This window comes from Neisseria sp. P0006.S009 (assembly GCF_051962915.1).
Lineage (GTDB): Bacteria > Pseudomonadota > Gammaproteobacteria > Burkholderiales > Neisseriaceae > Neisseria > Neisseria subflava_E.
Map to the genome: position 1 here is coordinate 1 of NZ_JBQCUV010000003.1, position 57,671 is coordinate 57,671.

Annotated in this window: 49 protein-coding genes and 3 tRNA genes (1 of these 52 running past the window's edge); 18 read left to right on the forward strand and 34 right to left on the reverse strand. The window is 51.6% G+C overall.

Annotated features, from left to right (window positions below; genetic code table 11):
• The first annotated feature begins 282 nt into the window (after positions 1–282).
• Together uvrB and ACTHTK_RS06090 are read left to right on the forward strand one after the other, a co-directional pair.
• Positions 283–2,310, forward strand: a complete 2,028-nt coding sequence (uvrB, locus tag ACTHTK_RS06085) for an excinuclease ABC subunit UvrB (protein ID WP_107723963.1) — start codon at positions 283–285, stop codon at positions 2,308–2,310.
• A 24-nt stretch (positions 2,311–2,334) separates the two neighbouring features.
• Positions 2,335–2,916, forward strand: coding sequence for a hypothetical protein (locus tag ACTHTK_RS06090; protein WP_107723964.1), 582 nt, complete (start codon positions 2,335–2,337; stop codon positions 2,914–2,916).
• Between the two features lie 553 nt (positions 2,917–3,469).
• Here the strand turns inward: ACTHTK_RS06090 and xth are convergent.
• The 4 genes from xth to ACTHTK_RS06110 form a co-directional block, all read right to left on the reverse strand.
• Complete coding sequence (xth, locus tag ACTHTK_RS06095) at positions 3,470–4,240, reverse strand: exodeoxyribonuclease III (protein ID WP_440378496.1); 771 nt, start codon at positions 4,238–4,240, stop codon at positions 3,470–3,472.
• A 167-nt stretch (positions 4,241–4,407) separates the two neighbouring features.
• Positions 4,408–4,686 carry a metalloregulator ArsR/SmtB family transcription factor gene (locus tag ACTHTK_RS06100; protein WP_314595703.1) on the reverse strand — a complete coding sequence of 93 codons (279 nt, stop codon included), beginning with the start codon at positions 4,684–4,686 and terminating at the stop codon, positions 4,408–4,410.
• Positions 4,687–5,101: 415 nt separating this feature from the next.
• The gene (locus ACTHTK_RS06105) at positions 5,102–6,883 is read right to left on the reverse strand and encodes an extracellular solute-binding protein (RefSeq protein ID WP_440378497.1); all 1,782 of its coding nucleotides are present in this window, start codon (positions 6,881–6,883) and stop codon (positions 5,102–5,104) included.
• A gap of 99 nt (positions 6,884–6,982) precedes the next feature.
• A complete protein-coding gene (locus tag ACTHTK_RS06110) occupies positions 6,983–8,185 on the reverse strand; it encodes a YihY family inner membrane protein (protein ID WP_440378498.1) in 1,203 nt (400 codons plus the stop codon).
• Between the two features lie 99 nt (positions 8,186–8,284).
• On the opposite strand from ACTHTK_RS06110, the gene wrbA reads away from it, so the two are divergent.
• Together wrbA and ACTHTK_RS06120 are read left to right on the forward strand one after the other, a co-directional pair.
• The gene (gene wrbA / locus ACTHTK_RS06115; RefSeq protein ID WP_440378499.1) at positions 8,285–8,890 is read left to right on the forward strand and encodes an NAD(P)H:quinone oxidoreductase; all 606 of its coding nucleotides are present in this window, start codon (positions 8,285–8,287) and stop codon (positions 8,888–8,890) included.
• 211 nt (positions 8,891–9,101) lie between these two features.
• Positions 9,102–11,279 (forward strand): TonB-dependent siderophore receptor, encoded by a 2,178-nt coding sequence (locus ACTHTK_RS06120; protein ID WP_440378500.1) that lies wholly within the window; start codon positions 9,102–9,104, stop codon positions 11,277–11,279.
• 190 nt (positions 11,280–11,469) lie between these two features.
• Here the strand turns inward: ACTHTK_RS06120 and aroG are convergent, their stop codons facing one another.
• The 12 genes from aroG to folD form a co-directional block, all read right to left on the reverse strand.
• The gene (gene aroG, locus ACTHTK_RS06125; protein ID WP_440378501.1) at positions 11,470–12,513 is read right to left on the reverse strand and encodes a 3-deoxy-7-phosphoheptulonate synthase AroG; all 1,044 of its coding nucleotides are present in this window, start codon (positions 12,511–12,513) and stop codon (positions 11,470–11,472) included.
• A 278-nt stretch (positions 12,514–12,791) separates the two neighbouring features.
• Positions 12,792–13,469 (reverse strand): TIGR02117 family protein, encoded by a 678-nt coding sequence (locus tag ACTHTK_RS06130; RefSeq protein ID WP_107723971.1) that lies wholly within the window; start codon positions 13,467–13,469, stop codon positions 12,792–12,794.
• A 209-nt stretch (positions 13,470–13,678) separates the two neighbouring features.
• Positions 13,679–15,175, reverse strand: a complete 1,497-nt coding sequence (locus ACTHTK_RS06135) for a subtype B tannase (RefSeq protein WP_199903879.1) — start codon at positions 15,173–15,175, stop codon at positions 13,679–13,681.
• 290 nt (positions 15,176–15,465) lie between these two features.
• Positions 15,466–16,941: a surface lipoprotein assembly modifier gene (locus ACTHTK_RS06140; RefSeq protein WP_234394612.1), complete on the reverse strand. Its 1,476-nt coding sequence runs from the start codon at positions 16,939–16,941 to the stop codon at positions 15,466–15,468.
• A gap of 156 nt (positions 16,942–17,097) precedes the next feature.
• A complete protein-coding gene (locus tag ACTHTK_RS06145; protein WP_107723974.1) occupies positions 17,098–17,469 on the reverse strand; it encodes a hypothetical protein in 372 nt (123 codons plus the stop codon).
• A 172-nt stretch (positions 17,470–17,641) separates the two neighbouring features.
• A complete protein-coding gene (locus ACTHTK_RS06150) occupies positions 17,642–18,364 on the reverse strand; it encodes a M48 family metallopeptidase (RefSeq protein ID WP_432760676.1) in 723 nt (240 codons plus the stop codon).
• 38 nt (positions 18,365–18,402) lie between these two features.
• Positions 18,403–19,134 (reverse strand): lysophospholipid acyltransferase family protein, encoded by a 732-nt coding sequence (locus ACTHTK_RS06155; RefSeq protein WP_070826336.1) that lies wholly within the window; start codon positions 19,132–19,134, stop codon positions 18,403–18,405.
• 71 nt (positions 19,135–19,205) lie between these two features.
• On the reverse strand, positions 19,206–19,784 hold the full coding sequence (gmhB, locus tag ACTHTK_RS06160; RefSeq protein WP_039863836.1) for a D-glycero-beta-D-manno-heptose 1,7-bisphosphate 7-phosphatase: 579 nt from the start codon (positions 19,782–19,784) through the stop codon (positions 19,206–19,208).
• A gap of 11 nt (positions 19,785–19,795) precedes the next feature.
• Complete coding sequence (locus tag ACTHTK_RS06165) at positions 19,796–20,248, reverse strand: DUF7832 domain-containing protein (RefSeq protein ID WP_440378502.1); 453 nt, start codon at positions 20,246–20,248, stop codon at positions 19,796–19,798.
• A 93-nt stretch (positions 20,249–20,341) separates the two neighbouring features.
• Positions 20,342–21,583: an aromatic amino acid transporter gene (locus ACTHTK_RS06170; RefSeq protein WP_300480460.1), complete on the reverse strand. Its 1,242-nt coding sequence runs from the start codon at positions 21,581–21,583 to the stop codon at positions 20,342–20,344.
• A 129-nt stretch (positions 21,584–21,712) separates the two neighbouring features.
• The gene (locus ACTHTK_RS06175; RefSeq protein WP_300480463.1) at positions 21,713–22,786 is read right to left on the reverse strand and encodes an AI-2E family transporter; all 1,074 of its coding nucleotides are present in this window, start codon (positions 22,784–22,786) and stop codon (positions 21,713–21,715) included.
• 85 nt (positions 22,787–22,871) lie between these two features.
• Entirely contained in the window at positions 22,872–23,723 is an 852-nt protein-coding gene (gene folD / locus ACTHTK_RS06180) for a bifunctional methylenetetrahydrofolate dehydrogenase/methenyltetrahydrofolate cyclohydrolase FolD (RefSeq protein WP_300480465.1), read from the reverse strand.
• A 206-nt stretch (positions 23,724–23,929) separates the two neighbouring features.
• Between folD and ACTHTK_RS06185 the strand changes: the two genes are divergently transcribed.
• The 6 genes from ACTHTK_RS06185 to ACTHTK_RS06210 all read left to right on the forward strand — a co-directional run bounded on the left by ACTHTK_RS06185 (position 23,930) and on the right by ACTHTK_RS06210 (position 27,577).
• Positions 23,930–24,007, forward strand: a tRNA-Pro gene (locus ACTHTK_RS06185).
• Positions 24,008–24,034: 27 nt separating this feature from the next.
• Positions 24,035–24,111: transfer RNA gene (locus ACTHTK_RS06190), tRNA-Arg, on the forward strand.
• Between the two features lie 9 nt (positions 24,112–24,120).
• A tRNA-His gene (locus tag ACTHTK_RS06195) sits at positions 24,121–24,196 on the forward strand.
• 262 nt (positions 24,197–24,458) lie between these two features.
• Positions 24,459–24,962, forward strand: coding sequence for an adenylyltransferase/cytidyltransferase family protein (locus ACTHTK_RS06200; RefSeq protein ID WP_004520955.1), 504 nt, complete (start codon positions 24,459–24,461; stop codon positions 24,960–24,962).
• Positions 24,959–26,719, forward strand: coding sequence for a bifunctional biotin--[acetyl-CoA-carboxylase] ligase/type III pantothenate kinase (locus tag ACTHTK_RS06205; protein ID WP_440378503.1), 1,761 nt, complete (start codon positions 24,959–24,961; stop codon positions 26,717–26,719). The genes ACTHTK_RS06200 and ACTHTK_RS06205 overlap by 4 nt, the downstream gene beginning before the upstream one ends.
• A 15-nt stretch (positions 26,720–26,734) precedes the next feature.
• Positions 26,735–27,577, forward strand: a complete 843-nt coding sequence (locus tag ACTHTK_RS06210) for a cell division protein (RefSeq protein WP_440378504.1) — start codon at positions 26,735–26,737, stop codon at positions 27,575–27,577.
• A gap of 395 nt (positions 27,578–27,972) precedes the next feature.
• Here ACTHTK_RS06210 and ACTHTK_RS06215 read toward each other — a convergent pair whose 3' ends face one another.
• The gene (locus ACTHTK_RS06215) at positions 27,973–28,506 is read right to left on the reverse strand and encodes a DUF4189 domain-containing protein (protein WP_440378505.1); all 534 of its coding nucleotides are present in this window, start codon (positions 28,504–28,506) and stop codon (positions 27,973–27,975) included.
• 253 nt (positions 28,507–28,759) lie between these two features.
• Here ACTHTK_RS06215 and tldD point away from each other — a divergent pair, with 253 nt between their 5' ends.
• Genes tldD through prmC form a run of 3 tightly spaced genes read left to right on the forward strand, consistent with a single transcriptional unit; the run spans position 28,760 to position 31,519 of the window.
• Positions 28,760–30,202: a metalloprotease TldD gene (gene tldD / locus ACTHTK_RS06220; RefSeq protein WP_440378506.1), complete on the forward strand. Its 1,443-nt coding sequence runs from the start codon at positions 28,760–28,762 to the stop codon at positions 30,200–30,202.
• 53 nt (positions 30,203–30,255) lie between these two features.
• Positions 30,256–30,717: a hypothetical protein gene (locus ACTHTK_RS06225; protein ID WP_440378507.1), complete on the forward strand. Its 462-nt coding sequence runs from the start codon at positions 30,256–30,258 to the stop codon at positions 30,715–30,717.
• Positions 30,707–31,519 (forward strand): peptide chain release factor N(5)-glutamine methyltransferase, encoded by an 813-nt coding sequence (gene prmC / locus ACTHTK_RS06230; protein WP_440378567.1) that lies wholly within the window; start codon positions 30,707–30,709, stop codon positions 31,517–31,519. Before ACTHTK_RS06225 ends, prmC begins: the two co-directional genes overlap by 11 nt.
• 84 nt (positions 31,520–31,603) lie before the next feature.
• On the opposite strand, the gene ACTHTK_RS06235 is transcribed toward prmC, so the two are convergent.
• From ACTHTK_RS06235 to ACTHTK_RS06250, 4 genes are all read right to left on the reverse strand, one after another.
• Complete coding sequence (locus ACTHTK_RS06235; RefSeq protein WP_342685637.1) at positions 31,604–32,398, reverse strand: 3'-5' exonuclease; 795 nt, start codon at positions 32,396–32,398, stop codon at positions 31,604–31,606.
• A gap of 774 nt (positions 32,399–33,172) precedes the next feature.
• A complete protein-coding gene (locus ACTHTK_RS06240) occupies positions 33,173–34,057 on the reverse strand; it encodes a lipid A biosynthesis lauroyl acyltransferase (RefSeq protein ID WP_440378568.1) in 885 nt (294 codons plus the stop codon).
• Between the two features lie 78 nt (positions 34,058–34,135).
• Positions 34,136–34,681, reverse strand: coding sequence for a crossover junction endodeoxyribonuclease RuvC (gene ruvC, locus ACTHTK_RS06245; protein ID WP_003684216.1), 546 nt, complete (start codon positions 34,679–34,681; stop codon positions 34,136–34,138).
• Positions 34,682–34,690: 9 nt separating this feature from the next.
• The gene (locus ACTHTK_RS06250) at positions 34,691–35,521 is read right to left on the reverse strand and encodes a carbon-nitrogen hydrolase family protein (protein ID WP_440378508.1); all 831 of its coding nucleotides are present in this window, start codon (positions 35,519–35,521) and stop codon (positions 34,691–34,693) included.
• A gap of 94 nt (positions 35,522–35,615) precedes the next feature.
• Here ACTHTK_RS06250 and ACTHTK_RS06255 point away from each other — a divergent pair, with 94 nt between their 5' ends.
• Both ACTHTK_RS06255 and ACTHTK_RS06260 read left to right on the forward strand, forming a co-directional pair.
• Entirely contained in the window at positions 35,616–35,915 is a 300-nt protein-coding gene (locus tag ACTHTK_RS06255) for a porin (protein ID WP_311459563.1), read from the forward strand.
• Between the two features lie 114 nt (positions 35,916–36,029).
• Positions 36,030–37,322, forward strand: a complete 1,293-nt coding sequence (locus ACTHTK_RS06260; RefSeq protein WP_440378509.1) for a valine--pyruvate transaminase — start codon at positions 36,030–36,032, stop codon at positions 37,320–37,322.
• Positions 37,323–37,390: 68 nt separating this feature from the next.
• Here ACTHTK_RS06260 and ACTHTK_RS06265 read toward each other — a convergent pair whose 3' ends face one another.
• From ACTHTK_RS06265 to ACTHTK_RS06295, 7 genes are all read right to left on the reverse strand, one after another.
• The gene (locus ACTHTK_RS06265) at positions 37,391–38,149 is read right to left on the reverse strand and encodes an iron ABC transporter ATP-binding protein (protein WP_003684210.1); all 759 of its coding nucleotides are present in this window, start codon (positions 38,147–38,149) and stop codon (positions 37,391–37,393) included.
• A gap of 83 nt (positions 38,150–38,232) precedes the next feature.
• Positions 38,233–38,859 (reverse strand): FmdE family protein, encoded by a 627-nt coding sequence (locus ACTHTK_RS06270; RefSeq protein ID WP_440378510.1) that lies wholly within the window; start codon positions 38,857–38,859, stop codon positions 38,233–38,235.
• A gap of 140 nt (positions 38,860–38,999) precedes the next feature.
• Complete coding sequence (locus ACTHTK_RS06275; protein ID WP_440378511.1) at positions 39,000–40,865, reverse strand: acyltransferase family protein; 1,866 nt, start codon at positions 40,863–40,865, stop codon at positions 39,000–39,002.
• Between the two features lie 129 nt (positions 40,866–40,994).
• On the reverse strand, positions 40,995–41,966 hold the full coding sequence (locus ACTHTK_RS06280; protein ID WP_101756197.1) for an iron chelate uptake ABC transporter family permease subunit: 972 nt from the start codon (positions 41,964–41,966) through the stop codon (positions 40,995–40,997).
• On the reverse strand, positions 41,956–42,924 hold the full coding sequence (locus ACTHTK_RS06285; protein ID WP_440378512.1) for an ABC transporter permease: 969 nt from the start codon (positions 42,922–42,924) through the stop codon (positions 41,956–41,958). Before ACTHTK_RS06285 ends, ACTHTK_RS06280 begins: the two co-directional genes overlap by 11 nt.
• A 232-nt stretch (positions 42,925–43,156) precedes the next feature.
• Positions 43,157–44,119, reverse strand: a complete 963-nt coding sequence (locus ACTHTK_RS06290; RefSeq protein WP_440378513.1) for a siderophore ABC transporter substrate-binding protein — start codon at positions 44,117–44,119, stop codon at positions 43,157–43,159.
• A gap of 115 nt (positions 44,120–44,234) precedes the next feature.
• Positions 44,235–46,250 carry a TonB-dependent receptor domain-containing protein gene (locus tag ACTHTK_RS06295; protein ID WP_440378514.1) on the reverse strand — a complete coding sequence of 672 codons (2,016 nt, stop codon included), beginning with the start codon at positions 46,248–46,250 and terminating at the stop codon, positions 44,235–44,237.
• A gap of 415 nt (positions 46,251–46,665) precedes the next feature.
• Between ACTHTK_RS06295 and groES the strand changes: the two genes are divergently transcribed.
• The gene (gene groES, locus ACTHTK_RS06300) at positions 46,666–46,953 is read left to right on the forward strand and encodes a co-chaperone GroES (protein ID WP_003684150.1); all 288 of its coding nucleotides are present in this window, start codon (positions 46,666–46,668) and stop codon (positions 46,951–46,953) included.
• Between the two features lie 98 nt (positions 46,954–47,051).
• Positions 47,052–48,686, forward strand: coding sequence for a chaperonin GroEL (gene groL, locus ACTHTK_RS06305; RefSeq protein WP_070843552.1), 1,635 nt, complete (start codon positions 47,052–47,054; stop codon positions 48,684–48,686).
• Between the two features lie 305 nt (positions 48,687–48,991).
• On the opposite strand, the gene katA is transcribed toward groL, so the two are convergent.
• From katA to accB, 4 genes are all read right to left on the reverse strand, one after another.
• Entirely contained in the window at positions 48,992–50,506 is a 1,515-nt protein-coding gene (gene katA, locus ACTHTK_RS06310; RefSeq protein ID WP_440378515.1) for a catalase KatA, read from the reverse strand.
• Positions 50,507–50,810: 304 nt separating this feature from the next.
• Positions 50,811–52,172 (reverse strand): acetyl-CoA carboxylase biotin carboxylase subunit, encoded by a 1,362-nt coding sequence (gene accC, locus ACTHTK_RS06315; protein ID WP_049344322.1) that lies wholly within the window; start codon positions 52,170–52,172, stop codon positions 50,811–50,813.
• A 29-nt stretch (positions 52,173–52,201) separates the two neighbouring features.
• The gene (locus ACTHTK_RS06320) at positions 52,202–52,393 is read right to left on the reverse strand and encodes a YqaE/Pmp3 family membrane protein (protein ID WP_003680299.1); all 192 of its coding nucleotides are present in this window, start codon (positions 52,391–52,393) and stop codon (positions 52,202–52,204) included.
• Positions 52,394–52,464: 71 nt separating this feature from the next.
• Positions 52,465–52,926 (reverse strand): acetyl-CoA carboxylase biotin carboxyl carrier protein, encoded by a 462-nt coding sequence (accB, locus tag ACTHTK_RS06325; protein ID WP_440378516.1) that lies wholly within the window; start codon positions 52,924–52,926, stop codon positions 52,465–52,467.
• A gap of 355 nt (positions 52,927–53,281) precedes the next feature.
• Here accB and queA point away from each other — a divergent pair, with 355 nt between their 5' ends.
• Positions 53,282–54,310, forward strand: a complete 1,029-nt coding sequence (gene queA, locus ACTHTK_RS06330) for a tRNA preQ1(34) S-adenosylmethionine ribosyltransferase-isomerase QueA (RefSeq protein WP_440378517.1) — start codon at positions 53,282–53,284, stop codon at positions 54,308–54,310.
• A 210-nt stretch (positions 54,311–54,520) separates the two neighbouring features.
• On the opposite strand, the gene gyrB is transcribed toward queA, so the two are convergent.
• Together gyrB and prmA are read right to left on the reverse strand one after the other, a co-directional pair.
• On the reverse strand, positions 54,521–56,911 hold the full coding sequence (gyrB, locus tag ACTHTK_RS06335; RefSeq protein ID WP_107723999.1) for a DNA topoisomerase (ATP-hydrolyzing) subunit B: 2,391 nt from the start codon (positions 56,909–56,911) through the stop codon (positions 54,521–54,523).
• Between the two features lie 194 nt (positions 56,912–57,105).
• Positions 57,106–57,671: the 3' portion of a 50S ribosomal protein L11 methyltransferase gene (gene prmA, locus ACTHTK_RS06340; RefSeq protein ID WP_004520996.1), read on the reverse strand. Its footprint extends 322 nt past the window's final position; only the last 566 of its 888 coding nucleotides appear in the window; its start codon lies beyond the right edge, outside the window — the gene reads right to left on this strand; the stop codon is at positions 57,106–57,108.

Consider the following 57,671-nt stretch of genomic DNA (forward strand, 5'->3'; position numbering starts at 1 on the left):
AGGGCAGCTGTACGGACGGTGAGGAGATATTTAGGGGCAATGATGCGGAGTGTAAGCCTTTTATGGGGTGACAATAGAGTGGAAAGGAGATAAGAAAGTAAAAAGGACGTGCACAGGCACGTCCTGGGAGAGGGTAGTTTAATTGTCCAGCTAACACAACCAACCTCAGTTAGCTAAGGAAGGAGAAGAAATATTTAGTCTTATCAGATTGGCACACTATCAATTTTCAGACGGCCCTTTGTTATAATCTTCTCTTTACCTGAATATAAAACAGGCTGTCTTATGGAAGTCATCCAATACCCCAATTCTCCGTTTAAACTCCACCAACCCTTTCCCCCCGCCGGCGACCAGCCTACTGCCATTGCCGACCTGCTCGAAGGGCTTTCAGACGGCCTGGCCTACCAAACCCTGCTCGGCGTAACCGGTTCGGGCAAAACCTATACCATGGCGAACGTCATCGCGCAAAGCGGCCGCCCCGCCATCATCATGGCGCACAACAAAACCCTTGCCGCCCAGCTCTACGCCGAAATGCGCGAGTTTTTCCCCGAAAACGCGGTGGAATATTTCGTCTCCTACTACGACTATTACCAACCCGAAGCCTATGTGCCCAGCCGCGATTTGTTCATAGAAAAAGACAGCGCGATCAACGAGCACATCGAGCAGATGCGCCTTTCTGCCACCAAAAACCTGATGACGCGCGACGACGTGATTATCGTCGCCACCGTGTCCGCCATTTACGGTATCGGCGACCCGACCGAGTATCAACAAATGGTGTTGTCCGTCAAAGAAGGCGACACCATCGAGCAGCGCGACATTATCGCCACGCTTGTTTCCATGCAGTACGAACGCGGCGATTTGGATTTTAAACGCGGCAGCTTTCGTGTGCGCGGCGACGTGATCGACGTGTACCCCGCCGAAAGCTCCGAAAACGCCTTGCGCATCAGCCTGTTCGACGACGAAATCGACCGCCTCGATATGTTCGACCCGCTTTCAGGTAGCCTTATCCAACGCGTCGGCCGTTACACCGTCTTCCCGTCCAGCCACTACGTTACCCCGCGCGATACTGTATTGCGCGCCTGCGAGTCCATCAAAGAAGAATTGCGCGAACGCATCGAATTTTTCGCCCGCGAACAACGCCCAGTCGAACAGCAACGCATCGAACAGCGTACCCGCTTCGACCTCGAAATGCTCTACGAAATGGGCTTCTGCAAAGGCATCGAAAACTATTCCCGCCACTTCTCTGGCAAAAAAGAGGGCGAACCGCCTCCCACGCTGATGGACTACCTGCCTGACAATGCCATCATGTTCATCGACGAAAGCCACGTGACCGTTACCCAAATCGGCGGCATGTACAAAGGCGACGCATCGCGCAAGCAAAACCTGGTCGACTACGGCTTCCGCCTGCCTTCCGCCCGCGACAACCGCCCGCTCAAATTCCACGAATTTGAAAAAGTCATGCCGCAAACCGTCTTCGTTTCCGCTACCCCCGCCAAATACGAAGAAGAACACGCCGGACAAGTGGTCGAACAAGTCGTCCGCCCCACAGGGCTGGTCGATCCCCAAATCATCATTCGCCCCGTCGCCACCCAAGTCGATGACTTAATGAGCGAAATCAACGACCGCATCCAAAAAGGCGAACGCGTGCTCGTTACCACCCTCACCAAACGCATGGCGGAACAACTCACCGACTATTACAGCGAACTCGGCATCAAAGTGCGCTACCTGCACAGCGATATCGACACCGTCGAGCGCGTTGAAATTATTAGAGATTTGCGTCTCGGCCTGTTTGACGTACTCGTCGGCATCAACCTCTTGCGCGAAGGCTTGGACATCCCCGAAGTCTCTCTTGTCGCCATCCTCGACGCCGACAAAGAAGGCTTCCTGCGCTCCCACCGCAGCCTGATTCAAACCATAGGCCGCGCCGCGCGTAACGTGAACGGCGTCGCTATTTTGTACGCCGACAAAATCACCGATTCCATGAAAGCCGCCATCGACGAAACCGAGCGCCGCCGCGAAAAACAGATTAAATTTAACGAAGAACACGGCATCGTTCCGCAGCAGATTAAAAAACAGGTCAAAGACATCATCGACGGCGTGTACCACGAAGAAGACAGCGGCAAAGGTCGTCTGAAAGGCAAAAACAAGGTCAAAGTCGGCGAAATCCACAACGAAGAAGACGCGATTAAAGAAATCGCCAAACTGGAAAAAGCTATGCAGCAGGCAGCTAGGGATTTGCAGTTTGAAGAGGCTGCTGTGTTGCGGGATAGAATTCGGGGAATTAAGGAAGGGTTGTTATTTGGAGTAGAGTAAATAATTAGAGAAAGGATATAAAGTATGAAAGACTATATTAATTTAATATTTTTCCTATTAAGCAAAAAAAATATAAAAAAGTTCTTATTGGGAGAATTAGAGCCAACGCCAGAAGAGTTAAGTATCATTCAAACCTATCTTGAAAATATTAGACCGAAATTGTTGCAAGAAAATAAACCTAACTTGATACAGCAAATAGAACAACAAAAGGTGCCTTATTTAAAAGAATTATCAATAGTTGAATTAGATTTTTTATTGTCTAAGAATATTCAACTTCCAGAACTGCTAAAAATAATTTTTGCTAAAGGTGGCATGGCAAAAGGCATTGCAGTAATTGAATGGGATGATACTTTGTTGTGTTATAAAAAACGAAAAGTCTCATTTATAGGGATTAAATTAATCTTTGGTATTTTAGCTGTTTTTGTAATAATTTTATTTATTAATATATTTAAATCATTTAATTGGTCTCAAGGAGCTATTACTTTAGGTGTGGTTTGTTTAGTTATTTTTGTTTTCTTTCCTATTTATGGATTGTTGGGTAGTGAACAACAAATCCAAAAAGAAATTTTTAGTTATGAACAATATAAGCCATTTATTAAGGAATAAATTATTGAGTAAGCACAAGGTAGCCATTTATTAATCACGCCCCTACCTGCTGGCTGTAAAATACATTTATAGAACCATATTTTTAATATAGTCATTTCATAACTGTATCAGAGCATCTTATTTGTTTATTAATACTATTGGATTGAGACCTTTGCAAAATTCCTTTTTCTCCCAACAGTCGAAACCCCAACACAGATTTTCGGCTGTTTTCACTCCAAATATTCACTGATTCTACCCAAATACCCCCTCAATTTTCTCCGGATACCAGATAATCAGCAAGCCGTAGCCTGCATTCTTACCAACCGCGTGCGTGGCTACGCTACATACTACCTGCGGATGGTACAAACTTTTAAGGCCGACGTAGCGGTTTGTTGCTATGATACGGGAGTTCCGATATACAAGGGTGTGTGCGGTACGCACGCACGCGTTTTTTGCTGTTCAAACCATTGTTTCAAATCTTCAGAAGACCTCAAATGTCATCTGAAAACTTTTAGAATAAAGGCCGTCTGAAATCCAATTTTCAGACGGCCTTATTTTTTCTTAATTCAAAGTGTTAGCAGTCAAACTCAGCAATCACCGGCGCATGGTCGCTGGGGCGTTCTTGGGCGCAGGTTTCTAGGTCGACGGTAACGTCGGTAAGGGTGGCGGCGAGTTCGGGGCTGGTGAGGATATGGTCGATGCGCAGGCCGAGTTTGCGTTGGAACATGGCGCCGCGGTAGTCGAACCAGGTGTAGAACGCGCCTTCGGGGTGGACTTTGCGCAGGCTGTCGGTCAGGCCGAGGTCGAGCAGGTTTTTAAACCATTGTCTTTCGATGGAGGAGCAATGGATTTTTTCATGCCATTTTTCGGGGTCGTAGCAGTCGGCATCGGCCGGGGCGATGTTGAAGTCGCCGAGCAGTACGAGTTTGGGGTGGGTGGCCATTTCGGTGCGGACGAACTCGGTCAATGCAGCAAACCATTGTTCTTTGTATTGGAATTTGGGGCTGTCCAGGGCTTCTCCGTTGACGCAATAGACGTTGATGACGCGTACGCCGTTGATGGTGGCGGCGATGACGCGGCGTTGCGGGTCATCGGGGAGGGCGGGAAGGCCGCAATGTACGTCTTGTGGCTCGTGGCGGCTGATGATGGCGACGCCGTTATAGGTTTTTTGGCCGCTCCAGACGCAGTGCCAGCCCATCATTTGCAGGGCGGCGGCCGGGAATTTGTCTTGGTCGAGTTTGAGTTCTTGTAAGGCGAGTATGTCGGCTTGGTGGTCGGCCAGCCAGTTTTGTACTTGGGGCAGGCGGACGTTGAGGGAATTGACGTTCCAAGTGGCGATTTTCATGATGTTTCCGTGTGTGCTGTTGGGTGGGAAGGCGGCGGATTGCGCCTGTGGGCATGGGCGGTATTGTATAGCGGATTGGTTTATTTTTCGATATGGGCTGAAAGGGGCAGGCCGTCTGAAAGCTGATGTTTCAGACGGCCTTGATGTTGCGATGTGGAATCATTTGTTTATTCGGCTTGGTCTTTGAGCATGCGCAGGGTATTGAGGATGATGGTGGCTTCTTCGGAGATGAGGCGGTATTCGATGATGCGGTGGTAGCGCGTGAAATCGATGATGCCTTCGGTGCGCAGGCGTGCGAGGTGGTTGGCGATGCCGGTCGGGGAGGAGTCGAGCGCTTGTGCCAGTTCGGTAATGCTGCGGTCGCCGTCAAGCAGCAGAAAAAGAATGGCCATACGTTCGGGGTTGGCAATCAGTTTGAGAATGGTAGAGAGACGCTTGATTTCCATATTATTGTTCCTTTTGTCTGTTATATGAATGCTTGATTTAGGTTAAATTTGGATGATTGTGGTTTTTATTAAGATTAACCTTATAATTCAAATTCTTACCTTGCAGTGTACACGGTTTTGTAAAATTTGAGGGCATTGTTTTGCAATTTTTTTGTTCATTTTCGATATTTTGCTTCGGTTGCGAAAATGGATTGAAAAGAGACGAAAAGGACGTCTGAAATGTTCCGTTGCAGATGATTTTGCTGACGGATGTTTCAGACGGCCTTTGATTTGGCTTTAAGTTGTTTTTTCTTTTATGTTTGTTTTGAATCAGCCGATTGATTGTTTTTAAACAAACAAATAGGTTTTATGATTCTATGCTTAAGACCACACGCCAAGGGCTTGTCAGACGCTTGGACGTGTTGTCGAAATGCGACTACTTTTTCTTCCAGCCTGCGGTCATGGCGAAGGTAATGGGGTCGTAGTATTTCGGCAGCTTGGACGGAATGCCGACATCGTTACGGTACACGACGCGGTAGCGGTCGGCGAACCAGTTTGGAACGATGGTGTATTGGTGGCGGATCAGTCGGTCGAGCGCGCGCGAGGTGGTTTGCAGCTCTTGGCGGTTGGTAAAGCTGTTGAAATGGGTCAGCAGTTTTTCAACCGCGGGATGACAGACGCCGGATAGGTTGCGGCTGCCTTCGGTTTTGGCGGCGGCGCAGCTGAAGTAGTCGTATTGCTCGTTGCCGGGGCTTTCGCTGTTGCCGTAGTAGCCGGTGGTCACGTCAAAATCGAAGTCGTTCATGCGTTTTTGGTACACGGCGGAGTCGGCGGTGCGCACGTTCATGGTAATGCCGATTTTGGCGAGGTCGCGCTGCCATTTTGCGGTAATACGCTCGTAGTTTTTGCTTGGGGCGAGGAATTCAAAAGTCAGCGGTTTGCCTTGTTTGTCGACTGCTTTGCCGTTTTTGTATTGATAGCCGCCTTTTTCAAGCAGGGCGCGTGCTTTGAGCAGGTTCGGGCGCACGCCCAGTTTGGGGTCGGTAACCGGCGGCATAGGGACGTCTTGATCTAATACGCCGTCGGGCAGCTTGGTGCCCAATGATTTGAGCAATGCGGTTTCTGCACGGTCGGGCTTGCCGGTTGCGGCCATGGTGCTGTTGGTGAAAAAGCTGTCGGTGCGGCGGTATGCGCCGTAGAAGATGCGGCTGTTGACGCTTTCGTAGTCGAAGCTTTCAATCAAGGCACGGCGGACGTAAATATTGTCCAAGGGCTTGTGGCGCATATTGATGACGAAGCCTTGCATGCCTGCGGTGCTGTTTTGTACCCATTCGTGTTTGGATAGATTACGTTTTTTGAGGACTTCGTCGGAGTAGGCGCGCGCCCAGTTGCGGGCGACGTTTTCTTGTACGAAGTCATATTGGCCACCTTTCAGCCCTTCGATGCGGACAACTTCGTCTTTGACGTATTTGATGCGGATGTGGTCGTAGTTGTAGCGGCCTTTGCGCACGGGCAGATTTTGCGCCCAGTAGTTTTTGTCGCGGACAAACTCGCTGATGCGGCCGTTTTCAGCTTTGGCAAAACGGTAGGGGCCGGAGCCGATGGGTAGGCTGTTGGGCGCGGCGGCCAGGCCTTTGGGATAGCTTTTATGCGAGAAGACGGGCAGGCTGCCGAGAATCATGTGCAATTCTGAGTTGCGCTGCTTGAAGCGGAACACGACGGTGCGGTCGTTGGGCGTTTCTACTTTGGCCACGTCGCTCCAGTAGAAGTGGTACATGGGGGCGGCGGCTTTGTCTTTGGTCAGGATGTTAAATGAAGCGGCAACGTCTTTGGCCAAAACGGGATCGCCGTTGTGGAATTTGGCTTTGGGGTTGATTTTGAAGGTAACGGAAAGACCGTCCGGCGCCAGGGCGATGTCTTCGGCAATCAGGCCGTAAACGGCGTAAGGTTCGTCCATGCTTTGCTCGGTCAGGGTGTCGAGCGTCAGCATACTGATGCCGTATTCGTGGTTGCCTTTGAGGGTAAAGGGGTTGAGCGTGTCAAAAGCACCGAGGAAAGGCGTGGTAAACGTGCCACCTTTTGGGGCGTTGGGATTGACGTATTCGAAGGCGGTGAAGTTGGCCGGATATTTGGGTGGTTGGCCAAGGCCTACGCCGTGGGCGGCAAAGGCGGCAGATGGAATCAAACCAAGCAGAGAGAGTAGGGCTGGTGTTTTCATCTATTTTTCCTTGTAGGTCGAATGTAGTATTCAGTAGTGTGCCGATTATAGCAAAGGCCGTCTGAAACTTGATATTTTTGGTTTCAGACGGCGTCAGGTTTAAGAGGATTGTTTTTTCGTATGGGCGCCGAACTCGGCAAGCGTCATGTTCAAGGTTTCCAAGCAGGGCTGCATAATGTGGTCAACCGTTTGATTGACCTTATCTTTATTAAGCGTTTGCGGACGGTAGACGAAGAGTTTGAACAGCTCTGCCAAGTCGATGGACTCCGCCCCCATTTTCAAGACCCAGCCCTGACGGCCGGAATAGACATAGCCGTGTCGCGCCAGTTTTTCCAAAAGCTCGCCCAATTCGTCAAAGCCCATATTGATATGCCGTCTGAACTCTTGCACCGGCAACGCCTTGCCGTTTTGTTGGGCAGAATCGAGCAGCAACAGGATTTTCAATACATCGTCAAAGCGGCCGCGCGCATCCAGACTGCGGCGGAACGCTTCGCCGCGCCAGTAGGACAGGGACGAGGTCAAAACCGCGCCGCCCAATACCAGCGTCCACAACAGGTTGAGCCACAACAGGAAAAATGGTACTGCGGCAAATGCGCCGTAAATTGATTTGTAGCCGTCAAAGTTGCCCATGTACCAAGCGAATAAAAAGCGTGCCGTTTCCAAGCAAAACGCCGTTACAGCCGCGCCGACCAAAGCATGGCTGGCAGGCACAAAACGGTTGGGCACAAAGCGGTATAAACCCCACAGCAGCACCGTAATAAATGAAACCGTAGTGATAACCCTCAGCCATTCCGAGCCGCCCACTACTTGCACCTGACCGATCACGACCGACAAGCCCACGCCCAAAGACAAAGGCCCAAACGTCAGCAACGCCCAATACACCAAAAACTGCATCATCCAAGGCCGTTGCGAATTGACGCGCCAAATCCGGTTGAACGCATTGTCTATCGTCCGAATCAGCATCAGCGAGGTTACGACCAACATCACACTACCGATCGCCGTCAGCTTGGTGGCCTTATCACGGAACGCATTGATGTAGTCGAACACCATATCCGCGCCCTGCGGCACAATGGTGCGGTTGATAAAAGAGACAAATTCCCCCGACCATTGGTCGAAAACGGGGAAGGCCGAAGCGATGACGACCATCACCGTCAACACGGGTACCAAAGCCAAAAGTGTCGTAAACGTCATGCTTGCCGCCACCTGCGGCACACGCTCCTCATCAAAACGGCGCATGACAAACCAAGCGAACGCCACGCCTTTACTCTTTAAAAAACCTTGCCACCATTGCGAAAACGGCATAACCTTTTCCCACTTTTAAATTGAAATTTCTTCTTTTCAGACGGCCCGAGTATTTAAAAGGCCGTCTGAAACCTGATAGCATTGTAACGGAAACCCCAAATGAACCCAAATCCTCTGAAAATCCTCGTTCTCTTTTATTCCCAAAATGGCAGCACGCGCAACCTTGCCCGCCAAATCGCGCGCGGTATCGAAAGCGTGGACGGTTGCGAAGCCGTGTTGCGTACCGTTCCCAAAGTTTCCACCGTTTGCGAAGCCGTTGAAAAAGACATTCCCGACGAAGGCGCGCCCTACGCGACTGCCGACGACCTCAAAAATTGCGCCGGCCTCGCGCTCGGCAGCCCGACACGTTTCGGCAATATGGCTGCCGCGATGAAATACTTTATCGACGGCACCATTCCCCTTTGGCTCGGCGCAGAACTCGTCGGCAAGCCTGCCACCGTATTCACCAGCACATCTTCGCTGCACGGCGGCCAAGAAAGCACCTTGCTAACCATGATGCTGCCCCTGTTGCACCACGGCATGGTCATCAGCGGCATCCCATATACCAAGTCCGCGCTCAGCAATACCCAAAGCGGCGGCACACCTTACGGCGCAAGCCATGTTTCCGGCCACGACAGCAAGCCGGCATTGACTGCCGAAGAAAACGATATTGCCTTTGCACAAGGTAAACGTTTGGCAGAATTGGCACGAAAATTGGCAGACTGATTACCTTGTAATAAAAAGATTAAGGCCGTCTGAAAACCTGATGATGCGGGTTTTCAGACGGCCTTTCTAGTTAATTATGATTAGTCTTAAAGAAATATTTTTAATGAAACAAACTACTTAGAAAATAGTGATTAGAACATAGTTTCATCGGACTACATCTTTTTGATAGAATCTGCGACCAAATTGTAAAGATAAGCTAATTGGAGAGGCTATGTCACTACCTGTATTTCCCTATGGCAAATTAAGCTTTGCCGTCAGTCTGGCGCTGTGTTCGGCGTATTCTTTCGCAACCGAAGTAGAAAATACCCAGCCGCAAGAACGTGTCGATTTACCGACAGTTACCGTCCAAGGTGTCGGAAAACAGACTACTTCCAACTACACTATTCCTGCTTCCTCTGCCGCAACAGGCATCCGCCTGACCCAGCGCGAAACGCCGCAGTCCTTGTCTGTCGTTACTGAAAAACAAATGGACGACCAAGGTTTGGATACCTTGCAGGACGTGTTGAAACAAACGCCGGGCGTGTTCCACAGCAAAATGGGCAACAACGTATCCGGCCACAGCCAATTTATTTCGCGCAGTCAGGCGATTGACAGCATTTCCGTGGACGGTGCGCCCAAGTTCCTTTACGACGGTAAAGCCATCCGCCGCGGCACCAACAATCTGGACAGCACGTTGTACGAACAAGTCGTCGTCGTACGCGGCGCAAGCGGTTTGTCCAACGGTGGTATGGGCGAGCCGGGCGGTACGGTTGCGTTGGAACGCAAAAAACCGACTGCCAAGCCTGCCGTCAGCGTAGAAGCCGGTGTCGGTTCGTGGAACCACTACCGCTTCGTCCTTGATGCCAATCAGCCTTTGAATGCAGACAATACCTTGCGCGGCCGCGCTATTTTGGTCAGCGACCATGGAGGCGATTACCTGCCGAACACATCGCGCCATAATCACACTTTCTACGGTACTTTGTCTTACGATATCACGCCGCAAACCCAATGGCGCCTCGGTACGGAAATACACCGTTTCCGCAATACCGGCAGCTCGCGTTTCAGCTATCTGACAGCAGCAGGTTCGCGCCGTACTGGATTCATACCATTTGAGTCTTCGCCGCGCAGCAATTCGTCCGCACGCTGGGCATACGGCAAAGACACCAGTGCCGAAGTGTTCACTTCCCTCAGCCATGAGTTTGACAACGGCTGGAAACTGACAGGCGATTACAGCCATGTTTCGGGTAAAAACGACATCGTTTCAGGCATTGCCGGTACTTTTGTCATTAATTCCGATTACTCCGCGCTCTTTACGTCTGACCGCGACCGTAGCAAATACCGCGATCAGAATTTTGCACTGGCCTTGGACGGTCATTATCCGGCGTTGGGCCGCTCACATGAGTTCAATGCGGGCATCAGCTATCAGGACAACAAAGAAAACCTGTCTTTCTACGAAGAAGGCGAATCGACGATTCCTGATTTGCGTAAATTTGACGGCAACATCGCCAAACCCGATATGCCATATCTTCGCGATGGATTTTCACGCATGAAAAACCTGTCGGTTTACGGCTCGACCCGTTTCAAACTGACCGACAAGCTTGCCTTTATCGGCGGCAGCCGTTTTGTGGATTGGCGTTACCGTTACAGCACCAGCCGTAACAAATTCGCACACAGCAGCCACAAACAAAATGTTTTCATTCCTTATTTGGGCGTAACCTACGACATCGGCGACAATCTGACTGCCTATGCGTCTTACACCACCATTTTCCGTCCGCAAGTGCGTTACCTGACCAAAGACGGCGCGGCGCTCAAACCACAACGCGGCAAAACCTACGAGACCGGTTTGAAAGCATCATGGTTTGAAGGCCGTCTGAATGCTTCCGCCTCCGTCTTTATGAACAAACGCGACCATTTGGGCGTTGTTGCAGGCAAATTCGCGAATGGCGAGGAATACTACCGCGCAGCCGACAACACCACAACAAAAGGCGTGGAACTCTCTGTCGGCGGCCGCCTGAGCGACAAATGGCTGCTGAATGCGTCTTATGCACGTTCCAAAATCAAAGACAGCGAAGGGGTTCAACTGCATCCGTCTTATCCGGTTCATCTGTTCAAACTCTTTACCGCGTATGACGTGACAGACCGTTTGAACCTGGGTGCCAACGTCAACTGGCAAAGCCGCAGCCACACACTGGACGAATACCCTGCAGACATCAATCCGGCTGCCGCAGCCGCATTGACCCAACGTCCGTACGCAACGCTGGATTTGACCGGTCATTACAAAATCGGCAAATCCACCCGCATCAGTTTGGACTTTGAAAACGTCTTTAACAAACGTTACCGCACCATGCCGGATATTCACGTTTACGGCACTCCGCGTAGTGTGACTGCAACGGTTAAACACACGTTTTAATTGAAAAGAAAAGTAGGAGAGGCCGTCTGAAAACCTGAATGATCGGGTTTTCAGACGGCCTGAATATTTTCTAACATATTGTTTTGATGTCGAACCTGACTAAAAATTGCTCGGGATCTTGAGCAAAGAAATCAAAATGACAGACGTAAAAAAGACCGGAACATATCCGGTCTTTTTAATGGTTTCGCACTTACGCTAGGTAACCTTTCGCTTCGGCAAGCAGAGCCAACAATTCTTCAGTCGTATCCCAACCGATGCAGGCATCCGTAATACTTTGACCGTAAACCTCTGGCTTGTCCTGACGTCCTTCAACCAAGTGGCTTTCCACCATCACGCCCATGATGTTCTCTTCACCGGCTTTCAGCTGCGCCGCAACATCGCGAGCTACATCCATTTGTTTGCGGAAGTCTTTACGGCTGTTGGCATGGCTGCAGTCCACCATCAGTTTGCTGCTCACGCCGGCTTTTTGAAGCTGCGCAACCGCGTCTTTAACGTGTTCTGCGCTGTAATTAGGCTCTTTCCCTCCACGCAAAATCGCATGGCAGTCAGGGTTGCCGCTGGTGTGGACAATCGCGGAATGACCGGCTTTGGTTACAGACAAAAAGTGGTGCGGATGATTGGCGGCACCGATGGCGTCGATGGCGATTTTCAGATTGCCGTCCGTACCGTTTTTAAAACCGACAGGGCAGGAGAGGCCGCTGGCCAATTCGCGGTGTACCTGGCTTTCAGTCGTACGCGCACCAATCGCGCCCCAAGAAATCAGGTCGGCGTAGTATTGCGGCGTAATCATGTCCAAGAATTCAGTCGAAGCAGGCATGCCCATTTCGTTCAAAGTCAGCAACAACTGACGCGCTTGGCGCAGGCCGTAGTTAATGTCAAACGTACCGTCCAAGTGCGGATCGTTAATCAGACCTTTCCAGCCAACAGTTGTACGCGGTTTTTCAAAATACACGCGCATTACAATCAGCAGCTCTTTCTCATATTTTTTGCGCAAAGGCAGCAATTTTTGCGCATATTCTACCGCCGCCTTAGTATCGTGAATCGAGCATGGGCCGATAATGACCAGTAAACGGTTGTCGCGGCCGTGAACCAAATCCGAAATCTCATGACGCGTTTTATAAACTAAATTGGCAACCTGAGGCGTAACAGGCAGCTCATACAAATGTGCGATTGGAGGGAGTAACTCTTTGACTTCTTTGATCTTAATGTCATCGGTAGGGTGGTGTTGGGACATGATGGACTCTCTTGTTTATTTTTGATACAGGTTACAGGTTTTAGCAGAATTAAACAAGGCTTAGTTTTTTGTTTTAGCAATTTTATTCTAAAATTTCTTTATTTTAATTATTTTATAGAATTTAAAATCAGTTTGTTTATAAAAATTAATATTTAATGCTATTTAAGAATTTTATTTATATAATAAAGGGTTTTGGGGTTTTATCAAAATACAGGCCGTCTGAAAATGTTCAGACGGCCTGAAGTCTTACATAGACCAAAAATTGAGAAGCGTGAAGGCTATCGATATTGTTCCAGCAAGGGCGAAGAGAAAGGAGTCCAATACACGCCTTTAAGGCCGCTTTCAACCAATTTGTCATTCAACCAAGTGTTACAAGTATTGAATAAATGATAGCGCCCTTTGGCTTCGTAAAAAGCATCGTTAGATTGATGATGAATTCCTTTTAGCAAGATGGGGTGCCCATTTTTTTGTTGAAAACCGGCCAAGAGCGATTTTGTTAAATTCCTGTATTGCTCAGGCGTGACCAAAAATTTGACGACGTGGCTATTTTCTCGTGGTTCAAAAGGATAATAAGTAACATGAATCAGCGTACGGTTCAGCCCGCTTAATGCACCTAAAGCATTGGAGAAAGTCAAATCTTTCCACTCAGGCGTGTATAAATAAAAATTGCGCTCCCCCCAGCCTAAACCGATATGCGTTATTTGAGGATTAGTAGAAAGCGTGTCTTTTGGATTGACGACATTCGACCAATCAAAAATATCATTCTTCAGCGGCATGACTACATCAGTATGCACGCCGTTACTGACTAAAAATAAAGTAATTTCCCCTTTGGGCTGCTCTTCATTAAGCGGCAATGAAGCCATCATCCAAGCAGACAAAAAATACAATAGGGCAAAAATAGGGATAATCAGCGCTATTTTGCCGATTTTTTTGAGGATGTGAAGGAAGGAACGCATTCGTTTTTTTTAAAGGCAATTAAGTTTGAAGGTGTGTATTTTCCATTAAATTTGTACTTTTTTCATTAGAAATGAATAGATGGTATCTTGCGACTAATGATAAAAATGGTTGTTTAACTTGAATAAAAAAAGGCCGTCTGAAATATTCAGACGGCCTTTTTCCAATTAAAACGGGATACCAAATCTCATCTCAATCCATGTTGGAACGCTTATTTTGCAGAGCTGCTGACCTGTTTCATCCAGGCAAATAGTTCGTCCAAGTCATAATCGCCGCCGTGGCCGACATACCAAGGCAGGGCGTAGTCAACGGTTTGGCCGTTGTTTTGCAGTTTGGCGGCTAAGATGGCGGAGACTGCCAGTGAGGTGTCGCGGTCGTTGGTGCCGACGCGGATGCGCCAGTTTTGCGGCAGATTTACGCCCGGTTTGCCGATGTAGTTGAGCGGGTTCATGATTTTGATGGTTTCTTCATCTGCGATTTCGGCGTTGGCGGCGGTGTTGTGTTGCATGGAGAACGCGGTGAAGTGGCGTTTGTCGACGGTATTGGTGCCGAAGAGTTGGTTTTCGCCTGTGCTTAAATCTACGCCGTCAAAGGCCGGCGGTGTTTTTTGGCGGCCGGCGGCTTTGGCGTAGGCATCGAAATCGACGGAGACGACTTTGCCTTTGCGGACGGTCAGCCAAGTGCGGTCTCTTAGGTCTTTGCCTGCATCAAGCTGGGCTTGTGCGGATTGGGCAATTAAACCGGCAATATGGTTTTTAAAGCTGCCGTTGCCTTGGGCGTCCAGTGTCAGGGGTTTGCCTTCGGGGGATTTCAGGTTCAGGCTGTTGAGGTATGCGGGGTATAGGGGTTTGAGGAGGTCGGACAGTTTTTTCTCGTTATCGGTCAGTGTACCTGCGACCAGCTCGCGTTTGACGCGGTAGTCGAGCATGGAAATGTTCATTTTTTTGTAGTCGTTGATACCGTTGAACTGCCATTCGTAAGCCATGTCGGCATGGTCCAAATCGGTAATCGGACAGTAGGCGGATACGGCGAAAACTTTGTCGCTGCCGTCTGCCGCTCCTAAGGCTTCGAGGTGGTTTTCGTAATCTTTTTGGTCGGCTGTTGCGCCTAAGAGGGCGGACATTGCGCCGCCTGCGCTTGTGCCGTTGGAAATGATTTTTTCGGCATCGCCGGGCATGACTTTGTCGTTGGCTTTCAGGTAACGGACGGCGGCTTTCAAATCAACGATAGCGGCAGGTGCTTTACCGGTGGGTTCTGTCCGGCCGCGTGCGCCAGGGGATGCGACGACGTAGCCTTTGGAGAGGGCAACCAGGGCGGCGTTGGGCGATTTTTGGCCGTCTTCAGGCTCGCCGCGTTTGCCTTCTAAAGCAGGTTTGCCGGGTTTGGCCGGCATATAGCCGCCGATTTGGTTGGGCAGGAAAATCGGTGCGGTTTCGGCGTTGAAACCGTCTATCTCACCGCCGTTGTAATAGGCTTCGGGTACATAAATATTGATGATTTCGTAACGGGTATCGACAGGATTGCGGACGTAAACTACGCCTTCGTAAGCGCGGAATTTAACCGCCTGACCGTTCACTTCGATGCTTTGTTCGGTGTATTTTTGTTTGGAGAAGTCTAGGTCGTAGGTGTCTGCGGTTTTGACGGAAGCGCAGGCGCTCAATCCCAGCGCGACAGAAACGGATAAGAGGGTTTTGTTTAGGGCGTTCATCATCATACTTTCTGAAGAGGTGAACGGATATGATAACCAATACTCAGGCCGTCTGAAACACCAAGTCGGGTTTCAGACGGCCTGATTTTTTTGTAGCGTTATGCGGTGTTGTACGTTACGTTTGTAAGGTAATATCGGTTTGAATTTTATCTATTTGATAAATATGAATTTAATAAGGCGTTGTGCCTTAAAAAATCTATTGATTCGGTATCTGTAAAAGTTTGAATCTGTCTTGTAAATCAGTATGCAGAACAGGCATTCTTGCTTTCTTCACAGATTGGTTCTGCTTGTCAGAACGTTTTGCTCAATTCGACAAACATTTTGGTTTTGCCGTATTCGTAGAACTTGTCGTTGCTCCATGTTTTGTTGTGGGCAATGGTCAGGCGTGGGGTGATGCCTTTGAAATGGAGGGCGCGATGCCATACGCTCAGGGAGGCGGAGGCTTCTTTGTCGCGGCGGTTTTGTTCGTTGCTGAAGAAGCTGGGGGCTTGGTAATGGCGTTGGGCGGCGCTGAGGCGTAGGACGGTGGAGAGGCCTTTGGGCCATTCTTGTCCCCATGTGGTGCGCAGGGCGTAGCGGTTGAAGCTGTCGCTTTTGTCGTCGCGGTTGCGTTCGCGGTAGAGGTCGATACCGGCTACCCAGTATTGGCGCGCGTTGCGGTAGTACACGATGGAGTTGCTGAGCAGTTGGCTGGTATTGTTGGAATGCTCGCGGCGGCTGTTTTTCAGACGGCCTGCTTCAAATGCGCTGAGGGTTTGCAGCTTGGGTTGCCACCAATGGTTGTAGTGGAGGCGTGCGCCGTTGGTGTAGGTGTAGGGGTCGTTGCCGTAGAAGCGGCGTTCGTGGAACGGGGTAATGCCGATATCGTTGTGCTGGTCGGCATAGCCGATGCCTGCTGAGAAGCGTGTGGTGAGGTCGTTGTAGTTGGTGTGTTTGGGGTAGATTTTGCCGTAGTGGTCTGCGCCTGCCGTGGCATAGAAGCCGCGTGGCAGCGACCATTTTTTTTCTGCACCGATTTGGTAATGGATGGCGGTGGCATCGATGGGTTCGGGGAATGTCCAGCCTCGGAAGCAGTCGTCGTCAGGATAGGCAAGGCGCACGGCGCGGCATTGTTCGTCGTTCAGGTGGTTGCCCAGACGGCGTTGGCCGGGAGCTTGGTTAATGTTTTGTTCGCGCGTGATGTTCAAGCCGGCGTTGAATTGCCATGAGTCGCGTTCGCGTAGGGCTTTGCGGTAGGTTTCGAGGCGTTCTTGCAAGGCAGGAGGGAGGGATTCGGTTTGCAGTTTGTCGAACTGGTCGGCTGCGGCTTCGTTTTGTTTGTCTTCAAACAAGGCGGTTGCAAGCTGCCAGCGGACGGCGGAAGCATCGGGCTGCTCGGCGATAAAGCGGCGGTAATAGCCGACGGCTTCGGCGGCGCGCCCTTCAGATTGGGCAAGCAAACCTTTGGCATAGCGCGCCATGGCGCGGTCGTGTTCGGGCCATTGTTCGTAAATGGGCAAAACGGCTTTGATGCCGGGGATGTTGTGGGCGACGACGGCGGAATACATGACGCGTGCCAGTAATTCGGTGTTGGCAAGCAGGGTGTCGGCATCGACGTTGATGATTTTTTCAGACGGCCTGTTTGTCTGCTCGGCAGGGATGTTGTGCGTTTCAGGCTGTTGGGGTTCGGCTGTGTTGACTTGAAGCTCGGGTTTTACGTCAGGCGGCACATCGGCGGCTTGAAGGGAAAGGGGAAGGATGGCGAGGAGGAGCAGACGTTTTTTCATGGCAATGTTTGGAATGTTATCGGTATAAGTGGGCAGATTGTACAATGTTTTGAGTCGGAAATTTTGTAAACCGATTGCCATTTTATCTGATAAAGACGACAAAAGGCCGTCTGAAACCTGATGGGATTTCAGACGGCCTTTGTTTGCGAGTCGGATTTAGTTTTGATCCAAGTCCAAATCGGCTTTGTATTCGATACGGCCTTGGCCTTTGTCTTCGATGGAAACGTCCAGCTCTTGTTTGCCGCGTTTGAATTTCAGATCAGCATCGTCGTGTTTGATTTCAGACTCAACCACATGGAAACCTTTGCTACGCGCGTGGGCGATCACTTTTTTGGCCAAGGAAGGAATGGAATTGCGTTGGCCGGAAAGTTCGGCTTCGTATTCAAATTCGCCGTCGCCTTGATGATCGGCTTTGATGGTGTGCGCGCCATCCGGACGGTAAATTTCGGAAGGCAGCGGGGAGGCGAATGCCGTGGCGGAGAAAAGAGCCAAAATGCCGGTGGCCAGTAACGATTTTGCTTTGGTCATCGGTTTTCCTTTCTGAAAAGGGTTTTGAGAACGAAATCATCTTATCGGCATGCCTGAGGGGGCGGCAAGCGGATAAACCTGATTTTACGCGCGGCTACATGATTTGTTTGGAGGACGTTGATTCTTTGCTTTGGGCTGGTGTTTGCTTGCAGAAAAATGCTGCTGGAAAGACTTAGCCGAGGCGGAACAATTCGCTGCCGTGCGCCTTCAGCCATTGTTTGGCTTGGTCGACATGCGGCGTGAGCGAGTGGGTTAGAGCCCAAAATGCAGGGCTGTGGTCGGGATGGCGCAGGTGGGCGAGTTCGTGCAGGCAGACGTAGTCGGCGACATATTCGGGCGCACCGATGAGCCGCCAGTTGAGGCGGATGCCGGTGGTGTGGCGGCAAACGCCCCAGAAGGTTTTGGCGTTGGAAAGGGAAATGGCGCTCGGGGTTAGGCGGGTGTTTCGGATATGGCCTTCGAGGCGTGGCAGCAGATATTCGTGTGCACGCTCGTGCAGGAAGCGGCGCAAATGGATGAGTTGGGCGGCGTTTTCTTTTTCGGGCAACAGAATTTCAGACGGCCTGATTTGGATGTGGTTTGCCGTGTGGATGGACAAAGCCGTCTGAACGCCTTGATACCAAATCCATTCGGGAAGTGTGTCGGTGGGTGTTTGTCGGGCCGGTGTCTTGTTTAGGGTACGGCGCAGTAGGGCTTCGTTGTCGTTCAGCCATTGGGTAAAGGTGCGCTGGGTAACAAACGGAGGGATGTTGATGCTGACGGTATCGGCGGAAACGGGGCGCAAGATGAGGTTTTTCTTGGCACTGCGTTTGAGCTGGATATGAATGGTCAGGCCGTCTGAAAGGGTGTGGGTATGGAGGTGGGGCATGATGTTGAGAAAAATATTGGACGGCATGGAAAGGGTGGGTATAGCGGTCCACCCGATGGAATGATTTATTTGGTTTTGGGCGCGAACGGGCCTTGTCCGGTAATCAGGGGCTGTTGGCTTTCGATCCATTGCTCGCATTGGGCCATGAGTTCGGCTTCATTGCCGTTGTTGTGGGCAATGGGTTTGCCGATGATGACGCTGACTGTGCCGGGGTATTTGAGGAAGGAGTTGCGCGGCCAAAACTCGCCGCTATTGAGTGCGACGGGGACGATGTCCATCTCGAACATTTTTGCCATGCGCGCGCCGCCGAGCTTGTAGCGGCCTTTTTCACCGGGCGACAGGCGTGTGCCTTCGGGGAAAATGGTAATCCAATAGCCTTCGTTTTTACGCGCAAGGCCTTGTTCTAAGAGTTGTTTGTTGGCTTCGCGGCTGTTGCTGCGGTCGATGCCGATGGTTTTAACCAGCTTCAAGCCCCAGCCGAAGAAAGGGATTTTGAAGAGCTCGCGTTTGGCAACATAGACTTGCGGCGGAAAAATCTCTTGCAGAGCGAGGGTTTCCCAGCCGCTTTGGTGTTTGGCGCAGATGATGGCAGGGTGGTCGGGAATGTTTTCCGCGCCGCTTAAGGTGTAGTTCAAACCAATGATGTGCTTGAGCGACCAGTTGAGGATACGCACCCAAACTTGCGCCATTTTGTGCGCGCCGCCTTGAAAGGGCAGGGCAAGCAGCATAAAGGGGAACAGCAAAATAATGCTAGAGGAAAGGATGAACCAGTAAATCAGGTTGCGGATAATCAGCATATCGGGGGAAAGTCAGTCGTTTGAAGGCCGTCTGAACACCGTTGTCGGCAGTTTTCAGACGGCCTTGTCGTTTATAGGATGGCTTGCGCGGCTTCTTCGATTTGTGTGTTTTCACGCATGATGTATTGCGAGAAAGCGAGCAGGTTGTCGAAGACTTGGGTGTGCTCGGGCAGGTCTTGCTCGTGTTTGGCCAGCGTTTTTTTGCCTTTGCCGGTCAGGACGAGCGCGGATTTGCCGCCTGCGGCATCAATGGCTTGCAGGTCGCGCAGGCTGTCGCCGACCAGCCAGGTTTCGGCGGCATTGGCCTTGAAGCGTTCGATAATGTCGATAATCATGCCGGGCTTGGGTTTGCGGCATTCGCAGTTGTCAACGGCGGTATGCGGGCAAAACCAAATGCCGTCGATGGTGCCGCCTGCTTGAACGGCAAGGCGGTGCATTTTTGCGTGCATTTCGGTCAGGTCTTGCACGGTAAAGTATTTGCGGCCGATACCGGATTGGTTGGTGGCCACGGCGATGGTGTAGCCTGCCTGCGTTAAAAAGGCGATGGCATCCATGCTGCCTTCGATGGGAATCCATTCGTCAACGGATTTGACGAAATCGTCGCGGTCTTGGTTGATGACGCCGTCGCGGTCGAGGATGATGAGTTTCATGGTGTGGGCTCTTATTTTTCTGCTTTCAAACTGCTTTTCCATTTTTCAAAGGCCGTCTGAAAAACGGGTGTCAGTTTGGCGAAGGTTTCCGGGGTGTTTTTGACGTGGTAGAAGCCGCCGAGCGAGGGCGTGTCAAGGGCGAGGACGTAGTCTTCCATAAATGCGCCGTAGCCGTCTTCTTCGTCGGTGTAGTAGAACTCGGTAAACCGTTGGCCGAGTTCGGTAAAGTCGTCCGCCGTCAATGCGCCGTCCATGTGTTTGAGCAGGAAGTGCCGTCCGCTGATTTTGCCCGAGGTCATGGCGGCGAAGTCGGCTGCGGTTTCTGGGGCGGTTTGCCAGACGGGTTTGACGAGGCCTGCCTGTGCCGCCCACTGCCAGTACATGCCGATGTGGGTGGCGGCGTTTTCAGGCGGGAGCTGGTCGGGATAGTCTTCGTCGAGATGGAAACGGATATTGTCGTACATGGACGGTGTTCGTTGGGGGAAAGGGGGTATTGTAGCGGAAAATAATGAATTAGGCCGTCTGAAAGAGGGTGTTTCAGACGGCCTTAAGGGAATTTAACCTTTAAATACGGGAACGAGCTCCAGTTGGCTCAATATTTGGGCGGCAATGTTGATGATGCCGAAGAGGAAGACCCAAACCATCAGCCAGAATCCGCCGTAAACTTTGTAGTTTTTGCTGACGCCGAATTTATGTCGCGAGCGGTAGAGCAGCATGGCGGGGATGATGCCTGTCCAGATGGTTGCGGCCAGGCCGACGTAGCCGATGGCGGTAACGAAGCCGGTAGGGAAGAGCAGGCAGGAAATCAAAGGCGGCAGGAAGGTCAGTGCGGCGGTTTTGGTACGGCCGGAAATGCTGTCGTTCCATTTGAAGATGTCGGCGATGTAGTCGAACAGGCCGAGCGTTACGCCGAGGAAGGACGTTGCGATTGCCATGTAGGAGAACAGGGTCAACACTTTGTCCATATTGCCGGTTTGGGCGAACTTGGACAGCGTTTCGATCAGGACGGAAACTTGGCCTTCGGCGGCGATAACCGGTGCGAACTCGCTGCGCGGCAGGTTGCCTTGGATGGCAATTTGCCAGAGGATGTAAATCACAAGCGCAATCAGCGTACCCGACCACAGGGATTTGGCTACTTTGGGCGCGTCGCCTTTAAAGTATTTGAGCAGGCTGGAAACGTTGCCGTGGAAACCGAATGAGGCAAGGCAAACGGGCAGGGCGGTAGCGACATAAATCCAGTAGCTGGTGCCGGCAGGGGCTTGGGTGTCAAACAAGACAGGCATTTTGGCATCGGCAATCAGGCCGCCGGTTGCCCAAATAAATGTCAATACCATGCCGCCGATGAGGATGCTGGTGAAGCGGTCAACCAAGCGTGCGGATGCCCAAACACAAAAAGCGAGGATACCGAAGAAGACGAGTTGGCCGACGGAGAGCGAAATTTCGCCGCCTACCGCGCTGCCGATGCCTTTGGCGGTCAGGTCGCCGCCGACGAAGATGTAGGCGTAGGTGAGCAGGTATAAAACGAAAGCGACGGCAACGCCGTTGATGACGTTCCAAGCCGGGCCGAGCAGGTCTTTGACCATGGTATCGAAGCTGGCGCCGTGCGGATAATGGGTGTTGACTTCCAAAATCATCAGGCCGCTGGAGAGCATGGAAAACCAGGTGTACAGCAACACGGCCAGCGAGCCGGTAAACCATACGCCGGAGGTGGCGGTCGGGTTGGCAAGCATGCCTGCGCCGATAACCGTACCGGCGATAATCATCGCGCCGCCGAATAGGGAAGGGGTTTTGGTTGACATTGTTTATCTTTCTTCTAGAAATGCGTGGCTGCCATTATGCCGTAAAGTGTAAGAAAAGGTAAAGCAAAGGCCGTCTGAAAACCCGATTGTCGTTTTCAGACGGCCTTTGATGTGTATAAATGCAACTGATTAAATCAATTTTCGCAGTTTCAATTCGTTTTTCAAATAGGCGTAATAAACCGGCGCGACGATGATGCCGCCGATGCCGAAAATGCGTTCAAAGACGACCATCGCCACCAGCAATTCCCATGCGCTGGATTCGATTTCCGAGCCGATGATTTTGGCGTTGAGGAAATATTCGAGCTTATGGATGACAACAAGGAACACCAGCGAGGCGAGTGCGACGTACAGCGATGCGCCGAGGCTCAAAATAATAATGATGGTGTTGGAAATCAGGTTGCCCGCCACCGGAATCAGGCCAACAATAAAGGCGACGATCAGGACGGTCATTTTAAACGGCAGCTCAACACCGAACAGCGGTAAAACCAAGTAAAGGTACAGGCCGGTCAGGAAGGTGTCGATCAGCGAGATTTTGACTTGGGCGAGGAACACGCGTTCAAAGCTGGTTTCAAAATTGATGATGCGGTGCACCAATTCGGCTTTAAACAATGGCATTTTGCGGCGGTTTTTACGCATTTTCAGGCGGTGGAAGCTGAGCATGGCGCCGATGATGATGCCGATGAGGATGTACACGAAGGACGTGATGCTGTTTTTACTGATGCGGGTCAGTGCGGCGCGGTATTCTTCAATCAGCTTGATTGCCGAGGCTTTGATTTCGGCCATATTGTTGGGCAGCATATTGAGAATGGCCGCAGGCAGGTCTTGGCTGTTTTTGGTGTCTTCCAAAATCGCCGCCAGCTTCGCCAACATAAAGCCGACATGGCCGCCGTGTATCAGGTGGTAAATGCCCAAAGACATCATCGTGATGATGCTGAACACGATGGCCAGCGTCAGCGTGGTGGAAATCAGGTTGATATTGTGCGCATTGAGCGATTTATGCAGCCGCGTGTTGCGCGGCAAAACACGGCGGCGGAGCTTGAGGATGACGCCGTTGGTGCGCGTAATAAAGATATAGGTCAGGATAACCGACAGCAGCAGCGGCAGAAAATGGTAGTGCAAGACAATCAGCAAGGCCAAGCCCATCAGGATATAGGAAGCATTGCGGAAAGTCAGGTTGTCGGAGTGGGAAGAGAGTAAGGACATGTGAAGCCAATAAGGTAAAAAGCAAAAAAAACAGGTCAGGCCGTCTGAAAAACCATGTTCAGACGGCCTAACTTAATGACAGCGATTAATCGTGCAATGAGGCCGCGTGTACCGTGTTTTCCAACAAAGTGGCAATCGTCATCGGGCCGACGCCGCCGGGAACGGGCGTAATCATGGAAGCACGTTCTTTGGCAACATCAAACTCCACGTCGCCGCACAGGCTGCCGTCGTCCAAGCGGTTGATGCCCACATCGATAACGACTGCGCCGGGTTTGACCCATTCGCCTTTAACGAAATTCGGAATGCCTACGCCGACCACCAAAATATCTGCGGCAGCAATTTCATCGGCAAGGTTTTGCGTGGCGCTGTGGCAAATGGTTACCGTCGCGCGGGACAGCAGCAATTCCAACGCCTGCGGGCGGCCGACAATATTGGACGCGCCGACGACGACCGCTTTTTTGCCTTTCGGGTCGATGCCGTAGGCTTCCAACAAAGTCATCACACCTTTGGGTGTACAAGGGCGCATCAGCGGCATTTTGACGACCAGGCGGCCGACGTTGTAAGGGTGGAAGCCGTCCACATCTTTATGCGGCTCGATACGTTCCAAAACCGCTTGGCTGTCAATGTGTGCCGGCAGTGGCAGTTGCACCAAAATACCGTCGACGGCAGGGTCGCCGTTCAATTCGTCCACCAGTTTCAGCAAATCGTCTTGCGTGGTTTCAGACGGCAGCTCATAAGAGCGCGATTCGATGCCGCTTTTTTGGCAGGCCAGTTTTTTATTGCGTACATAAACCGCGCTGGCAGGGTCGTCGCCAACCAATACCACTGCCAAGCAAGGCGTGTGCAAACCTTTTTCCTGACGCGCTTTTACCGCCTGTGCGACCGCCTCGATGCGTTGCTGGGAGATTTTTTTTCCGTCTATAAGTTGTGCAGCCATGATTTTTCCTCCTCAATTCAATAGGGATAAATATTGCGTTTAAATTATCGCATTTTTCAGACGGCCTGACACAAAAGAGTGACCCTGATTGCGAAACATAAAAATAAATAACGATTAAAAATAATAAGATAATCAAAAAATGAAAAAATAAAGCAAAGTAGGTGTTGACCGGGCTAAAAAGGGTCTGTATAGTTCAGGTCTTCAGTCGGGGCGTAGCGCAGCCCGGTTAGCGCATCTGCTTTGGGAGCAGAGGGTCGTGAGTTCGAATCCCACCGCCCCGACCACAAAATTCTTAGCACGAATCGGCATGAGCGCCCGTAGCTCAACCGGATAGAGCACCGACCTTCTAAGTCGGGGGTTACAGGTTCGATTCCTGTCGGGCGTGCCAATTTTTACGGTGGCTGTAGCTCAGTTGGTAGAGCCCTGGATTGTGATTCCAGTTGTCGTGGGTTCGAGCCCCATCAGCCACCCCAGATGAAAGCCTGCATATTGTATGCAGGCTTTTTTCCATTTATACCCGAATTTTACTTCAGATTTAATTGGGTTTCAAAAAAGTATTTATCAAACCGTTTCATCATGGCATCGGCAAAAATAGCATTTGCTGTGTTATCAAATATCAATGAATACGCAGTCAAGCCCGAATATTGTACCGTTCGGTATCTTTTTATGGCGTTTCGCCGTTATCCTTTATAATACCCCGATTATTTTCTGTTTCATTCCCAAAGGAACCGCATCATGTCCGAATGGCCAGCTCCAGAATTTGAATCCAAAATCTGTCCGCCCGAAAAGCTGGCGGAGCGTTTGGCGGCATTGCCCCGTCCGCTGGTGTTTACCAACGGCTGTTTCGATATTCTCCATAGGGGCCATGTAACGTATCTGGCGCAGGCGCGATCGGCCGGTGCGGCTTTGGTGCTGGCGTTGAATACCGATGCTTCGGTGCGCCGTCAGGGTAAAGGGGACGATCGCCCGATTAATCCTTTGGAAAACCGCGCGGCAGTGGCAGCGGCATTGGCGAGCGTGGATTTGGTCACATGGTTTGATGACGATACGCCGGCCGCGCTGATTGAAATGGTCAAACCCGATGTATTGATTAAAGGCGGCGATTGGCCTGTGGATAAGATTGTCGGTGCGGCCGAGACGTTTGCGCGCGGCGGCAAAGTATTTTCGATTCCGTTTTTACACCAGACTTCGACCACCAAAACTTTGGCGAAAATCCGCGAAGCCGGAGGAGGCGAATGACGGATTTGAACAGCCGCCATTGGGCTTTGCTCGCCGCGCTTTCAGACGGCCTGCCGCAACACGTTTCTCAGTTGGCGCGAGTGGTCGGTATGAAGCCGCAACAATTAAACGGATTCTGGCAGCAGATGCCGGGCCATATCCGCGGTTTGCTGCGCCAGCATGACGGGCAATGGCGTTTGGTGCGCCCTTTGGCTGTGTTTGCCGAAGAATCTCTGCAACAAATGGCCGGAAAACAGGGTTTTCGTGCGCAGTTGAAACACGAATGTTCGTCCAGCAATGATGAAATCATGGCATTGGCGCGCCAGTCGGCAGATTTGGCGCATAAGGCCTTGTGCGTGGCGCATTTCCAAACCAAAGGACGCGGACGGCAAGGGCGAAGCTGGGTCAACCGACAGGGTGAATGTCTGATGTTCAGCTTGGGCTGGGCGTTTGACAAGCCGCAGTATGAGCTGGGTTCGCTGGCGTTGGTGGTGGCATTGGCTTGCCGACGCGCGCTTGCCGATATCGGTTTGGACGTAAATATCAAGTGGCCGAACGATTTGGTCGTGGCCAACGATAAATTGGCCGGTATTTTGATTGAAACGGCGAGGGTAGAGAATAAAACCGTCGCTGTCATCGGCATCGGCATTAATTTTGTATTGCCGAAAGAAGTTGAAAACGCCACTTCCGTGCAGGCATTGTTTCAGACGGCCTCTAAGCAGGGCGTAAGCGTCAAAACCTTATTGAATGCGGTATTGGCGCAACTCGATGCGCTGTTGAACGAATACGCGCAAAACGGATTTGCGTCATGTGTCGGCGAATACAATGCCGCCAACCGCGACACAGGCAGGCCGGTATTGCTGCTTCAAGAAGGGCGCATTGTTCATGAAGGCGTAGTCAAAGGCGTGGATGCGCAAGGCGCGTTGCGTTTGTTGACCGACAATGGCGAGAAAACCATTGTCAGCGGCGAGATCAGCTTGCGCCCGGATAACCGCCCGGCACAACCTGCCGCGGCGAAACCGGAACGCTTTTTGCTGCTGGACGGCGGCAACAGTCAGTTGAAATGGGCGTGGGTAGAGAATGGCACATTTTCCGAAGTCAGCCGCGCGCCATATCGTGATTTGACCCAGCTGGGTGAAGAATGGCTGCAATTTGCCGATGACGATGTGAAGATTGTCGGTTGCGCCGTGTGCGGTTCGGTCAAAAAAGCGATGGTCGAAGAACAATTAACCCGTCCGGTCGAATGGCTGTCTTCCATGCCGCAGGCTTTGGGTATCCGCAACCATTACCGCCGCCCTGAAGAACATGGCTCCGACCGTTGGTTTAATGCGCTGGGCAGCCGCCGTTTTACGCAAAACGCCTGCGTCGTCGTCAGTTGTGGTACCGCCGTAACCACCGACGCGCTGACGGAAGACAATCATTATCTTGGCGGCACCATCATGCCCGGTTTCCACTTGATGAAAGAGGCGATGGCGCTCAAGACCGCCAACCTCAACCGCCCCATCGGCAAGGTATATCCGTTCCCAACCACAACGCCGAACGCCATTGCCAGCGGCATGATGGATGCCGTTTGCGGCGCGTTGATGATGATGCATGGCCGTCTGAAAGACAAAACGGGCGAGGGCAAACCGGTCGATATTATTATCACGGGCGGCGGCGCGGCCAGAGTCGTACAGGCGCTGCCGGAGTCATTCATTCATGACAATCAAGTGAAAATCGTCGATAATCTCGTGATTCACGGGCTCTTGCATTGGATTGCCCATCGCAACGGACAATAAAAAGGAAAACGCATCATGAAATGGCTGTTTGCGGTCTTAGTCGCACTCAACATCATTGTTTTTGGCAGCATGGTTGCCTATCGGACACAACATAAAACCGCTAAACCCGAATCCGCTTTGGAAGGCGGCACGCACGAATTATTGCGCCCATCTTCTTTGGACGCGCCCAAAGCCGAGCCTCAGCAGGCATCGCAACCCGATTGGGTGGCGGATGAATCAGACGGCCTGATTATGGCAGAACCTGAATCCGAAGAAGCAGAAGCCTTGCGTAAGAAACAAGAAGCGCAGCAGTTGAAAGAGAAAAAAGAAAAAATGCGCCGCGAGAAAGAGGCGCAAGAGCGCCGCGCCGCTGAAGAAGAGATGGATGCGGCCGGCGTGGAACGCTTGTGTACCAGCAGCGCCACCGTGGTGATGGATGAAGACGATTACCACCGCATCAAAGGCCTGTTGGGCAAATGGCCTCATGCCGCCAGCCGCAGTATCGAAAAACGCAACGGCGCATCCGGTGGCGAGACTTCCTCCAAAACCTTCCGCGTGGTCTTGCCTGCCGACGGCGACACCTCCGCCCAGCTTGATGCCTTGGGCAGCCGCGGCTTTAGCGGCAGCATTCACAACGGCGAAATCAGCATTGACGTAACACGCAGCCGTTCTTCCGCCCAAGTTTTGATTTCACGCTTGTCCAGCGCAGGTTTCGGCGGCGCGCGCATTGTCGAACAGGAAGACAGAAGTGCACCCGATTCCGGTTTAAGCGTAGCGCGCATGACCGTAGTCTTTATGGCGGTTGATGAGCGCGATGCACAAGACATCAGAAACATTGTCGGCCGTTATGGCAAATTGAACATGAAAACCTGCCGATAATCAGATCTATTCGGTTTCAGACGGCCTGATCAGCAGTCGGCAAAGCCTGAGAAACCGAACGCTACAAAACACGAAACCCACTGTATCGGCAGTGGGTTTCATGTTTTTCGGTTTTGAGTATCTGATATAAAGGGGAACAGGTATGTTTCGTATATGCGCACTCCGAGTATCAAGAGATAATGGGAAAGAGGGGGATAAAATCTGTCGTTTAATGGCTCGGATTAGGACGTCTTCCGAGTGAGCTTGATTATACGCTAATAATAACTATTATCAATAGCAAAATTGAAAAAATAATGGTTTTTGTTGTAATACTTTGTTTTGTATGGGAATTAAATTGTGGTATTGGCTTTGCTGTGATTGAAAAGGCCGTCTGAATAAAGACGGCCTTTTGTCTATTAGAATTTAGGCAATGAGCAGCCTTCGGGGGTAGTAATTTTACATTGTACAGCTCCCGAAGCTTGACATTTTCTTAAGGCTGCCGGTTCTGCCTGTCCAATAGAAGGCTCTGTTCCATAGAACGTTTTTACCTTTTTGCCAGATTGTCCTTGAGCAACGGCGATGCAGCCGTTTCTGACTGAAGCAAGTACTTTACAAGGAGCATTTCGTCCCCCTTGCTCACAGGACTTAATAGCCCCTCTTTTTGCAATTTCAAGAGATGGGGCATTGATAACATCTGCTGAAATACCAGTTTTAGGATTTACTGCCCATGCACCGTATTTTGAAGGAACATCGATATTGACAACGCTTGGTTGGTTTTGAGAATAATCGCTATTAGAAGATTGTGGTTTGCCAACGTTATATAAAATTTGTCGGCCCGAGCTGTCGATAATGCGACAGGTTCCAGTTGCAGGTTGGTATTCACCACCGCAGCCGTTGGCATAAACATTAAGGCTTGCCAGTCCTAGCAATACAACAAGTAATTTTTTCATTTTAATTCCAATCTATTATTTGAATCTTTATCAGCCTGCCGCTGCATCAATCATACGATGATTTCTTATCTTCTTTACGCGGCTGATGTTAAAATAGGGTAAGGCAAACATTTCAACCCTATGTTTCAGACGGCCTTTTGATTTGCTTCAATTACTCATAAACCCAAGCAATCAACATATCCAAAGCCATATAAAATACCGTATAATCAAGGCCAAATTAACTTTGCCTGCTTGTCGGGCCGTCTGAAAAATTATGCAACAAACCTACGCCGCGGTACAGCGAGATTTGCTCGAAGCCAACCATCTTTCCCCCGATTTGCTCGCCCAAAGCCTGAGCATTATCGGCGCCAACCATGTCGATTATGCCGACATCTATTGTCAGCGCACTGCCTATGAAAGTTGGCATTTGGAAGAAGGCATCGTCAAATCGGGCAGCTTTCAAATCGATCAGGGCGTTGGCGTGCGTGCTGTTTCGGGCGATAAAACTGCTTTTGCCTACGCCGACAGCCTGTGTATCGATTCGATCAACCGCTCTGCCAAAGCAGTACGCGTGATTGGTGCGGCCGGCGGCGAAGCCAGCATCAAAGTGCCGACACCTGCCTACGGCAAGCCTGTCCATATGGCGATTGACCCTATTGCCAGTCTTGATTCTGCTGCCAAAGTCGCGCTGTTGAACAAAGTTGAAACGCTGGCCAAAGCTGCCGATCCGCGTATCGTGCAAGTGATGGCCGGTTTGACCTGCGAATACGACATGGTGTACATCGCTCGTCTGGATGGTAAACACGCTGCTGATATCCGCCCGATGGTGCGCATGAACGTAACTGTCATTGCCAAGCAGGGCGAGCGTCGCGAGCAGGGCAGTGCGGGAGGAGGCGGGCGTTATGATTTGGCGTATTTCGATGAAAACTTGGTACATCGGTTTGTCGATTCCGCTGTCAAACAAGCCCTGACCAATCTCGAATCCCGTCCTGCGCCTGCCGGGGAGATGACCGTCGTTTTGGGCAACGGCTGGCCGGGCGTGTTGCTGCACGAAGCGGTCGGACACGGCTTGGAAGGCGATTTCAACCGCAAAGAAACCAGCGTTTTCTCCGGCCGTATCGGCGAGCGCGTGGCTGCCAAAGGCGTGACCGTTGTGGATCAAGGCGATATTGCTGACAGACGCGGCTCGCTCAATATCGACGACGAAGGCAATGAGACCCGCCGCACTGTATTGATTGAAGACGGTATTTTGGTCGGCTATATGCAGGACGAAACCAACGCCCGCTTGATGGGTATGCAATCGACCGGCAACGGCCGCCGCGAAAGTTACGCTTCTGCGCCCATGCCGCGCATGACCAATACCTTTATGGAAAACGGCGGCTATGAGCCGGAGGAAATCATCGCGTCCATCGACAAGGGCATTTACGCTGTCAACTTCGGCGGTGGACAAGTGGATATTACCAGCGGCAAGTTCGTGTTCAGCGCATCCGAAGCGTGGTGGGTGGAAGGCGGCAAACTGCAATACCCTGTCAAAGGCGCGACCATCATCGGCAACGGCCCCGAAGTGCTGAAACATGTTTCCATGATAGGCAACGACACCGCACTCGACAGCGGCATCGGCGTCTGCGGCAAAGAAGGGCAGAGTGTTCCTGTCGGCGTCGGACAACCGACCCTGAGGATTGATGCCGGACTGACCGTCGGCGGTAGTGAAATTTAAACGGCAGGCCGTCTGAAAAGTTTTCAGACGGCCTTTTGCATTAGGATAAAACCATGCAGGAACAGAATCGGAAATCAAGTTTTCCCATCGTGATGTTGCTGGTGTCGGTTGCCCTGTGGATAGCATCTTTGTCCAATGTTGCATTTTATTTGGGCAATCATGAAAGCATGAAGGGTTTGACCGTTTTGATTTTGGGGTCGATATTTGCTTCTTTGGATATCAGATATTGTGCGGCCTATGCGAATTATGTTTGGTTGGCAGCCATTGTTTTGCTGGCGTTGCGGAAGAAGGTCGTGCCTGTCCATGCGGCGCTTTGGGGCTTGGCGCTGGTGGCTTTCAGTGTGAAAGCCGTACACGTCGATGAAGCAGGGAATACAGCGGATATTGTGCGCTACGGTGCTGGATTTTATTTGTGGTATGCCGCATTTGCGGTTGCCACCATCGGCACGTTTGCCGGAAAGAATAGGGAAAGAAAAGCCGCAACGCTGGCAGATGGGACGAAAAATGACGCTTGATGAATGGTTGCGCCAATCGGCACTGCCTAAAAATGAAGCGCGGATGTTGTTGCAATATGCGCTGGGTTATACGCGCGCGCAGTTGGTAACGCGCGGTACGGACGATTTGGCAGACTCCGCCCTGCAAACCTTGGAGGCTTTGGCCCAACGCCGTCTGAAAGGCGAGCCTATGGCCTATCTGTTGGGCGAGCGCGAATTCTACGGACGACGTTTTGCCGTCAATCCCCATGTGCTGATTCCCCGTCCTGAAACCGAGCATTTGGTGGAAGCCGTACTCAAACGCTTGCCGCCGCAAGGGCGCATGTGGGACTTGGGGACGGGCAGCGGCGCCATTGCCGTGACCGTCGCGCTTGAACGCGGTGATGCCGATGTTCGTGCATCCGACATCAGCGTCGGTGCTTTGGATACTGCCCGTCAAAATGCGGCCGAATTGGGCGCAAAAGTGGAGTTTGCGCAGGGTTCGTGGTTTGATACCGACAGGCCGTCTGAAGGCCGATACGATGTGATTGTTTCCAATCCGCCGTATATCGAGGATGGCGATGAACATTTGTCGCAAGGTGATTTGAGGTTTGAACCGCAAAATGCGCTGACCGACTTTTCAGACGGCCTCAGCCATATCCGCCACATTACCCAAGAAGCCCCTAAATACCTGAAAGCCAACGGCTGGCTGCTGTTTGAACACGGCTATGACCAAGGCAAAGCAGTGCGGAACATTATGCTGGAGAACGGTTTTGCAGAAGTGGCAACCGAACAGGATTTGGCTGGATTGGATAGGGTAACGCTGGGGCGTTTGCCTGCTTAATGGGCATGGTTTGTCGAAATATAAAAAAGGGCGTGTCGATCACGCCCTTTTGGTTTTTTGGTTTAGCTGTTCAGACGGCCTGGTTTAACGCCAAGCAGCGACGAACTCCGCCCAGTGTTGTTTTTCTTCGGCTTGTGCGGCCAGATAATGTTTGATGCGTTTGATTTCGACTTCGTATTCGTCGGCATCGAGCGCGCCGCTCATCATGCGAAAGCGCATGTACATAAGGTAGGTGTTGGCGGCATCGGTTTCGCAATAGTCTCGGATATCTTTCAGACGGCCTGCATGATAAGCGTCCCAAACCTTGCTGCCGTCCATGCCCAATTTGCCGGGGAAGCCGCAGAGTTTGGCCATGTCGTCCAAAGGTACGCTGGCACGCGGTTGGTAGAGGGCGAGCAAATCCATCAGGTCGCAATGGCGGGTGTGGTAGCGGCTGATGTAGTTGTTCCACTTAAAGTCGCGGCTGTCGCCAAAGTCGCCGTCACCCGTGTCCCAATAGCGGGCGGCGCTGATGCCGTGTATCAGGGCGCGGTAGTGGAGGACGGGCAGGTCGAAACCGCCGCCGTTCCAGCTGACGAGTTGCGGCGTATAGTTTTCGATGACCTCGAAGAACTTGGCAATCATGACTTCTTCGCTGTCTTCGGGATCGCCGATGGTGCTGACACGGATTTTGTCTTGCCCCCAGCGCATACAGCAGGAGATGGCGACGACTTGGTGCAGATGGTGTTGCATAAAGTCGCTGCCGGTTTTGGCACGGCGTTGCTGTTGGGCAAACAGGACGACTTCGTTGTCGGGCAAATCGGCAGGCAAATCGTAAAGCTGGCGGATGCCGTTTACGTCGGGAATGGTTTCGATGTCGAAGGCGAGTATCGGAGTCATGGCGTGATCGGGTTGGATAAGGGATGATGTCATTGTGGCATGACGGCGCAGATAAAAAAAGAGGCAATCCCCCACAGGATTGCCCCAATACCTCAAATCAGAGATTTACGCTTCACAAACAATACAGGCTTTCACCTGCGGCTTTACAGATGCAGCTCAACTCTGCATCGGTAAACTTTCATTTCGGGCATTGCACCGAAATCCTCTAAAATAAATACCGCAATTTCTTGCAATATCAGAAAATTGTTTACAAAAGTATCTAAAATCGGCGAGGCCGTCTGAACGTTTTGTAATTTGATGTAGTGAAATTTACGCGAATTTTTACAGTTTGCCAAGTATTTTTTTCTGAAAGCTTGTTTTGATATAAATTTCAGGTATTGTCATATTTTTGCAATTATATTTCATAATTGTTCAAAAGTTAGATATTTATTTTATTTTTTTAAATTTTAATTTAATTTTATTTCATATTTTGAATGATTAAAATGTATTTTTTTAGATGAACTATTTTGCAATATGTTGTTTTTAAAAGAAATTAAATTTAATATGTAAATGAAAAGAGTGTATTGGGACTGATATTTTTCATTTGAGAAAAAATATAGGGTTGTTTGAAAGTTTCAATCACGATGAAAAAAGTTGTTTTTAAAGTATTTAAAGCGGAATATTATTTGATTGTTTGAAGTTAAACATGAGTTTCGGTTTGATTCAATTAAAATGAAAAATCGGCGAAAGAAGGATTTCGCCGATTTTGCATATTCAAATTGTAATTTAATGTAGTCAATAAAAGCTGTTTTCGCTTTCGGGACGGGTTTTGAAGCGTTTGTGCAGCCAGAAATATTGTTCGGGATGCTCGCGTACCCGCTCTTCGATGAAGTCGTTCATGCGCTGGGTATCGGCTTCGACATTTTCGGTCGGGAAATTATCCCAAGCCGGATAGAAGCGCAGGGTTACGGTATTGTCAGCTTCACGCGTGGGAATAGCGGGAATGATTTTGGCTTTGGTCATGCCGGCAATACGGCTGAGGCCGGTGATCGTGGCCGTTTGAATGCCGAAGAAATTGACGAAAATGGAATCGTTGCGGCCGAAGTCTTGGTCGGGCAGATAAAGAAAGGGCGCATCGCTTTTGCGCAGGTGTTTGATGATGGCGCGCAGGCCTTCTGTGCGGCCGATCAGGAAAACATTGTTGTAGCGGTGGCGGCCTTTCAGGATCTGTTCGTCCAGGGCTTTGTTTTTTTGGTGCGAATACATACTGGTCAGCGGCACATCCTGATTGAGCGTGTAAACCGCCATTTCAAATGCGGTAAAGTGCGGATAGAGGATGATGACTTTCTCACCGGCGGCGAGGGCTTCGTCAAGATGGTGTTTGTCTTGATAGCGTACCAACGAGCGCAGCTTCTCCGCAGGCGCGTACCAGTAGAGGCCGTATTCGAGCATCAGCTTTGCCATGTGTTGGAAATGGCGTTTGAGCAGGGCAGTGCGCTGGCTGTCGCTCAGCTCGGGAAAGCATTTTTTGAGATTGACCTCACCGACTTTGCGGCGTGGTTTGACTGCGTAATAGGCGAGAATACCAATCGCGTCGGCAATCTTGTGCAACACGCAAAAAGGCAGCAGGCGGATGAGGTAGAGAAAAAGGAAGGCGGCTTTCATGAAGGCTTGCTGTATGTGGGCAAAGGGCTATTATAACCGAAAGGCCGTCTGAAAACGGGCTGAAACACTATTTCAGACGGCCTGAATGTCGGCTTACCATTGGAAACGGCCGCGTTTGACCTGCAGGCCGTCGGGGTTGAGTTGCGAAGCCAATCCGTGATTGCGCAGGGCGTGGGTGAGGGCGACGGCGAGTCCGTCGGCGGCATCGGCTTGCGGCGTGCCGGAAAGTGCGAGCATTTGGACAACCATATGCTGCACCTGCTCTTTGGCGGCCTTGCCCTTGCCGACCACCGCCTGCTTGACCTGAAGCGCGGTGTACTCAAACACGGGCAAATCGTGCATGACCAAAGCGGCAATCGCCGCACCGCGCGCCTGACCAAGCATTAACGTCGCGGCCGGATTGACGTTGACGAAGACTTGCTCGATGGCCGCCTGATGCGGCTGATAGTGGCGGATGATTTCATCGATATGGCGGACAATCACAGCGATGCGTTCGGAAAGCGACGCGCCGGTCGGCGTTTTGATACAGCCGGAAGCAACATAATGATGTTCGCGGCCGTGGACATCAATCACGCCGAAGCCGGTCACGCGGCTGCCGGGGTCGATGCCGAGGATGCGTGTGGGTTGGAACTGGGACATAGTGCGTGTTTAAAGTAATCGGTGTTTCAGGGCAGGCAGGCGCGTGCGCACGCTTTGTAGGCGCGCGGTATCCAAATCGGCACAAATCACGCCTTCGCCTTCCGGCAACGTCGCCAACACATCGCCCCAAGGATCGATAATCATACTGTGGCCGAATGTGCGGCGGCCACTTTCATGCAGTCCGCCTTGTGCCGACGCGATGACGTAGCATTGGTTTTCCACCGCGCGGGCGCGCAGCAGCAATTCCCAATGCGCCTTGCCGGTCGTGTAGGTAAACGCAGCCGGCAACAGCAAAACATCAAACGGCTGCTGGGCGCGGAAAAATTCAGGAAAGCGCAAATCGTAGCAGACACCGGCCGCCAGCGGAACATCGTCCACGCTTAACTTCGGCACATCGTCGCCTGCCAATATCGTATCGGCTTCGGCGTAGCGTTCGCCCAAACCGGAAAAGCCGAAAAGGTGCATTTTGTGGTAAAGCCCGATTCGGTTGCCGTCGCGGTCATATACAAGCATTGTATTCATCACCTTGCTAGCATCTGGGCTTTGCAACGGAACCGTACCGCCAAACAACACCACGCCGCATTCCCTTGCCGTTTTGCTTAAGGCCGTCTGAAAACGGGTGTGGCAGGTTTCGCCAACGCGTCCATCGTCCAAAGGCTCGGCAAATGCCAGCTTGTCCGTATCGTTTTTGCCCATCAGCGGCCAATATTCGGGCAGCAACACCCAATCCGCCCCTTGTTCGGCCGCATCGCGGACAAGGCGCTTCATGGTGGCAATATTGGTTTCTGGGTTGGTGGACGACACCATTTGCACAGCGGCGGCGCGTAAAGAGCGCATCATCAAAACTCCTGTCAGATTTTGCAAGAATTGTAACTTGTTTACGCACAAGGCCGATACAATCGCCTCACAATTCCTCTCCAAAAAAGGATAAACCATGAACTTGAAACTTCTCCTCACTGCCGCGCTTTCCACCGCCACACTTGCCGCACACGCCGACGTACAGCTTTACGGCAGCATCAAAAGCGGCATCGAAACCTCGCAAACCCGTTTCGGCGGCCAAACATACAGCCGAACCGCCGTTGCCGACCAAGGCAGCCACATCGGCTTGCGCGGTTCACACCCGATTGGCGGCGGAACGAATTTTATTTGGGAAGTCGAACAAGACACACCGGTCGGCAAAAGCGGCTCCATCCGCCAAGACTGGCGTGAACGTCGAGACAATTTTGGCCGTTAAAGGAAAGGTTGAATAGTAAAGGCCGTCTGAAAAATCAGGATAACTGGTTTTCAGACTGCCTTTGTTCTTATAATAGCGGTTTATTGTTTCCACACACTCAGCAACGGAGTTTCCATGCAGTTTTCAGCATTCGGCGAAAAATTCACACAACACAGCGGTATTTTGCAGTTGATGGACGATTTGGGCGACGCGCTCAAAAGCGATAAGCCCGTCAATATGCTTGGCGGCGGCAATCCGGCAAAGATTGCTGAAGTCAATGCGGTGTTCGCCGATGTGTTCTCCAAGCTGGCGGCGGAACATGCTGTTGAGAATATCGGAAATTATTCCAATCCGCAGGGCGACGCGGCGCTGATTGCGGCTTTGACTAAGTTTCTCAACCGTGAATACGGTTGGAATCTGATGGCGGACAATATCGCGTTGACCAATGGTTCGCAAAATGCGTTTTTCTATTTGTTTAACCTGTTTGGCGGCAAATTTAATCTTTCAGACGGCCAAACGGCTGAAAAAGCCATTTTGTTGCCGCTGGCGCCTGAATATATCGGTTATGCCGACGTGCATGTCGAGGGGCAGCATTTTATTTCGGTAAAACCAAAAATCGAAAATGTCGAACACGAAGGCGAAGAGGGATTTTTCAAATACCGTGTGGACTTTGACGCGCTGGGGAGCCTGCCTGAATTGAAAGAAGGCAAAATCGGCGCGATTTGCTGTTCGCGCCCGACCAACCCGACCGGCAATGTGTTGACTGACGGCGAGATGGCACGTTTGGACGCTTTGGCGCAGGAGCACGGGATTCCGCTGATTATCGACAACGCTTACGGAATGCCGTTCCCGAATATTATTTATAGTGATGTGACGCTCAACTGGCACGAAAACATCATCCTCTGCTTCAGCCTTTCTAAAATCGGCCTGCCCGGCGTGCGTACCGGCATTATTGTCGCCGCGCCGGAAGTGGTCAAAGCCGTCAGCAGTTTGAATGCGATTGTGAACCTGTCGCCAACCCGTTTTGGCGCGGCGATTGCGGCTCCGCTGTTAAACGACGGCCGTCTGAAACAGCTGGCCGATGAAGTGATTCAGCCGTTTTACCGTCAGCAGGCGCAAACGGCGGTTTCCCTGCTCAAGCGTGAATTGGGCGCGTATCCGTTGAAAATCCACAAGCCTGAAGGTGCGATTTTCTTATGGCTTTGGTTTGAAAACCTGCCTGTTTCGTCGCAAACCTTGTACGAAATGCTCAAAGCCGAAGGCACGCTGATTATTCCGGGCGAGCATTTCTTTGTCGGCATCGATAGGCAAGACTATCCGCACGCGCACGAGTGCATCCGCATGAGCATTGCGCAGGACGCGGAAACGCTGGAAAAAGGCATCGCCGCCATCGGCAGGGTGGTGCGCGGTTTGTACGATAAAAAATAAACGCTTTGAATAGGCAAAGGCCGTCTGAAACCTGAACAATTGGGTTTCAGACGGCCTTTTTGTCGGATTTAGATATGGTGGATAACCAGTTTTTTGCCTTCGTAATCGAGGACGTTGACGTCCATATCGAATAGGGTTTTGATGTTTTCGGCGGTGAAAATATCGTTGGGCTTGCCCTGCATGGCGACTTGGCCGTTTTTCATGGCGACGACGTAATCGGCGTAGGCGGCGGCCTGGTTGATGTCGTGCAGGACGACGACGGTGGTGCGTTTGTGTTCGTCGGTCAGCCGGCGCAGGATTTGCATGAGGGAGCGGGCATGATACATGTCGAGGTTGTTCAGCGGCTCGTCCAGCAAAACGTAGTCGGTGCGCTGGCAGAATACCATGGCAATCATGGCGCGTTGGCGTTGGCCGCCGGAAAGCTCGGTCAGGTAGCGGTCGGCGAAGTCTTGCAGGTGGAACTCGGCAAGCGCTTCTTCGACAATGGTTTTGTCGTTTTCAGACGGCCTGCCTTGGTGGTAGGGATAGCGGCCGAACATGAGCAGGTCACGCACAGTAATGCGGCTCATGATGCTGTTTTCTTGGGTGAGGATGGAAAGCGTGCGGGCGAGTTCGGCGGTGGGGGTGGTTTTGATGTCTTTGCCTGCGTAGCTGATGTCGCCGTGTACCAAGGGCTGCAGGCGTGCCATAAAGGAGAGGAGGGTGGACTTGCCTGCGCCGTTCGGGCCGATTAGCGCGGTAATGCCGCCTTCGGGGATGTCGAGGCTGACGTCGTTGAGGATGGGGTTGCTGCCGATGGTGTGGCTGACGTTGCGGATGGTAATCATAGGCGGGTCCGAAAATGGGAAGTTAGGGTTTCAGACGGCCTTTCAGCATGAGGCCGTCTGAATTTTATTCCTGTATGGTGTTTTTAGATTTCGCTGACGGTAACAAATTCGGGATTGTCGGCTTGGTCAATCAGGAAGGCGCGAACGCGTTCTTGCCAAAGCTCGCCGAATTGTTTGAGTTCGTCAGCACTTGCGCTGCCGCTGACGGCTTTGGGCATGATGTCGCGCATTTGCGGTGCAAAGGGTTGGAGCGCGGCATTGAGGCTGACGGCAACGGTTTTGCCGGTATCGCGGCGGCGGAGTGCGAGTGTGCCGTTGATTTCGCCTGCACCAAAGGACAAGAGGTGGCGGCGGGCAAAGCGTCCGGCTGGGCCTACGCCGCCAAAGCCGGTTTCGGGTGCTGCGCCGGTAAGGAGTTGGACGACGGAAGCGGTAACACCGGTTGTGCCTTCATCACGCTCGCCCTGCATAAAGGCTTCGATGTCGCCGCGTTGCGGCAGCTCTTCGCCGTAAAGGGCTTTCAGACCTTTGACCACCATCAGGTAGGCGCCGGCGACAGTCGGGCAGGAATGGCCGCACAGGCGCACGGCATCGGCGTAGTAGTAAGTGAGGATGCCGTTTTCGGCCGCGCCGAGGAAGTCGGCCAATGCGTCTTGGACGGTAATGGTCGGTGCGTCATCGAAGAATGAAGGGAGGCGTTCTTGTGTCATGAGGGTTGTCCTTTATGGGTTTGCTTAGGCCGTCTGAAGGTTTCAGACGGCCTGAAACCTTTGCGGCATACTGTTTACTGCGCTTTGAGCGGCATTTGCATTCAGTATTGCGGCAAAGGTTTCGGACTGAAACTGCGGTGTTATTTTAGGAGTATTTTTTTGTCCTGTATAAATTTTTCCGCCAGTTTTGTCACACCGTGGGTATTGAGGTGGTTGGTGTCAAAATATATCGGCAGGCCGTCTATGGTTTTGTCTGCCGGAATCGGACCCATGATGTTGACCCAATGCACGGCAGGCCGCTGTTTGACGATGTTTTCTATGGTTTTGTCGGCTTCGGCGGAGCGGGCAATTTCCGCTTTTTTATGCTCGGAAACGTATTGCATATCGATGCCGAGATGCTGTTTCAGGTAGTAATGGCGCAGGGGCAGTTGCGCGCTCATCGGCGTGTCAGCAAAGACGTAAACCTGTTTGCCCTGTTGGATCAGGGTATCGAGCATTTTGCCGAAATGCTCCGTAAAACCGGGTTTGTCGGTATGCAGGAACCAACGTTGCGAGATAAAGACCACCGGGTAGTTTTCGACTTTTTGTGCGATAAAGCGGTTGTAAGGGTTGCAGCGGTTGGCACGGCGGTCGCTTTGCGGTAGGAGGAAGCCGAAGGCAACGCCGCAACTGTTGGACGAAATAACATCGGCGGCAAAGCCTTCCTGTTTGCCCACTATATCAATAAAGGGCGTCAGGTGGGCGGCGTGGGAGTCGCCCATCAGCAAGACTTTGCTGCTTTGGTTTTCCGCACCGACCGCGCAGTCGGTTTTGGTCAAGGTATCCGCGCAGATTTTACTTTCGTCAACCGTATATAGGTTTGCCTCGTATGCGGCCGGTTTGGCAGTCAGCAGGTAGCCGGCGGCAGGAATCAGCAGGGCGAAATAGGCGGCGATTACCCCGATGAATTTCTTGGTGGTGAAATTCTTTATCCGTCGCGCTGGTGTTTCGACAAAGTAATAGGACAAAACGGACAAGCCGGACATCAGTACGACGGCCAATACAATCGCGGACATCGGCAAAGCGTTGTCCATGTAAACATAGCGCATGACGGCCAAGACCACCCAATGCCACAGATACAGCGAATAGGAAATCAAACCGATAAACACAACGGGCTTGAGGCTCAACAGTTTGGCGGTATTGAAGCCGTTTTGCGTTTGCAGGGTTTTGCCCGAGTAAATCAAGCCACCAACCGCCGTACAGCACAGCAGCCGTTCAATATTGCCTTCGCCGGGCAACACGCCGTAAGGAAGCAGCAACATGGCGGCAATCACCGCCATCATCGCCCAGCCGACCACAGGCGTGCTGAAGCGGTCGTTGTTTTGCGAGGGCGAAATAAAGGCGAAAAGTGCGCCGATCAGCAGCTCGTATGCGCGCACATAAGGCAGGAAATAAGGGTCCATGCCGAAGGTGGGCAAAAAGACGGACAGCAGGCTCAATACAATCAGCAAAAGGATGAATTGGCGGATGCTGCGTCCTTTGCTGAAGCGGAAAAAGGCAATCAGCAAAACCGGAAAAACAAAGTAAAACTGCTCTTCCAGCGATAAAGACCAAATGTGTTGCAAAGGTTTTTCCGCCGCGTCGGCATCAAAATAACCGCCGCGCCGTGCAAAAAACAGGTTGGCTGAAAACAGCAACGCAAACACTGCCGATTTGACGTATTGGCGCAGGTCAAACGACAAGAAAAAGATTGCGGCGGCCAAACTCGTACACAGCAATACGCAGGCGAAAACGGGCAAAATACGCTTGGCGCGGCGTTTGTAGAATTCTAAAAACGAAAAACTACCGTTCTGCATTTCGCGGCTGATGATGGTGGTGATCAGATAGCCGGACAAAACGAAAAACATATCCACGCCGAGAAAGCCGCCGGGCAGCCAAGCGGCGTCGATGTGGAAAATAATAACGGCCAAGACGGCCAAAGCCCGGATGCCGTCTAAGTCGGGACGGTATTTTAATGTCGTACTCATTTTTTGTAATTTTAGTAAATTTAGTGATGTTTACTATGAGTACGTGTCAGAAATTTAGTTTCATTTCAATGGTTAAATATTTTTTAACACGGGTTTCAGACGGCCTGAAGCTGTTTGGGCACGTTTAATTTATTTCTTTTTCAACACCAAATATAAAAATACCAAGCCGCCTGCAAATTCGACGACCACGCTCAATACGGCCTGCATGCCGAGGAAGTGTTCGAAGATGGTTTGCCCGCCGACCAACAGGATGCCGCCGACACAAAAAGTCATGGGCAGGCGGACGGAATGTTTGACCGACGGGGAAAAATGGTTGGCCAGCGCGGCAACCAGCAGGCCGAAAAAGCTTACCGGGCCGACAACGGCGGTCGCGGTCGCAACCAGCGCGGCGATCCACAACAGCAGCCATAAGGTATTGCGCGAGTAGTTGATGCCCAAATTGATGGCCTGATTGCGGCCGAGCAGGTAAACGTCGAGGCGGTGGCGTTCGCGCCAGATTACGGCGGCGCTGATGAGCAACACGACTGCGCCGATGCCCAACAATTCCGAGTGGACGGTATTGAAGGTGGCAAACATATTCGCCTGCGCGGCGGTAAATTCTTCGGGGTCAATCATGCGCGAAAGCAGCGACGACAGGCTGCGGAACAAAATCCCGAAAATCACGCCGATTAAAATCATGCGCGACAAATCGCGTCCGCCCTGTTTGATGAGCGTGTAAAACAGCAGCAGCGAGCCGCCCATCATGATGACCAGCTCAAAGCCGAATTTGCCCGTCAACGGCAGGGAAGAATAGCCTACGCCGCCGAGCGTAAACACCAGCAAGGTCTGCAAAAACACATACAGTGAATCGAAACCCAAAATCGAAGGGGTCAGAATCGGGTTGTTGGTCAGCGTTTGGAAAAGTTGTGTGGACACGCCGACCGCATAGGCGACCATCAGCAGCGCGGCAAGTTTGGTCAGGCGCAGGTTTAAAACAAAGTCCCAATCGCCTTTGACATTGAGCGTCATAAACAGGGCGCAGGAAACCAGCAACAGCGCAAAAGCCACCCACAACGGACGGCTGCTTCCTGCCATAAAATCGATATTTTTTTCAGACGGCATGAGCAGGTTTCCTTAATAAAAGCCACAAAAACAACACTGTACCCATGACTCCGAAAACAGTCGATACAGGGATTTCAAACGGAAACACAATCACGCGTCCGACAATGTCGCACAGCAACACCAAAGACGCGCCCAGCAAGGCCACCGCCGGCAGGCTTTGGCGCAGCTTGTCGCCCATCAGGCGGCTGATGATGTTCGGCACGACCAAGCCGATAAACGGAATATTGCCGACCGTTACGACCACCAAAGACGTAATCAGCGCCACAATAATCAGCCCCGACCACAGAATCGCCGTCCGGTTCAGCCCCAAGTTCACGCTCACCGTTTCGCCCAAACCCAAAATCGTCAGCTGGTCGGCAATCAAATAGGCAAACAAAGCCAAAACCCCCGTTGCCCACAACAGCTCATACCGCCCGAGCAACACGCCGGAAAAATCGCCCTGCTGCCACACGCCCAGCATTTGCAGCATTTCGTTTTGATACGCGATAAAGGTGGCCACCGCCTCAATCACACCGCCGAAAATAATCCCGACCAAAGGCACCATCAGTTGCGCGGTCGGCGGCAGGCGGCGGATCAGCAGCATAAAGACCAACATCCCGATCAGCGCGGCAACGGCGGCAACCGACATTTTTGCCAGCAGCGGCGCGGCCGGCAGCAGCAGGGTCATCAGCAGCAAACCCAAAGCTGCGCTTTGGCTTGCGCCCACCATCGACGGTTCGACAAAACGGTTGCGCATCAAAATCTGCATAATCATGCCGGCCACTGCCATCGATGCGCCTGTCAGCACAATGGCAAACGTGCGCGGCAGGCGGCTGATGAACATAACCTGTTGGCTGTCGGAGAGCGAAAACAGGGCGGACCATTTGAATTCGGCCACGCCGACTGACAGGCTGACGGCAAACAATATCAGCAGCGCCACGCCGTTGACCGCATTTAAAAATGAAGGTTTGTGAAACATAAAATGGTTCGGAAAAAAATAAGGCCGTCTGAAAGAAGGGTTAAGGTATTTGGCAAAAAAGGGCAGGTTTGCCCATCATAAAAACAGATGCAAACAGGCAAAAATTGTCCATTTGCACCATGTATTTTCAGACGGCCTAAATCCAATGACTTCAGGTCAAGCAGCTTGATCCTGTGCATCATCAAACCTTTCAGGCCGTCTGAAAGAAGCGGGCGGCTATGCCCACACGGAATTACTTGGCCGCATTAAACGCATCGCTTACCTGTTTGGAAGCGTTCAGCAATTCTTGTGCGCCGCCGGCCGCCAGATAGGTTTCCGGCACGAGGTACACGACTTGGCCTTTTTTCCAAGCGGTTGTTTCGGCAACCAGCGGATTGTTCAACACATCTTTCGCAGCCTGGCCTTCTTCGCCGATGGCCGCGCCGCGGTCTAAAACAAACAGCCAATCAGGGTTTTTCTCTTTCAGGTATTCAAAGCTGATAGGCTGGCCGTGGCTGCCTTCTTTAATCGATTCATCAACAGCGGGAACGCCGATGTCTTTATGCAACCAACCGCCCAAACGTGAGGAAGGGCCGAAAGCCGACATCTTACCGCCGTTGACCAATACCACCAAACCCTTGCCTTTGCCTTGAGCAGCAGTTTTCGCCGCTTCAAACGAAGCATCGATTTCCGCTTTCAGCTTGTCCGCTTCGGCCTGTTTGCCGAAGATTTGCCCCAGTGCGTCGATGCGCTCTTTAGAACTTTCTTTCAGATTGGCGGTTTCAGCGGTCATCTCGATGGTCGGCGCGATCTCGTTCAACTTGTCAAATGCTTTGGCTGCACGGCTGCCGATGATGATGAGCTGCGGTTTGTAAGCGTTGAGTGCTTCGTAGTCAGGCTCAAACAGCGTGCCGGCAGGTTTCGTGGTTTTGAAATATTCGTCCAAGTAGGGCAGGCGGTTTTTGTCGACGGACAAACCGGTTTTCACGCCCAGTTTGTTTAAAGTGTCGAGCATGCCCAAATCGTAAACGGCGATACGCTCCGGATTTTGCGGCACTGTTGCTTCACCGCGCGTGGTTTTCACCGTCAGGCTTGCGCCTTCGGTTTGGGCGGCAGAAGCGGAAGCAGTTTGCGCCTGATTGGAAGCAGAATCTTTCGGTGAACACGCACCCAAAGCGAGGGCGCAGCATACGGCTAAAGCGGTCAAACGTAACATAGAGTTTCTCCGTGGTCGGAAATAAAGTAAATAGAAATGATAACTTGTATCGGATTATAAAGCTAGACGCCGTCTGAAAACTTTTGTTTTCAGACGGCTTTTTCAAGCTGGTTGCTTAGAAGCGGTAGTTCACGCTCAAGCGGACATCACGGCCTGGCTCAGACAGGGTATTGGCACCTGCGCGTTGGCTGTGCGGCTTGTAGTTTTTATCAAAGACATTGTTGACAGAGAAGTTGACGTTCAAATCGTCTTTGCCTGTCGGTTTCCAGTTGGCGAAGATATCGTTGACGCCGTAGCCTGCACGGACGACGTTCAGAGCCACATCAGAGCCGCGCGAGGTCGGGGCATAGCCTGCATTTTGGACATAACGTCCGCGCCAGCCGATTTCCAGATTCGGATTGTCGAATTGGTACGACAGACCGGTTGTCCATGTGCGTCCCATAGGGATGGCAGTTGTCACGATGTCGGCGGTATCGCCGTTCAGCTTCGGTCTGCTGTAAGCTACGCCTGCACGTGCGGTCAGACCTTTCCAGCGGTAGGCAGCATTCAGTTCGTAACCTCTGTTTTTCAGCTTGCCGCCGTTATACCAGACATAGTACTTTCCAGTTGGAAGGATGGCCTGTACATCTTTGATTTGTTGATGGAAATAGCTGCCGGATAATGTAAGGGCAGAATTCCAGTGGTAGTTGAAGCCGATTTCTGCATTTCGCGAGCGTTCCGCTTTCAAATCAGGCGATGCTTTAATCGATCTGTTGCTTGCTAAAGCTGCTTCGTACAGGCGGGGGCTGCGGGTTGCATAGTTCAGGCTGGTGTTGATGGAAAAATCAGGGGTAATGTCATAAACCAACCCGATGCTTGGATTGAGGTTGCCGTCTGAATTTTCTGTATTACTGCTGGTTTTCATTTTCCAGCGGTCATAGCGCAAACCTGTGGTCAGCGTAACCGGAGAGAAATCCCAAATGCCTTCTACATATACGCCGGCATCGCTTTTCTTCTCGTTGTTTTCTCCGTTTGAGCTGCTTTTTTGAGTGCGCCAGTTGACTCCGTATTTCAGGGTATGGCGGTCAAATAGACGGCTGTCGAGATTCAGATTGGCTCCGTATGTCCGTACTTCGCCGTCCAATTCATAATTTGGATTGGGGACTTCATCACGTTTGGTGTTTAAACGGTAAACATTGGCTTTGATTTTGTCGATAAAGCCCAAGTTTCCGCCTTTGAATTCCAAGTTGGTGGTGTCTTGGGTCAGCGTGCGGTAGCGCGGCGAGTTGGTGGCGACATTCGGAATACGGTTGCCGTTGGCATCCAAAACGTATTGACCCGTACGGCGGTCAGTTTGGAATACTTGCGAGAAATCGAACTCTTCGCGCAGGGCGCGTTCCCCATATTGTTTCTCTTGGCGGTGGCTTAATTCAATACGGTTGTCTTCGTTGAAACGATAGCCGATTTTGCCCAACAAGCCGCGTGAACCCAATCCACTGTTTAAAACCTTATCGCTTCCGAGTAGATTACGGTAGCCTTTGCCTGCCGTGTATTCTTTGTCGCGTACGAAATTGCCTGAAACCAAAGCGTCAAAACCGCCTGCCTGACCATAAACGCTTGCGCCGCGTGAATAGCCTTTATTGCTGCTGATACCGGCATTGACTTTGAAACCGACGTTTTGACCTTCTCTCAGCAAATCTTTGGCTTCAACCGTTTCGGCAACAATCGCGCCGCTGGTTGCGCCGATACCTGCTGAGGCAGAACCTGTACCTTTTTGCACGGCAACGACTTTTACCAATGCGGGGTCAAGCATAAAGCGGCCGTTGTGGTGGAAAATCTGGCTGTCGGTGTAGGTATCGTCAACTTTATAGTCTATTTGGTCTTGACCCATACCGCGGATGGTTACCCACTGCGACTGACCGTTGCCGCCACCGAAACTGATAGAGGGTTCGTTGAACAATACGTCTTTTAAATCAGTGGAAGTCGTTTCTTCCATACGTTTTGTCGTTACACGGTGTGTGGCGCTTGTAGCCTGACCTTTAACGGTAACGGTATCAAGTACAACATTGTCTTTGGCTTCATTTTCTGCGTGTGCAAAACCGGCTGCCAGTGTCAGTGACAGCAGGCTCAGTCGGAACAGGGGCGTATTCATTGAGAAATGTCCTTAATAAAATGACAGTAATAAAAAATAAAAGAAAATAAAGAGGAATTAATTTTAAAATATGCAATTAAGAATAATCATCATTTATAATAGTGCATTAAAAAGAAATAGTTGTAAAGAGTTGTATTGAATTTGTAAAGGAAGTAGGTTGTTTTTAAACGAACTTTGCAGTTGGTATATCAGGCCGTCTGAAAAATATGTGATCAGACATTTTTGCGTATGAAAATATTTGGAAAGACTGCATAGAATTTTTTACTTTTTCCCTTGAATTTGTCGCAAACAACCCAAATCTACCCGCCATTACGGCAGGCTTTCCATAAGCGTGTCGCTATTTCCAAGCAAACCGTGTCTGTCATGTTGGACAGGCAATTGTTTTCAATCTATTTATTTATCGGAGCATTAAGACATGACCATCCGCCCTTTACACGACCGCGTAGTCGTCAAACGCTTAGAAGCTGAAGAAAAAACCGCCTCCGGCATCGTTTTGCCGGGTGCGGCTGCTGAAAAACCCGACATGGGCGAAGTAATCGCCGTGGGTGCGGGCAAAATCGGTAAAGACGGCGAGCGCCGTCCGCTGGATGTCAAAGTCGGCGACAAAGTGATCTTCGGCAAATACAGCGGCCAAACTGTAAAAGCCGACGGCGAAGAGCTGTTGGTAATGCGTGAAGAAGACATCTTCGGTATCGTTGAATAATTGTTGAATTAAGTTTCAGAACCAAAGGCCGTCTGAATCAAACATGAAGTTTTCAGACGGCCTCAAACAGATTTTTAATATTGATTTGGAGAATTTAAATGGCAGCAAAAGACGTACAATTCGGCAATGAAGTTCGCCAAAAAATGGTAAACGGCGTCAATGTATTGGCAAACGCCGTACGCGTAACTTTGGGCCCTAAAGGCCGCAACGTGGTACTCGACCGCGCTTTCGGCGGCCCGCACATCACTAAAGACGGTGTGTCTGTCGCAAAAGAAATCGAATTGAAAGACAAATTCGAAAACATGGGCGCGCAAATGGTAAAAGAAGTGGCGTCTAAAACCAACGACGTAGCCGGCGACGGTACCACTACTGCAACCGTATTGGCACAATCCATCGTTGCCGAAGGCATGAAATACGTGACCGCCGGCATGAACCCTACCGACCTGAAACGCGGTATCGACAAAGCCGTTGCCGCTTTGGTTGACGAGCTGAAAAACATCGCCAAACCTTGCGACACTTCTAAAGAAATTGCCCAAGTCGGCTCTATTTCCGCTAACTCTGACGAACAAGTCGGCGCGATTATTGCCGAAGCGATGGAAAAAGTCGGCAAAGAAGGCGTGATTACCGTTGAAGACGGCAAGTCTTTGGAAAACGAGCTGGACGTAGTTGAAGGTATGCAGTTCGACCGCGGCTACCTGTCTCCTTACTTCATCAATGACGCTGAAAAACAAATCGCTGCTTTGGACAATCCGTTTGTATTGTTGTTCGACAAAAAAATCAGCAATATCCGCGATTTGTTGCCTGTTTTGGAACAAGTGGCCAAAGCCAGCCGTCCGCTCTTGATTATCGCTGAAGACGTAGAAGGCGAAGCCTTGGCGACTTTGGTGGTGAACAACATCCGTGGCATCCTGAAAACCGTTGCCGTTAAAGCCCCTGGCTTCGGCGACCGCCGCAAAGCCATGTTGCAAGACATCGCCATCCTGACCGGCGGCGTGGTGATTTCCGAAGAAGTCGGCCTGTCTCTGGAAAAAGCGACTTTGGACGATTTGGGTCAAGCCAAACGCATCGAAATCGGTAAAGAAAACACCACCATCATCGACGGCTTCGGCGACGCAGCCCAAATCGAAGCGCGTGTTGCTGAAATCCGCCAACAAATCGAAACCGCAACCAGCGAATACGACAAAGAAAAACTGCAAGAGCGCGTGGCTAAATTAGCCGGCGGTGTGGCAGTGATCAAAGTCGGTGCCGCTACCGAAGTCGAAATGAAAGAGAAAAAAGACCGCGTGGAAGACGCGTTGCACGCTACCCGCGCAGCCGTTGAAGAAGGCGTGGTTGCAGGCGGTGGCGTAGCCCTGTTGCGTGCCCGTGCTGCTCTGGAAAACCTGCACACCGGCAATGCCGACCAAGACGCAGGCGTACAAATCGTATTGCGTGCCGTTGAGTCTCCGCTGCGCCAAATCGTTGCCAACGCAGGCGGTGAACCTAGCGTGGTTGTGAACAAAGTGTTGGAAGGCGAAGGCAACTACGGTTACAACGCAGGCTCCGGCGAATACGGCGACATGATCGAAATGGGCGTACTCGACCCTGCCAAAGTAACCCGTTCTGCGCTGCAACACGCCGCATCTATCGCCGGCCTGATGCTGACCACAGACTGCATGATCGCTGAAATCCCTGAAGAAAAACCTGCTATGCCTGATATGGGCGGCATGGGTGGTATGGGCGGCATGATGTAAGGCCGTCTGAAACCTTCAGACAAAAAGCAAAACCGCACGGTAATCAGCCGTGCGGTTTTTTTATTTGCCAGTGGAAAGCGTGAGATGGTGAGGCGAATGCCATGATTTACGGAGAAATAAGGGTAGCTATTTCCATTGAAACAGAAGCAGTTAAATAAACTTCATCATCAAAAAAGGCCGTCTGAAACTTTATTTTGCGTTTCAGACGGCCTGATTAATGATCTAAACCGTTACTTTTTGCTTGAACGGCTGTATCGGACAGCTTGAGACAAGATTTCTTCAATTTCTATCCACATAATGCCTCCTTACAGTAAACCAGGTTGACCTAAAGCCGGGTCGTTGGCTCTTGCCGCTTGGGCATCTTCGACAGTCAGTCCAAGGGCTTTGGCTACGCCTTCGCCGTATGCCGGGTCGCAACGGTAGCAGTTGCGGATGTGGCGGTATTTGATGAAGTCGGGCGCGTCGCCCATGGCTGCGGCGGTATTGCCGAACAAAGCCTGTTTCTGCGCGTCGTTCATCAGGTTAAACAAGGCGCGCGGTTGGCTGAAGTAGTCGTCATCGTCTTGGCGGTAGTCCCAGTGCGCCGCGTCGCCGTTGATTTTCAAAGGTGGTTCGGCGAAGTCGGGCTGTTGCTGCCATTGGCCGAAGCTGTTGGGTTCGTAGTGCGGCAGGCTGCCGTAGTTGCCGTCGGCACGGCCTTGTCCGTCACGCTGGTTGCTGTGAACAGGACAACGCGGGCGGTTGACGGGAATTTGGCGGAAGTTTACGCCCAAACGGTAGCGCTGCGCATCAGCGTAATTGAACAAACGGGCTTGCAGCATTTTGTCGGGGCTGGCGCCGATACCGGGAACCAGGTTGCTCGGTGCGAAGGCGGATTGTTCCACATCGGCGAAGAAGTTTTCGGGATTGCGGTTTAACTCAAATTCGCCCACTTCAATCAGCGGATAGTCTTTTTTCGGCCAAACTTTGGTCAGGTCGAAAGGATGATAAGGCACTTTTTCCGCATCGGCTTCAGGCATAACTTGGATGTACATTGTCCATTTCGGAAACTCGCCGCGCTCGATGGCTTCGTACAGGTCGCGCTGATGGCTTTCGCGGTCGTCGGCGATGATTTTGGCGGCTTCTTCGTTGGTCAGGTTTTTAATGCCTTGCTGGCTGCGGAAATGGAATTTCACCCAGAAACGCTCGCCCGCTTCGTTCCAGAAGCTGTATGTATGCGAACCGAAGCCGTGCATATGGCGGTAGCTGGCAGGGATACCGCGGTCGCTCATGACGATGGTAACTTGGTGCAGGGCTTCGGGCAGCAGCGTCCATAAGTCCCAGTTGTTCGTAGCAGAGCGCATATTGGTGCGCGGGTCGCGTTTGACGGCTTTATTCAGGTCGGGGAATTTACGCGGGTCGCGTAGGAAGAACACGGGCGTGTTGTTGCCGACCATATCCCAGTTGCCTTCTTCGGTATAAAACTTCAACGCAAAGCCGCGGATGTCGCGTTCCGCATCGGCTGCGCCGCGCTCGCCTGCCACGGTGGTGAAACGGGCGAACATCTCGGTTTGCTTGCCGACTTCGCTGAAGATTTTGGCGCGGGTGTATTTTGTGATGTCGTGTGTCACGGTAAACGTACCGAACGCGCCCGAACCTTTGGCGTGCATACGGCGTTCGGGGATGACTTCGCGCACGAAGTCGGCAAGTTTTTCATTCAGCCACAAATCCTGCGCCAGCAACGGACCGCGCGGGCCTGCGGTCAGGCTATTTTGATTGTCGGCAACGGGCGCGCCGTTGTTCATGGTCAGGTGGGTAACTGGGCATTTGGAGATGGACATAGTTATTTCCTTTGTGAAATGGTCAGTGGTTTATAAAACGATTTGCCGGAAGGCATATTCGTAGCCGGTTTCTTGACATTCATAAATTTCTTGTATCGACATTTGTTTTTCCTTTTGCTTAAGCTATGAAAAGAACTATACAGAAAGGTTTTGACTATTGGAACTATGAAATCGATTTAGAATTAATATTAATAATCAGGAATTAAATTTCATTAGTTTTTATTAATGGTAAAGCTGTAAAAAAAGGCCGTCTGAAACTTTATTTTGCGTTTCAGACGGCCTTATTTTTAGTCAAAACAAAGGATTATTTATCCAGTTTGGCTTTGCGTTCTTCCAGCCAGTGTTCCAAGTAGTGGATGCTGACACCACCTTTTTGGAAACCTGGGTCGCTGAACAAGTCGCGGTGCAGCGGCGTATTGGTTTTGATGCCGGTAATCGCCAGCTCGGCAAGGGCTACGCGCATTTTTGCCATGGCTTGGTCGCGGTCTTTACCGACGACACAGATTTTGCCGATCAGGCTGTCGTAGTAAGGAGGGATGCGGTAGCCTTGGTAAATGTGGCTGTCGACGCGGATGCCGAAGCCGCCGGGCAGGTGGCAGCTTTCAATTAAGCCCGGGCTTGGAATGAAGTTGTACGGGTCTTCGGCATTGATACGGCACTCAAACGCGTGGCCTTCGACTTGAATGTCTTCCTGTTTGTATTGCAAAGGCAGGCCGGATGCGATGCGTAATTGCTCTTGGACGATGTCCACGCCGGTGATAAGTTCGGTAACCGGATGCTCAACTTGAACGCGTGTGTTCATCTCGATAAAGAAGAATTCGCCGTCTTCGTACAGGAATTCAAACGTACCTGCGCCGCGATAACCGATGCGTTTGCAAGCGTCGGCACAGGCTTTGCCGATTTTGGCACGTTCTTCTTCAGTGATGAACGGAGCCGGTGCTTCTTCGATGACTTTTTGGTGGCGGCGCTGCATGGAGCAGTCGCGCTCGGCGAGGTAGATGGCGTTGCCGTGTTCGTCGGCAATCACTTGAATTTCGACGTGGCGCGGACGTTGCAGGTAGCGTTCCATGTAAACCATCGGGTTACCGAATGCCGCACCTGCTTCGGCTTTAGTCATTTCGACAGACTGGAGGAGGTCTTCTTTTTTCTCGACGACGCGCATACCGCGACCGCCGCCGCCGCCAGAGGCTTTGATAATGACGGGATAACCGACTTTATCGGCGATTTTGAGGATTTCTTCGCCGTCGTCCGGCAATGCACCGTCAGAGCCGGGAACGCAAGGCACGCCGGCTTCAATCATGGCGTGTTTGGCGGATACTTTGTCGCCCATCAGACGGATGGTGTCGGCTTTAGGGCCGATGAAGACAAAGCCGGATTGTTCGACTTGTTCGGCAAAATTGGCGTTTTCGGCGAGGAAGCCGTAGCCGGGGTGGATGCCGTCGGCTTCGGTTACTTCGGCAGCAGCAATGAGGGCGGGAATGTTGAGGTAGCTTTGTGCAGATGCGGCAGGGCCGATGCACACGGATTCGTCGGCGAGTTTGACGTGTAGGCTGTCTTTGTCGGCTTCGGAATGGACGGCGACGGTGGCGATGCCCATTTCACGGCAGGCACGCAGGACGCGCAGGGCGATTTCGCCCCGGTTGGCGATCAATACTTTTTTCAGCATGATAATCTTTCCGGATGGTTCAGACGGCCTCAGCGGCCGCCTAATGCGTTGCGGATTTTTTGGTCGGTTTTGTATTGGCTCAAAGCGTAAACCGACCACATGGCTGCCGGTATCCAGCCAACCAGCGTACATTGCAGAATCAGACAGATGATGCCTGCAAATGGACGGCCGATGGTGAAAAACTGAAGCCATGGCAAGAAAATAGCCAAAATCAGACGCATGGTTTGTCCTTAATGAACAGAAAAAGGAATTTCAGACGGCCTTAAAGATAAAGGCCGTCTGAAAAAGCGGATTATTCAATGATGAAGAGCGGCTCGCCGTATTCGACCGGAGTACCGTTTTCAACCAGAATTTCTTTAACGACACCGGATTTCTCGGCTTCGATTTCGTTCATCAGCTTCATGGCTTCGATGATGCACAAAGTATCGCCTGCTTTGACTTGTTGGCCGACTTCGACGAAAGCGGCGGCGTTCGGGCCTGGGGCGCGGTAGAACGTACCGACCATAGGCGATTTTTGCGCGTTGGACAAATCGCGAGCGGCAGGGGCGGCGGCTGGAGCGGCTGCGGCCGGAGCAGCAGCAACAGGGGCGGCAACCGGAACGGCTGCGGCAGGTGCCGGAGCAGCATAAACAGGAGCTGCGGCGGCAGTGGTGCGCGTAATGCGGACTTTTTCTTCGCCTTCGGTAACTTCAATTTCTGCAATGCCTGATTCTTCGACCAAATCAATCAGTTTTTTTAATTTACGCAAATCCATTGCTTTTCCTTTTTAGCGCGGCATAAAGTGCATATTGGGTATGCGCCGCTGTGGTTTTAGATGATTTCCTGAGACGTCGGAAGGTAGGTTTGCCATCCGGCGTTTAAATAATGTCGGAACAGGGCGGAGCCTGAGAAATGAATCTGGTTATTTTCCCGAACTTGTCGGTAAATGTCCAGTAAAAGATAGAAAAAAGGCGTTTTTCGGCGAAAAAAGAAAGGAACGCTGATTTTTGTTAAAAAGTGATTTTTTCAAGAGCGTTTATTCTAATTTATTGGTTTTTCGACAAAACATGCCGTCTGAAAACCAACTTTGCGCGTATAATGGCGCCTGTTTTTTTTAAGTATGCACGATAATGGATATTTCCGATTTTGATTTTGAATTGCCCGAAAAACTGATTGCCCAGCATCCTCCGGAAGTGCGCGGCAGCAGCAGGCTTCTGGTTGCCTTGTCTACATTGCCGATTGAAGACAAACATTTCGGCGATTTACCCGATTATGTCGCTCCGGGCGATGTGCTGGTGTTTAACAATACCAAAGTGATGAAGGCACGCCTGTTCGGCCAAAAAGCCAGCGGTGGCAAAATCGAAGCCCTGATTGAGCGGGTATTGGACGCGCATACTGCATTGGCGCACATCCGCTCGTCCAAATCGCCGAAACCGGGTACAGAATTGATTTTTGAAGGCGATATCCGTGCCGTCATGATGGAGCGTGCGGAAGAATTGTTTTGCCTGAAATTTGAAGGCGAGCAAACCGTTTACGAACTTTTAGAGCAAAACGGCCATCTGCCCTTGCCGCCTTATATCGAACGCGCGGCCGATGATGAAGACGACAGCCGCTATCAGACCGTGTACGCCAAGTATCAAGGCGCAGTGGCCGCGCCGACGGCAGGCTTACACTTTACCGATGAATTGTTGGGTCGTCTGAAAGCCAAAGGCGTAGAAACCGCAGAAGTGACCCTGCACGTCGGTGCCGGCACATTCCAACCCGTGCGCGTCGATAAAATTGAAGAACACAAAATGCACAGCGAGTGGTTTGACGTACCGGTCGAGACTGTTGCCGCCGTTGAGGCTGCCAAAGCGCGCGGCAATAAGGTGTGGGCTGTGGGCACAACCTCCATGCGCGCCTTGGAATCTGCCGCACGCGAAACAGGCCGTCTGAAATCCGGTCGCGGCGATACCGATATTTTTATTACGCCGGGTTACCGCTTCAATGTTGCCGACCGCTTGATTACCAACTTCCACCTGCCCAAATCAACCTTGCTGATGCTCGTCAGTGCGTTTTCGGGCATGGAGCATATCCGCAGCGTTTACCGTCATGCGGTGGAACAGGAATACCGCTTTTTCAGCTATGGCGATGCGATGATTTTGGGGAAAGCGGAATAAATCGGAAACGGATTGGAGCGTTTCAAACAGAGGTTATTTGGGTTGTCCCGAATCTGAATCAGTTTGAACGCTCTACTAAAATACGCGAATTAAAATAAATTATTGAAGTAAACACGCGAAGTTATTGGAATTTGAGTTGTAAGAAATAAAGCACAAAACAAAAAGGCCGTCTGAAAATCGTTTTTCAGACGGCCTTTTATCTTTCCATGCTTAGGCGTCGATGTTTTGCGCCAGCAGGGCGTTGTTTTCGATGAAGGCGCGGCGCGGTTCAACTTCGTCGCCCATCAGGGTAACGAACACTTCGTCGGCGGCGATGGCGTCTTCGATGCGGACTTTCAGAAGGCGGCGGACGGTAGGATCCATCGTGGTTTCCCAAAGTTGTTCCGGGTTCATCTCGCCCAAGCCTTTGTATCGTTGGATGGACATGCCTTTTTGGGCAACGCTCATCAAGATGTCCAAAGCGCCTTCAAAGTTGTCGATGTCGTATTCGTTGTCGCCTTTGTAGAGCTTCGCCCCTTTGCCGACCATGCCTTTGAGTGCGGCGGCGGTTTGGGTAAGGGTTTGGTAGGCTTTGCTGTTGAGGAACTTAGGCTCAAGGTAGCTCACCATCACATTGCCGTGCAGCTTGCGTGTGATTTTGATGAACTGGTGTCCTTCGTGGCCTTCGATGCGTTCGAGCGCGACTTCTTTTTCGTCCAAGAGGCCGCTCAATTCGGCAACTGCGCGGTCTGCACTTTCTGCCGTGCTGAGATCGACCGGCGAAGCATGCAACATGGCATGCAGGACGAGTTCGTCAATGATGCGGCTTTCTTGCTCGATGACGGTTTTGGCCAACAGGAATTGTTTGGCAGTATTGGCAAGCTCTTCGCCTTCGATGGTGCGGCCGTCTGAAACGATTTTGGCTTTTTCCAAGGCCAAACCGAGCAGCCATTGGTCTTTTTCCAGTTCGTCTTTGAGATAGCGCTCTTGTTTGCCGTATTTGGCTTTGTACAAAGGCGGCTGGGCAATGTAGATGTAGCCGCGTTCGACCAGCTCGGGCATTTGGCGGTAGAAGAAGGTCAGGAGCAGGGTGCGGATGTGCGCGCCATCCACGTCGGCATCGGTCATGATGATGATGCGGTGGTAGCGCAGTTTTTCGGCATTGAATTCTTCTTTGCCGATGCCCGCGCCCAAAGCGGTAATCAGCGTGGCGACTTCTTGGCTGGCCAGCATTTTTTCAAAACGTGCTTTTTCGACGTTCAAAATTTTACCTTTGAGCGGCAAAATCGCTTGGAATTTGCGGTCGCGGCCCTGCATGGCGGAACCGCCTGCGGAGTCTCCCTCGACGAGGTAGAGTTCGGACAGGGCAGGGTCTTTTTCTTGGCAGTCAGCCAGTTTGCCCGGTAGACCCAAACCGTCCATCACGCCTTTGCGGCGGGTAATTTCGCGGGCTTTGCGGGCGGCTTCGCGCGCGCGCGCGGCATCGACGATTTTGCTGGTGATAATTTTGGCTTCGGTTGGGTTTTCTTCAAGGAAGTCGGTCAGGGCTTGGTTGATGACTTCATTGACAACGGGGCCGATTTCGCTAGAAACCAGTTTGTCTTTGGTTTGCGATGAGAATTTCGGATCGGGCAGTTTGACGGACAAAACGCAGGTCAGGCCTTCACGCATATCGTCGCCGGCGGTTTCCACTTTGGCTTTTTTAGCCACTTCGTTGGCTTCGATATAGTTGTTGATGGTGCGGGTCATCACTTGGCGCAGCGCGGTCAGATGGGTGCCACCGTCGCGTTGCGGAATGTTGTTGGTGAAACATTGCACGCTTTCTTGGTAGCTGTCGTTCCATTGCATCGCGCATTCGACGCTCATGCCGTCTTTTTCGCCGAATGCGTAGAAGATTTTTTCGTGCAACGGCGTTTTTTTGCGGTTCATGTATTGCACGAAGCCGGCCACGCCGCCGGAGAGGGCGAAGCTTTCGTGTCTACCGTCGCGTTCGTCGATCAGCTCGATGTCTACGCCGTTATTCAGGAAGGAGAGTTCGCGGATACGTTTGGCGAGGGTGTCGAAGCTGTATTCGACATTGCCGAAGGTTTCGCTGCTGGCGAGGAAGCGTACGGTTGTGCCTTTTTTGTCGGAATCGCCGACGACCTTCAACGGCTCTTCGGTTTCGCCGCGCACGAAGCGGACGAAGTGTTCTTTACCGTCGCGGTAGATGGTCAGCGTTACCCAGTCGGATAGCGCGTTGACGACGGATACGCCCACGCCGTGCAAGCCGCCGGAGATTTTGTAGCTGTTGTTGTCGAATTTGCCGCCTGCGTGCAAGACGGTCATGATGACTTCGGCGGCGGAGCGGCCTTCTTTCGGATGGATGCCGGTCGGCATACCGCGGCCGTTGTCGGCCACGCTGACGGAATTGTCGGCATGGATGGTTACGGTGATTTTGTCGCAATGTCCGGCGAGCGCTTCGTCAATGGCGTTGTCGAGCACCTCGAACACCATGTGGTGCAGGCCACTGCCGTCCTGCGTGTCGCCGATATACATACCGGGGCGTTTGCGTACCGCTTCCAAGCCTTCCAGCACTTGTATGCTGTCGGCGCCGTATTCTTCGTGTTTTTGGTCAGTCATGGTCTTTTCTTGCTGAATTTCAAGGAATTTTTCCGTGCGCGCAATGAAATGTCAAACGGGCGCAGCGGATGTGTTCCGAAAGGTCAAAATAATAGGCAATTATACCTGATTTTGCTGGAATATTCAGCGTTTTAAGTACAAAAAGGCCGTCTGAAAGATTAAATTTCAGACGGCCTTTGTATCGGAAAACAGGTTTAGCGTTTGACGCCACTCAATCGCGCCCAGCCTTCTTCGATTTCGGCAGGTTCGATGTCGAACCATTGGCTGTAAATGCCGCTGAGTTCTTCGACTTGTTCGTCCAAAAGGCCGGACAAGACAATGCGGCCACCTTGTTTGGTGCGTGCGGCAAGCATTTCGCCGAGCATACGCAGCGGGTTGGCCAGAATGTTGGCGACAACGACATCAAATTGACCTTGTGGCAGGCCGTCCGGCAGGTAGAACTGCGCGTCGACGTTGTTTTGCGCGGCATTGTCTTTGCTGGCGCGGATGGCTTGTTCGTCAATGTCTACGCCGATGGCGGAGCCTGCACCGAGTTTGAGGGCGGCAATGGCCAAAATGCCTGAGCCGCAGCCGTAGTCCAATACGCTTTCGCCGCCTTTGAGCTGCGTGTCCAGCCATTTGAGGCAGAGACGTGTGGTCGGATGGCTGCCTGTGCCGAAGGCAAGACCCGGGTCGAGTTGCAGGTTGACGGCGTTGCCGTCGGGCGCTTCGTGCCAAGACGGGGTAATCCATAGGCGGTCGGAAATTTGAATCGGGTCGA

Excerpts from the sequence above, each read along its gene's own strand:
- ACTHTK_RS06250 (WP_440378508.1), bottom strand. The coding sequence starts at position 35,521 with ATGATGCGCTCTTTACGCGCCGCCGCTGTGCAAATGGTGTCGTCCACC.
- ruvC (WP_003684216.1), bottom strand. The coding sequence starts at position 34,681 with ATGTCCCAGTTCCAACCCACACGCATCCTCGGCATCGACCCCGGCAGC.
- ACTHTK_RS06210 (WP_440378504.1), top strand. The coding sequence starts at position 26,735 with ATGAAATGGCTGTTTGCGGTCTTAGTCGCACTCAACATCATTGTTTTT.
- ACTHTK_RS06285 (WP_440378512.1), bottom strand. The coding sequence starts at position 42,924 with ATGTTTCACAAACCTTCATTTTTAAATGCGGTCAACGGCGTGGCGCTG.
- queA (WP_440378517.1), top strand. The coding sequence starts at position 53,282 with ATGGATATTTCCGATTTTGATTTTGAATTGCCCGAAAAACTGATTGCC.
- ACTHTK_RS06090 (WP_107723964.1), top strand. The coding sequence starts at position 2,335 with ATGAAAGACTATATTAATTTAATATTTTTCCTATTAAGCAAAAAAAAT.
- ACTHTK_RS06105 (WP_440378497.1), bottom strand. The coding sequence starts at position 6,883 with ATGAAAACACCAGCCCTACTCTCTCTGCTTGGTTTGATTCCATCTGCC.
- ACTHTK_RS06120 (WP_440378500.1), top strand. The coding sequence starts at position 9,102 with ATGTCACTACCTGTATTTCCCTATGGCAAATTAAGCTTTGCCGTCAGT.
- wrbA (WP_440378499.1), top strand. The coding sequence starts at position 8,285 with ATGAACCCAAATCCTCTGAAAATCCTCGTTCTCTTTTATTCCCAAAAT.
- aroG (WP_440378501.1), bottom strand. The coding sequence starts at position 12,513 with ATGTCCCAACACCACCCTACCGATGACATTAAGATCAAAGAAGTCAAA.
- ACTHTK_RS06235 (WP_342685637.1), bottom strand. The coding sequence starts at position 32,398 with ATGACTCCGATACTCGCCTTCGACATCGAAACCATTCCCGACGTAAAC.
- xth (WP_440378496.1), bottom strand. The coding sequence starts at position 4,240 with ATGAAAATCGCCACTTGGAACGTCAATTCCCTCAACGTCCGCCTGCCC.
- ACTHTK_RS06205 (WP_440378503.1), top strand. The coding sequence starts at position 24,959 with ATGACGGATTTGAACAGCCGCCATTGGGCTTTGCTCGCCGCGCTTTCA.
- ACTHTK_RS06280 (WP_101756197.1), bottom strand. The coding sequence starts at position 41,966 with ATGCCGTCTGAAAAAAATATCGATTTTATGGCAGGAAGCAGCCGTCCG.
- ACTHTK_RS06150 (WP_432760676.1), bottom strand. The coding sequence starts at position 18,364 with ATGCCGTCCAATATTTTTCTCAACATCATGCCCCACCTCCATACCCAC.
- ACTHTK_RS06275 (WP_440378511.1), bottom strand. The coding sequence starts at position 40,865 with ATGAGTACGACATTAAAATACCGTCCCGACTTAGACGGCATCCGGGCT.
- ACTHTK_RS06295 (WP_440378514.1), bottom strand. The coding sequence starts at position 46,250 with ATGAATACGCCCCTGTTCCGACTGAGCCTGCTGTCACTGACACTGGCA.
- ACTHTK_RS06175 (WP_300480463.1), bottom strand. The coding sequence starts at position 22,786 with ATGTCCTTACTCTCTTCCCACTCCGACAACCTGACTTTCCGCAATGCT.
- ACTHTK_RS06225 (WP_440378507.1), top strand. The coding sequence starts at position 30,256 with ATGCAGGAACAGAATCGGAAATCAAGTTTTCCCATCGTGATGTTGCTG.
- ACTHTK_RS06140 (WP_234394612.1), bottom strand. The coding sequence starts at position 16,941 with ATGAAAAAACGTCTGCTCCTCCTCGCCATCCTTCCCCTTTCCCTTCAA.
- groL (WP_070843552.1), top strand. The coding sequence starts at position 47,052 with ATGGCAGCAAAAGACGTACAATTCGGCAATGAAGTTCGCCAAAAAATG.
- katA (WP_440378515.1), bottom strand. The coding sequence starts at position 50,506 with ATGTCCATCTCCAAATGCCCAGTTACCCACCTGACCATGAACAACGGC.
- ACTHTK_RS06100 (WP_314595703.1), bottom strand. The coding sequence starts at position 4,686 with ATGGAAATCAAGCGTCTCTCTACCATTCTCAAACTGATTGCCAACCCC.
- ACTHTK_RS06145 (WP_107723974.1), bottom strand. The coding sequence starts at position 17,469 with ATGACCAAAGCAAAATCGTTACTGGCCACCGGCATTTTGGCTCTTTTC.
- prmC (WP_440378567.1), top strand. The coding sequence starts at position 30,707 with ATGACGCTTGATGAATGGTTGCGCCAATCGGCACTGCCTAAAAATGAA.
- ACTHTK_RS06270 (WP_440378510.1), bottom strand. The coding sequence starts at position 38,859 with ATGACACAAGAACGCCTCCCTTCATTCTTCGATGACGCACCGACCATT.
- ACTHTK_RS06165 (WP_440378502.1), bottom strand. The coding sequence starts at position 20,248 with ATGTACGACAATATCCGTTTCCATCTCGACGAAGACTATCCCGACCAG.
- ACTHTK_RS06320 (WP_003680299.1), bottom strand. The coding sequence starts at position 52,393 with ATGCGTCTGATTTTGGCTATTTTCTTGCCATGGCTTCAGTTTTTCACC.
- ACTHTK_RS06155 (WP_070826336.1), bottom strand. The coding sequence starts at position 19,134 with ATGCTGATTATCCGCAACCTGATTTACTGGTTCATCCTTTCCTCTAGC.
- ACTHTK_RS06130 (WP_107723971.1), bottom strand. The coding sequence starts at position 13,469 with ATGCGTTCCTTCCTTCACATCCTCAAAAAAATCGGCAAAATAGCGCTG.
- ACTHTK_RS06110 (WP_440378498.1), bottom strand. The coding sequence starts at position 8,185 with ATGCCGTTTTCGCAATGGTGGCAAGGTTTTTTAAAGAGTAAAGGCGTG.
- ACTHTK_RS06200 (WP_004520955.1), top strand. The coding sequence starts at position 24,459 with ATGTCCGAATGGCCAGCTCCAGAATTTGAATCCAAAATCTGTCCGCCC.
- tldD (WP_440378506.1), top strand. The coding sequence starts at position 28,760 with ATGCAACAAACCTACGCCGCGGTACAGCGAGATTTGCTCGAAGCCAAC.
- accB (WP_440378516.1), bottom strand. The coding sequence starts at position 52,926 with ATGGATTTGCGTAAATTAAAAAAACTGATTGATTTGGTCGAAGAATCA.
- ACTHTK_RS06290 (WP_440378513.1), bottom strand. The coding sequence starts at position 44,119 with ATGTTACGTTTGACCGCTTTAGCCGTATGCTGCGCCCTCGCTTTGGGT.
- ACTHTK_RS06135 (WP_199903879.1), bottom strand. The coding sequence starts at position 15,175 with ATGAACGCCCTAAACAAAACCCTCTTATCCGTTTCTGTCGCGCTGGGA.
- uvrB (WP_107723963.1), top strand. The coding sequence starts at position 283 with ATGGAAGTCATCCAATACCCCAATTCTCCGTTTAAACTCCACCAACCC.
- gyrB (WP_107723999.1), bottom strand. The coding sequence starts at position 56,911 with ATGACTGACCAAAAACACGAAGAATACGGCGCCGACAGCATACAAGTG.
- ACTHTK_RS06265 (WP_003684210.1), bottom strand. The coding sequence starts at position 38,149 with ATGATTACCATCCGCAACGTCAGCCACACCATCGGCAGCAACCCCATC.
- accC (WP_049344322.1), bottom strand. The coding sequence starts at position 52,172 with ATGCTGAAAAAAGTATTGATCGCCAACCGGGGCGAAATCGCCCTGCGC.
- folD (WP_300480465.1), bottom strand. The coding sequence starts at position 23,723 with ATGGCTGCACAACTTATAGACGGAAAAAAAATCTCCCAGCAACGCATC.
- groES (WP_003684150.1), top strand. The coding sequence starts at position 46,666 with ATGACCATCCGCCCTTTACACGACCGCGTAGTCGTCAAACGCTTAGAA.
- ACTHTK_RS06260 (WP_440378509.1), top strand. The coding sequence starts at position 36,030 with ATGCAGTTTTCAGCATTCGGCGAAAAATTCACACAACACAGCGGTATT.
- ACTHTK_RS06215 (WP_440378505.1), bottom strand. The coding sequence starts at position 28,506 with ATGAAAAAATTACTTGTTGTATTGCTAGGACTGGCAAGCCTTAATGTT.
- gmhB (WP_039863836.1), bottom strand. The coding sequence starts at position 19,784 with ATGAAACTCATCATCCTCGACCGCGACGGCGTCATCAACCAAGACCGC.
- ACTHTK_RS06255 (WP_311459563.1), top strand. The coding sequence starts at position 35,616 with ATGAACTTGAAACTTCTCCTCACTGCCGCGCTTTCCACCGCCACACTT.
- ACTHTK_RS06170 (WP_300480460.1), bottom strand. The coding sequence starts at position 21,583 with ATGTCAACCAAAACCCCTTCCCTATTCGGCGGCGCGATGATTATCGCC.